This is a genomic window from Leifsonia sp. 10L418 (assembly GCF_056395445.1).
Window position 1 is genome coordinate 224544 of the sequence record NZ_JBFTJN010000008.1, and the last position, 57671, is coordinate 282214.

Below are 57671 nucleotides of genomic sequence, written 5' to 3' on the forward strand. Positions count from 1 at the left end.
AGCCTAGCGACAGCCTGCCTGATCAGGCGCGCAAATGCTGGTGAATAGTGGCGGCCAGCGCCGGTCCGATCCCCTGCACGTCACAAATCTGCTCCACCGACGCTTCTTTCAGCTTGGCAACCGAGCCGAAGTGCCGCAGCAGCACCTTCACCCGGGCCGGGCCGAGGCCGGGAACCTCACCGAGCACCGAGGTGATGTCGCGCTTCCGCCTGGCCCGTTGGTGGGTGATGGCGAAGCGGTGCGCCTCGTCTCTGATGCGCTGAATCAAGAACAGCGCGTCACTGTTTCGCGGCAGGATGACGGGGTAGTCCGAGTCAGGAAGCCAGATCTCTTCAAGCCGCTTGGCGATACCGCAGAGCTGGATACCGGTCACCCCCGACTCCTCGAGTGCGCGGGCCGCGGCCGCCACCTGGGGCTGGCCGCCGTCGACGATGAGCAGGTTGGGCCGATAGCGGAACTTCTTGCGTTTCGTCTCAGCGGTCTCGGCCTCGACGCCCTCGGCGTCGGAAACCGAATCGGTGGGCGGCACCAGATAGGCCAGCCGGCGCGTCAGCGTGCGGTACAGCGAATCGGTGTCGTCGGTCGACTCCGGAATACTGAACCTGCGGTACTCGTCTTTGCGCGGGAGACCGTCTTCGAAGACGACCATCGACGCGACAATGTTCGTGCCGCCGAGGTGAGAGACGTCGTAGCATTCCATCCGCAGGGGGGCGTCGGACATCCCGAGCGCCTCTTGGATGTCTTCGAGCGCCTTCGACCGGGCGACGAAGTCCGAGCTGCGTCGCGACTTGTACAAGATCAGCGATTGCTTGGCGTTCTGTGTTGCGGTGGCCAACAATGCGGCCTTCTCACCGCGCTGCGCCGCAACCAGCTTGACCTTGCGCTGCGAGATCTGAGCGAGCCATCCGTCAAGCGCCTCGGCGTCGTCGGGCAGTTCGGGAACCACGATTTCGCGGGGCGGTGGGTTGTCGGCGTTGTAGACGGTCTGCATGATCGAGTCGATGAGTTCACCGGTTGAGACGTCGAGTTCTTTGTCGACCATCCAGCCGCGCACACCGCGGATGCGTCCCCCACGCACGATGAACTGTTGAACCGCCGCGGCGAGTTCGTCTTGTTCGATGCCGAACAGGTCGATGTCGACGCTGTCGCGCAGCACCACAGCGCTCTTCTCCAACACCGCTTCGAGGGCGAGCGCCTGGTCGCGACGTTTTGCGGCGAGCTCATAGTTCTGCTCGGCGGCCGCCACCTTCATCTCGGCGGTCAACGCGTTGATGAGCTTGCGGTCTTGGCTCCCCATGAAGCTGACGAAGTCGTTGACGACAGCCCGGTGCTCCTCGAGCGTGACCTTCTGCGAGCACGGGCCGAAGCACCGGCCGATCTGGCTGGCGAAACACGGTTTGCCGCTCTGCATGGCGCGCTTGTAGTTGGCGGCGTTGCAGGTGCGGATCGGGAAGGCCTTGAGCATCAGGTCGATGGTCTCGTGCACCGCCCAGACCTTCGGGTACGGACCGAAGTAGCGGGCTCCCTTGATGCCGGTGGTGCGGGTGACGAGGGCTCGGGGTGCCTCGTCGGCCAGGGTCACCGCCAGATAGGGGTAACTCTTGTCGTCTTTGAACTGCACGTTGAAGGGCGGATCGAACTCCTTGATCCAGGTCCATTCGAGTTGCAGGGCCTCCATCTCGGTGCCGACAACGGTCCATTCGAGACTGCTGGCGGTGGTCACCATACGCCGGGTGCGCTCGTGCAGGCTCGTCAGCGGCGCGAAATAGTTGCTCAGCCGGGCGCGAAGGTTCTTCGCTTTGCCGACGTAGAGCACCCGTCCGGTGTCGTCGCGAAAGCGATACACGCCAGGATCGGTGGGAATTTCACCGGTTTTGGGCCGGTAGCTCAGCGCATTCGACATCGTTCTTCGCTCGCCTAGTTCGCGGCGAGAACTTCCTTGAGGAAGGTGCCGGTGTGACTCTTCTTGACCGTCGCGATGTGTTCGGGTGTGCCGGTCGCGAGGATGCGCCCTCCCCCGGAGCCGCCTTCAGGGCCCAGGTCGATCACCCAGTCGGCCGATTTGATCACGTCGAGGTTGTGCTCGATCACGATCACGGTGTTTCCCTTGTCGACCAGACTGTTCAGCACCAGCAGGAGCTTGCGAACATCTTCGAAGTGGAGACCGGTCGTCGGCTCGTCGAGCACGTACACGCTGCGTCCGTTCGACCGGCGCTGCAGCTCGGTCGCCAGCTTCACCCGCTGCGCCTCACCGCCAGACAGTGTCGTGGCGCTCTGGCCGAGACGCACGTAGCCGAGCCCGACCTCGACGAGAGTCTTGAGATAACGGTGAATGGCGGAGATCGGTTCGAAGAACTCGGCGGCCTCGCTGATCGGCATGTCCAGCACTTCGGCGATGTTCTTGCCCTTGTAGTGGATGGTCAGCGTCTCACGGTTGTACCGCGCTCCCTGGCACACCTCGCAGGCCACATACACGTCCGGCAGGAAGTTCATCTCGATCTTGATGGTGCCGTCGCCCGAGCAGGCCTCACAGCGCCCGCCCTTGACGTTGAAGCTGAACCGGCCGGGCAGGTAGCCCCTGGCCTTCGCCTCCATGGTCTCGGAGAACAGGGTGCGGATGCGGTCGAAGACGCCGGTGTAGGTGGCCGGGTTCGAGCGCGGGGTGCGTCCGATCGGCGCCTGGTCGACGTGGATCACCTTGTCGAGGTGGTCGAGTCCGGTCACCCTGGTGTGCTTGCCGGGCAGTTTGCGGGCGCCGTTCAACTGGTTGGCCAGCACCCGGTAGAGAATGTCGTTGACCAGGGACGACTTACCCGATCCGCTGACGCCGGTGACGGCCGTGAACGTGCCGAGCGGGAAGGTGACCGACACCTTCTGAAGGTTGTTCGCCGCAGCACCGGTGACCTTGATCTCGCGTTCCGGGTCGAGCGGGCGCCGTGACGTCGGAGTTTCGATCGACTTGCGACCCGAGAGGTAGTCAGAGGTCAGCGACTTCGTGTTGCCGAGCAGATCGTCGTAGGAGCCGGAGTGCACGACGTGGCCGCCGTTGACGCCGGCGCCCGGTCCGATGTCGACCACCCAGTCGGCCGTGCGAATCGTGTCTTCGTCGTGCTCGACGACGATGAGCGTGTTGCCGAGGTCGCGGAGCGCGACCAGTGTCTCAATCAACCGGCGGTTGTCACGCTGGTGCAGGCCGATGCTCGGCTCGTCGAGAACATAGAGCACCCCGGTCAACCCGGAGCCGATCTGAGTCGCCAGACGGATGCGCTGCGCCTCGCCGCCCGACAGCGTGGCCGCGGCCCGGGCGAGGTTCAAGTAGTTCAGACCGACCCGGATCAGGAAGTCGAGGCGTGCCTTGATCTCGCGCAATACCTGGGCGGCAATGGCCGCCTCGCGGTCGGTGAGAACCAGCTTGTCCATGAACTCGCGGGCATCGATGAGACTGAGTTCGCAGACATCCGCGATGCTGGCGTCATAGACCGTCACGGCCAGCACTTCCGGCTTCAACCGGGTGCCGTCGCAGACGGGGCAGTTGACCTCGCGGAGGTATTCGGCCCAGCGCTGACGCTGGGTGTCGGTTTCGGCCTGCAGGTACTGGCGTTCGATGTAGGGAACGACGCCTTCGAAGCCGGAGGTGTAGCTCATCTCCCGGCCGTAGCGGTTCTTCCACTTCACCTTGACCTCGAAGTTGTCGCCGCGCATCACGGCATTCTGCACGTCGGGCTTGAGCTTCTTCCACGGGGTTTCCAACGAGAAGTTGAGGTCGCGGGCCAGGCCGTCGAGCAGTTTCTCGTAGTACTGGAAGAGCCCCTTGCCCTGGGTGGTCCAGGGCAGCACAACGCCTTCGGCGATGCTGAGGTCCGGGTCGCCGAGAAGTAGATCCTGGTCGACCGACATCCGGGTGCCGAGTCCCGAGCATTCCGGGCAGGCGCCGAACGGGGCGTTGAACGAGAAGGTGCGTGGTTCGATTTCGGTCAGCTGCACCGGGTGGTTGTTCGGGCAGGACAGCTTCTCAGAGAAGCTCTGCCAGGCTTCGTCGCCCTCGCGGTCGATGAAGTTGATCTGCACGAGGCCGTCGGTGAGCTTGAGGGCGGTCTCGAGCGAGTCGGTCAGGCGGCCGAGCAGCTCGGGGCCGGCGACGAGACGGTCGACGGTGACCGAGATGTCGTGTTTCTGCTGCTTCTTGAGAGTCGGCGGTTCACTCAACTGAATCTGGGTGCCGTCGACGACCGCGCGGGAGTACCCGCTCGCGGCCAACTCGCTGAACAGGTCGACGAACTCGCCCTTCTTCTGCGAGACGACGGGGCTGAGAATCTGGTACCGGGTGCCGGTCTCGAGTTCCATCAGCTGGTCGGCGATCTGCTGCACCGTCTGCGACTGGATCTTCTCGCCACAGATCGCACAGTGCGGCACGCCGATGCGTGCCCAGAGCAGGCGCATGTAGTCGTAGATCTCGGTGATCGTTCCGACCGTGGAGCGCGGGTTGCGGTTGGTCGACTTCTGGTCGATCGACACCGCGGGGCTGAGGCCCTCGATGAAGTCGACGTCCGGACGGTCGACCTGGCCGAGGAACTGCCGGGCATAGGCGCTGAGCGACTCGACGTAGCGGCGCTGGCCCTCGGCGAAGATGGTGTCGAAGGCGAGCGACGACTTACCGGAGCCCGAGAGCCCGGTGAAGACGACGAGGGAGTCGCGCGGGATCTCCAGATCGACGTTGTGGAGATTGTGCACACGTGCGCCGCGGACGCTGAGCTTGGACCCGGTTACCTTCGAAATTGACACTCGTCGAGTCTATGCAGTGCTGCCTCCGAAATGCCTGGTCCGACACGCGCTCTGAGCGAACATATGTTCGAGTTTCTTCAGCATTCGGCAGGTCGATTCGCTCAGCGCCGCGAACCGCCGATGAGAAGGGTGGCGAGGTAGCGGTGGGCGTTGCGGGCACGGAACGCGTTTCCGAGCACCAATCGGAGCGCGTCGGCATTCTCTCCTGGCTCGGACAAGGCTGCTTGCGCCCGGGTTTGCAGGATCGTTCGCCAGCCTGCCGCGTGGCGCACGACGTGATAGTCCTCGAGAGTCTCGACATCCGCACCGGCGACGAGCACAGCCGCCAGACGGGATGCCAGGTCAACGGCATCGAGCATCCCCGTGTTCAACGACGAGCCACCGGCCGAAAAGACGTGGGCGGCATCCCCGGCGAGGAGTACCCGGCCGACTCGATACCGTTCGGCCTGGCGACTGTTCCCAACAGTCGAGCGCAGCCATTCGCCGCCCGTGATCGGCAACTCGAATCCCAGCACCCGCGTGATGCTGGCCCGGAACTCATCGAGGGAGATCTCGGCGGCCGGCTCCTGCTCAGCCCGCGGCTCGTGCGTGCTGAGAAGGTACAGGTCTTTCGGTGCCCTGCGATCAAGGGCGGACACCGGGGCGAGCGTCAGGACGCCGGACGGAGTGTAGTGGAGCTGGAAAAGCGCCAGTTGGCGTCCGTTCGCAAGTGTGACGGTGTTCCTTCTGCGCCTGAGTGCCGCCGCCGGGATTGTGACGCGACCGATGCGGGAGAGTTGATCACTTGTGATTCCGGGAAAGGAGACGCCGAGACGATGCCGAATGAAGCTGTGCGCCCCGTCGCAGCCGGCAAGAAAGTGCGCAGTCACGGTATACGCGCCGTCGGAAGAGGCGACCATCACCCTGACGCGATCGCCCTCATCGTCGAATCCCGAAACTGCATGACCACGCCGGATCACGGCCCCCAGGGCAACCGCTCGTTGCGCGAGCAGTTCCTCAAGGCGACTTTGCGGGATCGGGAGCACCCGCAGCGGGTTGGCACGAAACGGATTCAGCCGCAGCGTCACTGCTCCGAACTGATAGCGGGGTACTGGAATGACGTGCATGCCGTGCTGCCCACGCAGCAGACCGCGCCGTTTCACGACGTTCGCGATCTCCCCAACGAGACCGTTGCCCTTCGGCATCGCATCCGGCTCAGCCTCCTTCTCGAGCACAAGCGCACGGACGCCCACCCGGCCAAGCTCACAGGCGAGCATGAGTCCTACCGGACCCGCACCCACAATGACGACATCCACCTCGTCCGGATCAACCACCGCAATTCCGCCTTCCGTTCACGCCGTTCCGAGCCCTCAGCAGGGACTCGGGCGTAGCCCGCTCGACCGCGCGCTCTGCCGCTACGAACTCAGGTGGCCGGCCTTCTCCATCTGACGCAGCTCCCGCTTGAGCTCAGACACCTCGTCACGCAACCGGGCGGCGAGCTCGAACTTGAGCTCCCCGGCAGCCTCGAGCATCTGCGTGTTGAGGTCGAGGATGATCGATTCGAGGTCGTTGGCGCCGTTCGCGGCAAGACCCTCCCGGCGCAGGTTGGGCGTCGGAGCCTTCTTGCGCTTGTCGCGCCCGGCGAGAAGCTCGGCCGTGTCGGCCTCTTCGCGCGCGAGTATGTCGGTGATGTCGGCGATCTTCTTGCGGAGCGGTGTCGGGTCGATGCCATGGAGGGTGTTGTAGGCGACCTGCTTCTCGCGCCGTCGGTTCGTCTCCTCGATGGCGTGCGCCATCGACGGCGTGATCCGGTCGGCATACATGTGCACCTCGCCGGAGACGTTGCGCGCGGCGCGACCGATGGTCTGGATGAGTGACGTCGACGACCGCAGGAATCCTTCCTTGTCGGCGTCGAGGATCGCGACGAGCGAGACCTCCGGCAAGTCGAGACCTTCACGCAGCAGGTTGATGCCGACGAGCACGTCATAAATTCCGGCCCGCAGCTCAGACAGAAGCTCGACGCGGCGCAGCGTGTCGACATCCGAGTGCAGATAGCGCACCCGCACGCCGGCCTCCGTGAAGAAGTCGGTGAGTTCCTCCGCCATCTTCTTGGTCAGCGTCGTCACGAGCACACGCTCGTTGAGAGCGGTACGTTTGCGGATTTCTTCGAGCAGATCGTCGATCTGCCCGGCGCTCGGCTTGATCACGACCTCGGGGTCGATCAGGCCGGTCGGGCGAATGATCTGCTCGACGATGCCGTCGGCGATACCCATCTCGTATTTGCCCGGCGTTGCCGACAGGTAGACGGTCTGGCCGACACGGTTCTTGAACTCACCGAATTTGAGCGGACGGTTGTCGAGCGCGCTCGGCAGACGGAAGCCGTGATCGACGAGGGTGCGTTTGCGGGAGGAATCGCCCTCATACATGGCGCCGATCTGCGGAACTGTGACATGCGACTCGTCGATCACGACGAGAAAGTCGTCGGGAAAATAATCGAGCAGGCAGTGCGGGGCCTCCCCCGGCTTACGGTCGTCGATGTGCCGCGAGTAGTTCTCGATGCCGGAACAGAAACCGATCTGCTCCATCATCTCGAGGTCAAAGGTCGTGCGCATGCGGAGCCTCTGCGCTTCGAGCAGCTTTCCTTCACGTTCAAGCTGTTCGAGGCGCACCTCGAGTTCTTCTTTGATGCTGACGATCGCGCGCTGCATCACGTCGTTGCTGGCGACATAATGCGAGCCGGGGAACACCGACACCGAGTCGAGTTTGCGCACAATATCGCCGGTCAGCGGATGCAGGCTGTAGAGCGCTTCGATCTCGTCACCGAACATCTCGATTCGAATGGCGAGCTCTTCATACATCGGGATGATTTCGATCGTGTCGCCGCGCACTCGAAAGTTGCCGCGCGAGAAGTCGACATCGTTGCGCTGGTATTGCATCGAGACGAATTTGCGGATCAACCAGTCCCGGTCGATGCGCTGGCCCACCTGCAGGGCGATCATCGCCTCGAGGTAGCCCTCTGGGGTGCCAAGGCCGTAGATGCACGACACCGTCGAGACCACGATGACATCGCGGCGGCTGAGCAGTGAGTTCGTCGTCGAGTGCCGCAGGCGCTCGACCTCGGCGTTGATCGAGGAGTCTTTCTCGATGAAGGTGTCGGTCTGGGGAACGTAGGCCTCAGGCTGGTAGTAGTCGTAGTACGAGACGAAGTACTCGACGGCGTTGTTCGGCATGAGCTCGCGGAACTCGGTGGCCAGCTGGGCCGCCAGCGTCTTGTTGTGAGCGAGCACGAGCGTGGGGCGCTGCACCTGCTCGATCAGCCACGCCGTCGTCGCTGACTTGCCGGTTCCTGTCGCACCGAGCAAGACGACGTCGGTTTCACCGGCGTTGATGCGGGCGGCGAGGTCGGCGATTGCACCGGGCTGGTCGCCGCTCGGAGTGTACTCGCTGATGACCTCAAACGGATGAACGGAGCGCGTTGGTTCCATGGCCCCAGTCTACAAAGCACCACCGACATGCGACTGTCGATACCTCACGATCACCGAGCGCGCAGGGGAACATCCACATCGGCGCCGCCCTCTTCGGTGAGGCGCCCGCCCATCGTGACCATGGTCGGAGCGAGTACGAATCCGCCGGCAAACAAACCCTCTCCCTGAAGGAAGCGCGGTGACCTGGCCAGCATCGCGGCCGGGACAAAGCCGAAGATCGTCGCGAGTTCGTCAAGATCGACGGGAGAACTCATCTTCATCAACACAAGGTTGTCGCATTGCGAGACGATGCTCGAGTGCACCCGGGATGGCCGCTGCGTCGAGAGCAGAAGCCAGAGGCCGAATTTTCTGCCTTCGGCCGCGATCTGAATGATCCGGTCACGGACGGCCGTGTGGAGCGGGCTGTTCTGCTCGGGCGAACAGAAATTGTGCGCCTCGTCGATCACGATCAAGATCGGCCGCCGTTGCTCCCGTTTCGCCCACAGATCGTCCAGCACGGCCATCGCGACGAGGAGCGGCTCATCCGGATAGGTGAATCCGCCGAGGTCCAATACCGTCGCGTCTGGCCGGGAGTCGATGATGTCGGTGACCGCTGCTTTGCCGCCGGCCCAGACGTCCCAGTCGGTGAGGCTCAAATTCTCGATTCGGTCGGCCAACGCGTGCGCAGCCGCACTGTTGCTCGCGCGCAGCTTCGGCGCGATCATCTCGGGGCTCAGGCTGCCGACCGTCTCTTCCAACCGGGCCAGCTCGTTGTACTCCTCCCTGTCGGCCAGCGGATCCAACCGGAATACCGCCGCTCTGCCGCGCAGCGGGAGGTCGGTGAATCTCACCCGCAGAGGGTCGTGATCGTCCAAGTCGGGCCGCAACACCCGGATGGTGCGCTCGGTCAACGCCTTTTGCCCGTCAGACTCGGCGTCGGCACCGCCGATGTCACGGAGCTCACGCAGCCGAACGAAGTCGGCATTCGGGTCGAAGATGACCATCGGCAACTCGGTGTGAATGAGAAGCTGCTCGAGAACGACACCGAGGGCATAGGTCTTTCCGGACCCGCTCTGGCCACACCAGAAAGTGTGACGGTTGAACCGACGTGAGAGCAACCGGGCTGAGACGTCGCCCGCCGCCATCACCGTCCCAATTCCCACTGTCGGCACAGATTCGGGATAGAACCGGTCGAGGGTGCCCGGATCTGCCGGGCGCACCTCGGCGGCGGAGAACCGGCTGAACGTTCGAGTGTCGAGCCGGCCATCGGCTTTCAGCTGACCGATCACGCGGCCGGAGCCATACGGCGCCGACCCCATGGTCAGCGTCACGTCCTCGATCTGCCCGACCCTGACCGGACTTCCCGGCGAGTGAATGGTCACGAAGTCGCCGGAGTTTGCCGAATCGTCGGCCGCACCGGCAAACTGAAAGTGGCGCCCATCGAGCGAGTCAGCTGTCGCCACGGGGCCGAGCTGGAGTGCGGTCAACACAGCCGAATGTTCCATGATTCCTCTTCCCCGTTGTGCCGTCCTGCGCTATTGCAGTGCAGAGGTGAGCCGGGCAACACCGTCGAGGAAGGTGGCCGTCGCCGGTTCCTTGTCCCATTCTTCGAGGGTGAGCACGCGTCCGGCGTCGCGGTAGCCCTGCTCCACCTCCCGCATCTGCCGCACGAACTCGGTTCCCCGCACGAGCAAAGTCACCTCCGAGTTGAGGGCGAACGAGCGGATGTCCATATTGCTCGATCCGATCACCGCCACGTCGTCATCGATCGAGAGGTGCTTCGAGTGCAGAATGAACGGTGCCTGGTAGAGCCAGATCGTGACGCCGGCCGTGAGCAACGGGCGATAGTACGAGCGCTGGGCGTGCCAGACCGACCCCTGGTCCCCGATCTCAGAGACGAAGAGCTGCACATCCAGGCCGCGCTGGCAGGCGGAGGTGATCGCGTACATCATCGCCTCATCCGGCACGAAGTACGGACTCGTGATGATCACCTTGCGCTGAGCCGAGGTCACCAAGGTCAAGAACTGGCGCAGGTTGTTCTCGCTGTCGTAGCCAGGGCCGCTGGGCACGACCTGGCAGACGAGGGCATCCGCCGACGGGTCCCGCGGCACATCTCCGGCGGGAAGGTTGGCCTCGTCACCGAGCAGCTCGTCGGTTTCCAAGTACCAGTCGGAGAGGAACACGGCATTCGTCGCCGCCACGATCGGGCCGGAGACCCGGGTCACCAGCTCCTGCCACTTGAGCCCGCGTTTGAGGTTCTTCGGCGAGTTGTAGCTGCGGTCGATGAGGTTCTGGGAGCCGACGAATGCCACCAGGCCGTCGACGATGACGAGCTTGCGGTGGTTGCGCAGGTCGGGCCTGGAGTACTCCCCCTTGAACGGGCGTACCGGGAGCATGTAGCTCCATTTCACCCCGATGCGGTCGAGTTCGGCGAACGTCTCGTCGTGGCCGGACACGCGCCGGGAAGCCACATAGTCGGCGAGGAGGCGCACCTGGACGCCACGCTGCACCGCGCGTTCGAGAGCGGCGAAGAAACCTCGCGTGGTCGCATCGAACGAGACGATGTAGAACTCCACATTCACGAAGCGGGTTGCCGTATCGATCTCCGTCGCCATCGCATCGATCGACGCCTGGTACTCGCCGATGAGAAGCGCCGTGTTTCCTCCGGCGGCCGGCAGCGCGCCCACCGCCTGGTTCTGCCGCACGAGCGACGCGAACCAGTCGGGCCAGGTGTCGCGATCGGTCACCAGGTCGACGTGTGCAGCCCGCTCGGTGATCATCGTGTTGAGTTCGTCCTGCTTCTGACGACGCTTCTTCGGCAGCGAGACGTTGCCGATCAGGAGGAACAGGATGATGCCGACGAACGGGATGAGGAAGATCGCGAGCAGCCAGGCCATTGCCGCAGTGGGCTTGCGGTCTCGCGGAACAATGATGAGGGCGGTGATGCGGATGGCGAGATCTACGACGACAAGTACGCCGCCGGTAATCGCCGTGAGGTCACTGATCACGTGGCACCTTCCCCGATGGCCGCTGCACGCGGCATGGTCGTGAGTATGCCAGTAGTTGGCCCCGGGCGGTACAAAAAAGTTCTTCGGTCGCGACGGAAGCGCGTCAGTATCTGGGCGCGAGGTATCCCGCCTAGCGCGAGAGCGCAGCGGCTCTGTGCGCCCGTTCCCAGAGCTCATCAACCTGCGCCAGCGTGTGCTCGAGCGTGCCGTCGGTGTCGATCACGATGTCGGCGACGGCCATCCGCTCAGCGTCGCTGGCCTGTGCTTTGATGCGATTCGCGGCATCCGTCTCGCTCATCGCCCGCAGCTCGACCATGCGGCGCAGCCGGGTCTCCTCGCTCGCATGCACGACAACGATGAGATCGAACGGATGGGCATGCGGCTGGGCGGTGCTCGCCTCGATGAGCAGCGGCACGTCGTAGACGACCACTGCCTGCGGATCGGATGAGGCTTCGCGGATCAGAAAATCGGACAGCTCGCGCACCGCGGGATGCACGATCGCGTTCAGCTTCTCGAGCTCGGCGGCGTTGCTGAACACATGGGCTCCCAGGGCCGCACGGTCAAGAGTGCCGTCGGCCCGGATCATGCCAGCGCCGAAGGCCTCGCGGATGGCCGCGAGCCCGGGCGTTCCCGGTTCGACGACGGCGCGGGCAAGCTGGTCCGCGTCGATGTGCACGGCACCGTGTTCGACGAGCCGGTTGGCCACGGTGCTCTTGCCTGCTGCGATCCCGCCGGTGAGTCCAATCAGATACACGGTTGCAATGCTAGCGGCGCCGCATGGAACTTCCCGCTCCGTACTGAAACGACCGACGATTATCCGGTGGGCGCTGCGATCCAGGTCTCGGTGAGATACGGCAGCTGTATTGGGGCTTCCCGCGTCTCGGCGTGAGCGTCAAGAACGGCCTCAACACGCTGAAGGATGGCGGCCTTTTCGGCGTCACCGGCCACGAGATAGTAGCTGCGCGTCGTCACCAGGCTCCGGATGCCGTCGCGCGTGGTCTCCTGCGTCCACCGGTCCACGCGTTTGTCGATCAGAGCCCAATCCGCGCCCAGCACGGGCGCGAAGGCACCGGCCGCATGCTGCCCCGGGTTCATCGCCCGCGACAGTTCGTTGACCCAGGGCACCGATTCGTCCCGGCTGTTCCAGACGAGGGCCAACCGGCCCCCGGGGCGAAGAACGCGCCGCACTTCGGCACTCGCCGCGGCAACGTCGACCCAGTGCCAGGCCTGAGCGAATGTCACCAGGTCGACCGACGAGGTAGGCAGCGGGATGCGCTCCCCCACTCCCTCAATCGCCTGCGCGGTGGGAAAATGTTCGCGGAGCACCCGCAACATGTCCGCCGACGGGTCGACGGCCACGACGCGGGCTCCGAGCTCGACCAGGAGTCCGGTGAGTTTGCCGGTGCCCGCACCGATGTCGGCAACCTCACCGGCGTCTCCGAGCAGCCAGGCGACGGTCTCGCGCGGGTACGACGGCCGATGGGCGTCGTATGCGTCGGCTCCGGCCTGGAACGATTCGGCGTGAACGTGGAGGCGACCTTCTTGCATGCATCGAGCCTACGTCGGGCGCCGGAATCAGATCGGCGCCCCTGGGGTCGGCCCCGCACAAGCCGCGTGACTAGCTGGTGAACAAGCCCTGGTTAACGCAGATTGGCCGCACCCCGAAGGGTGCGGCCAATCTGTAGTTCACTAAACGACTACTCCGAGGAGTACGCGTTCAAGCTGACTAGTTGCCGCCTGACAGCTTCTCGCGCAGTGCGGCGAGAGCCTCGTCGTCGGCAAGGGTGCCGGCGCCTGCGGTCTCGCTCGAGAAGGAGGAGCCAGCAGCCGACGCGACGTCGCCGACAGCGATGACCTCGTCGTTTGCCGAAGCAACCTGCTTCTTGTGCGCTTCCCAACGAGCCTGGGCTGCAGCGTAGTCCTGCTCCCACTTCTCGCGCTGGGTTTCGAAGCCCTCGCGCCACTCGTTGGTCTCCGGGTCGAATCCTTCAGGGTACTTGTAGTTGCCCTGGTCGTCGTACTCGGTGAGCATGCCGTAGAGCGCCGGGTCGAACTCGGTGCCTTCGGGGTCGACACCCTCGTTGGCCTGCTTGAGGCTCAGCGAGATGCGGCGACGCTCGAGGTCGATGTCGATGACCTTGACGAACACCTCGTCGCCGACCGAGACAACCTGCTCGGCGAGCTCAACGTGCTTGCCGGACAGCTCGGAGATGTGGACGAGGCCTTCGATTCCCTCGGCAACGCGAACGAACGCACCGAACGGAACGAGCTTGGTGACCTTACCCGGTGCAACCTGGCCGATGGCGTGGGTGCGGGCAAATACCTGCCACGGGTCTTCCTGCGTAGCCTTGAGCGACAGGGAGACGCGCTCGCGCTCCAGGTCAACCTCGAGGATCTCGACGGTGACTTCCTGGCCAACCTCAACGACCTCGCTGGCGTGCTCAATGTGCTTCCAGCTGAGTTCTGAAACGTGAACCAGACCGTCAACGCCACCCAGGTCGACGAACGCACCGAAGTTGACGATCGACGAGACGATGCCCTTGCGGACCTGTCCCTTCTGGAGGTTGTTGAGGAACGTGGTGCGGCTCTCAGACTGGGTCTGCTCGAGCAGCGCACGACGCGACAGAACGACGTTGTTGCGGTTCTTGTCGAGTTCGAGGATCTTCGCTTCGATTTCCTGGCCCAGGTACGGGGTCAGGTCGCGAACGCGACGCAGCTCGATGAGCGAGGCGGGAAGGAAGCCACGGAGACCGATGTCAACGATGAGGCCACCCTTGACAACCTCGATGACTGAACCGGTGACAACACCGTCTTCATCCTTGATCTTCTCAACGTCGCCCCATGCACGCTCGTACTGAGCACGCTTCTTCGACAGGATGAGGCGGCCTTCTTTGTCTTCTTTCTGAAGAACGAGGGCCTCAACCAGGTCGCCGACCTTGACAACCTCGGAAGGGTCAACGTCGTGCTTGATGGAAAGTTCGCGGGAGGGAATGACGCCCTCGGTCTTGTATCCCACGTCGAGGAGTACCTCGTCGCGGTCGATCTTCACGACGGTGCCCTCGATGAGGTCTCCATCGTTGAAGAATTTCAGCGTCTTTTCGACCGCGGCGAGAAAGTCTTCAGCAGATCCGATGTCATTGATGGCGACCTGCTTGGGTGCCTTGTCGGTCGTTGCGATTGTCATGTAGTAGTTGCTCCAGTATGGACATATATCGGGCCGGCACAGGCAGAACGTCAAGTTTCGACACTCTGGTTACTCCGCACCGGCAGCGGATAGTTCGTCACGAACGTGACGTTCAAGCTTAGCTGTTTGGCCGCGTCTTCAGCAAGCCGCGATTATGCACGATTTGAGTGAGTGCCGGCTCCAAATTCGGATACGAAAACGTATAGCCGCAACTCACGATTCGTTCCGGAATCACCCAGCGACTCTTCAGAACAAGTTCAGTTTCAGTCCGAATCAGGACGGAGCCGGTTTCCAGCATCCAGCGTGGTGTCGGGATGCCGATCGGCGCCCCGACCGCGCGCCGCAGGGCCGCCATCATCCGCTTGTTGTCTTCGGGTTCGGGGGCCGCGGCGTTGATCACGCCGTCGATCTCGTCGTGATCGACGAGGTAACGGATGATGCCCAGCACGTCGTCGATGTGGATCCAGCTGAAACGCTGGTGTCCGCCGCCGGTCCGCCGGTCGTGGAACGTGCCGGCTTCCCGTCGTGCCCGGGTGGACGGCCAGCGGCCGTCGAGCTGCGGGCCGCCGAGGCCGAACTGCGCGAGGCGAATCAGCGGGATCAGCGCACTGCCGTCACCGAGCACGATGGCCATCCGGAGCGCGACCCGTCGCGTGCCGGGGAGCTCCCCGGCAAAGAGCTCCTTCTCCCAGGCCGTGGCGATGCCGACCGAGAACCCGGTGCCGATCTCACCATCCGTCTCGGTCATCGGGTGGTCTTCGGCATGCCGGTAGATGGTGGCCGTCGACGAGTTGACCCAGAGCGGTGGCGGCGTGGCACAGGCCCGGATGGCCGTGGCCAATTCACGGGTGGTCTCGATGCGAGAGCGCATGATTTCGGCACGGTTCGCCGGGGTGTACCGGCAGTTCACGCTTTTGCCGGCCAGATTGACCAGCAGGTCGGCCCCGTCGAGCAGCCGGCTGATCGCTGCGGTGTCGCCCCACCGGGCGTCGGGACCCGAGCGGCCGATCAGGCTCACCTCGGCGCCGTCGGCGCGAAACGCCTCGGCCAGATACTGCCCGATGAAGCCCGAACCGCCGGCGATCACGACGCGCTGCGGTACGGCATGCTGATGCTGAGTCACGCTGAACCATCCCCCTCGCGGAGGCCATAGCTGAACGACCCCGCGTACTCGTACACCGTACCGATCAGCGGCGCCGTGAGAGCCATCGCCACGCGCTGCAGCCCGACGACATCGTCGAAGCGTTCCATCAGGGTGACGTGTGGCGAGAGCACCTGAGGCAGCGTCAGCCAGCGGCGACCGATTCGCAGCGCGACAACGGTCGAGTCGAGGTGCATCGAGCCGTCGACGACGCTCGCCTCAAGCGACGCCCGCAAGCGGCGGTGGGCGCCGAGGTAGTCGACGAGGCCGATCGGCGCCGCTCGGCGGTGATCGCGTCAACCATGGTGCGGTCACCCGACGTGAAATGAAAAGTGCGGGAGGCGGCGACGGCTGCAGCGCCGGACGGGGAGCGCGCCGGTCGGTTGATCACCGTGAACGGGACCTTCTGGTGCCAGCCGGGGAACACGACATCCGGCCGCCCGAACAGCCACAGAAACGGCCAGAGCCAGCGCCTCGGGGTGCCGACACGTTCGAAAACACCCTGCCCGTAGCCGTGGTGACCCGGAAGGATGGCCCCGCAGTAGTCCCGCAAGCGGGGATGCAGGGTGTCGGGGATTCCGCGCCAGACCGTCTCGTACGGCGAGAGACGCTCTGCCGGTACTGGTTGTTGCGGATCCCCCGACACCCTGATTGCCGCTACTTCAGCAGAGTCGAACGGAGTGTGTCGAGTCCGACACCGCCGAGATCAAGGGCGCGCTTGTGGAAGTCCTTGATCGAGAAAGCTGCCCCCTCCCGCTCCTGGCACTCGTCGCGCAGCTGCTCCCAGATGCGTTGACCGACCTTGTACGAGGGCGCCTGGCCCGGCCAGCCGAGGTAGCGATTCACCTCGAACTTCACGAAGCCGTCGTTCATGTTCACGTTCTTGCCGAGGAAGTCGAACGCGTACTCGGCCGTCCAGGGGCCCGAACCGTCGGGCAGCTGCTTCTCGAGGTGCACGCCGATGTCGAGTACGACGCGGGCGGCGCGCATCCGCTGCCCGTCGAGCATGCCGAGACGGTCGGCGGGGTCGTCAAGGTAGCCGAGCTGTTCCATCAGGCGCTCGGCATACAGCGCCCAACCTTCGGCGTGGCCTGAGGTGCCGGCCAACTGGCGGCGCCAGGTGTTCAGCGTCGCTCGGTTGTAGACGGCCTGGCCGATCTGCAGGTGGTGGCCCGGAACGCCCTCGTGGTAGACCGTGGTCAGTTCGCGCCAGGTGTCGAACTCGGTGACGCCGACGGGTACCGACCACCACATGCGGCCGGCTCGCGAGAAGTCGTCGGTCGGGCCGGTGTAGTAGATGCCGCCCTCCTGGGTCGGGGCGATCATGCATTCCAGCCGACGGATCTCCTCGGGAATGTCGAACTGGGTGGCCGAGAGCTCGGCGACAGCCTTGTCGCTCGTCTCCTGCATCCATTTCTGCAGCGCATCGGTGCCGTAGAGCTTGCGCGCGGGGTCGGCGTCGAGCACCTCGATGGCCTCGAGCACGCTGGCGCCCGGCTTGATCTGGTCGGCGATGCTCTCCTGCTCTTCGACCATGCGGGCGAGTTCTTCGATGCCCCATTCATAGGTTTCGTCGAGGTCGATCTTCGCCCCGAGGAACCGGCGGGAGGCGAGTGCGTAGAGTTCGCGACCGACGGCATCTTTCGAGGTGGCGGCGGGTTCCAGCTCATCGCTGAGGAACGACGCCAGCGTGTTGTAGGCCTCGGCCGAGACACGTGCGCCGGCGGCGAGGTCGGCGGCCAGGGCGGCGGGGACGCCTCCCGATTCGAGTCGCGCGCCGGCGACGAAGCTGGTGAAGAAACCGTCGGCCGCGGCCGTGCGCTTGGCCTGCTCGATGACCTCGCGCACCTGGCGCTTGGCCGGCGTGACGCCGCGTTCGATGCCGAGACGGAGCGTCTCGATATAGCCCTCGACGGCGGCCGGCAGCGCGGCGAGACGCTGGGAGACCATCTCCCAGTCGTCAGTGCTGTCGGTGGGCATGAGGTCGAAGGCTTCACGGATGCTCTGGGCCGGCGACGCGATCACGTTCAGGTCGCGCAGCTGCAGCTGGGCCTCTGCGCTCTCCAACTCGAGGGCGAGGGCGCTCCGCAGATCGGTCTGCGTGACGCCGTCGACCTCGTCGACGGCGGTGGCGGCATCCAATTTCGCGATGACGCGCGTGATCTCGTGGACTGTGCGTTCGTGGCCGGCCGGCGAGTAGTCGCCGAAACGGTCGTTGACGTGGGTGCGCCCGATGTAGGTGCCGATGGTCGGGTCGAGTTCGACGAGGGTGTCGACCCAGTCTTCGGCGATCTGGTCGATCGCGGTGGGAGTGCGCTGAATGTCGTTGCTCATGGCTTCAGCCTGGCGTGAATCATCTGCCCGATGCAACCGCGACGCACATCCGTTGCGAAATCAGGCGCACATGCGTCCGGAAAAACAGCAAACGGCACCGGAAACCGCACGATGTGTGCGGTATCCGGTGCCGCTCAGGCAAACCTTGCGGTATCCGGTGACACCGGTCGCCGCTTAGTGCGCGGCCGAATCCCAGTTCGTGCCGCGGCCGACGTGCACGTCGAGCGGCACCAGCAGCTCGGCGGCGGTCTGCATGCGGTGCGTGACGACGTCTTTCAAGGCGTCCCACTCCCCCGGCGCGACGTCGAAGATCAATTCGTCATGCACCTGCAGCAGCATGCGCGAGTCGAGCTGCTTCTCGCGCAGGTCGACGGCGATGCGGTTCATCGCGATCTTCATGATGTCGGCCGCCGACCCCTGGATCGGGGCGTTCAACGCCGCGCGCTCCGCGTTGTCGCGCAGCACCCGGTTCGGGCTGTGCAGTTCGGGGAACGGGCGGCGGCGACCGAAGATCGTCTCGGTGTAGCCGTCGACCTTGGCCTGTTCGACGACGTGACGCAGGTAGTCGCGCACGGCGCCGAAGCGTTCGAAGTAGTCGGTCATCAACTTCTTCGCCTCTTTGGTCTCGATGCGGAGCTGCTTCGAGAGTCCGAATGCACTGAGGCCGTAGGCCAGACCGTAGGACATCGCCTTGACCTTGGAGCGCATCTCGTTCGAGACGTCTTCCGGAGCGACACCGAAGATGCGGGAGCCGACGAAACGGTGCAGGTCTTCGCCCTCGTTGAACGCCTCGATCAAGCCGGCGTCCTCCGAGAGGTGCGCCATGATCCGCATCTCGATCTGCGAGTAGTCGGCGGTGAGCAACGACTCAGCCTGGTCGCCCGCATGGAAGGCGGCACGGATGCGGCGTCCCTCCTCGGTGCGCACCGGGATGTTCTGCAGGTTGGGATCGTTCGAGGAGATGCGTCCGGTCGCCGTGCCGATCTGCACGTAGTTGGTGTGGATACGCCCGGTTTCGTCGATGGCCTTGTCGAGGGTCTCCACGATCTGGCGCAGTTTCGTCGCGTCGCGGTGCTGTAACAGCAGGCCGAGGAACGGGTGCGGGTTGCTGGCCTGCAGGTCGGCGAGGGCACCGGCGTCCGTCGTGAACCCGGTCTTGTTGGCGCGCGTCTTGGGCATCGCCAGCTGGTCGAAAAGCACCTCTTGGAGCTGTTTCGGGGAGCCCAGGTTGACCTCACGGCCGATCTCCGCGAATGCGGACGCGGCCAGGTTGGCGACGCTCTCGCTCAGCTGGGTGGACAGCTCTGACAGCTCGTCGTGCGAGACGGCGACACCGGCCAGCTCCATGTCGACGAGGGCCAGCAGGGTCGGAATCTCGATGTCGGTGAGAACTCGGAGCGAGCCGGCGTCGAGCGCCTCGAGGATGGCCGGGGCGACCCGCAGCGTGTACCACGCCTCGGTCGGAACACCGGCCGAGTCGTCAGGAACGAGCTGGTTGGGGTCGTGGATCGGGAGCGTCTCGTCGAGGTAGCGCGTGACGAGATCGGACAGGGTCTTGTCCGGTCCGCCCGGACGCAGCAGCCAGCCGGCGACCAGGGTGTCGGTGATGAGCCCGTCGAAGGCGAGTGCGCTGCGCTTGAGCGCTTTCAACTGCGGCTTCGCATCGTGCATGATCTTGGGGGCGGGGCCGGAAAGCCACGCCTCGAGCGGGGCGTAGTCGCTGCGGCCGGTCTGCCAGGGCAGGTTGAGACTCTCGGTCGCGCTCGACAGGCCGAACCCGATGACGTGGCCGTCCTGCACCTCGACGGTCAGGCCGAGACCGGCCGGGGCCGCCGCTGAATTGCGGGCGAGCCAGAGCTCGAGCTCCTCATCGAGCAGGTCTTGCGACTTCGGGGCCGTCGGAATCTCGGGCAGCGCCACCTCGGGCTCTGCTCCGGCAATGGCGCCGCCGACGACAGCACCGTTCTCGCCGCCTTCGAGCTTGATCACCCGGTCGAGCAGACTCTTGAACTCGAGACGTTCGAACACGGCGCGCACGGCCGGCTCGTCGATCGGCGCGCGCTCAAGCTCCGTCACCTCGACCGGGAGGTCGAGGTCGGTGAGCAGACGGTTGAGGCGGCGGTTGCGGATCGCGTTCTCTTTCTGCTCCCGCAGATTGTTGCCGACGACGCCCTTGATCTCATCGGCGTGCTCGAGAATGCCGTCGAGGCTGCCGTAGAGGCCGAGCCACTTGACGGCGGTCTTCTCGCCCACCTTGGAGATGCCGATCAGGTTGTCGCTGGTCTCGCCGACGAGCGCCGCGATATCCGGGTACTGGTGCGGATCGATGCCGTACCGCTCGCGCACGGCGGCCGGGTCGTAGCGCTTGAGGGCTGACACGCCCTGGCTCGCCGGGTAGAGCAACGTGACGTTCTCGTTGACCAGCTGGATCGTGTCGCGGTCGCCGGAAACGACGAGCACGTCGTAGCCGGCCTCCGTGCCACGTACCGACAGGGTGGCCAGGATGTCGTCTGCCTCGTAGTCCTCTTTGGTGAGGGTACGGATGTTCATCGCCGCGAGGGCATCCTGCAGCAGCGGGATCTGACCCTTGAACTCCGACGGCGTCTCGCCGCGGGTGCCCTTGTACTCGGGGTACTCGCGGGTGCGAAACGAGAAACGGGAGATGTCGAACGCCACGGCGATGTGCGTGGGCTTCTCATTGCGGAGCAGGCTGAGCAGCATCGACAGGAAGCCGTGGATGGCGTTCGTGTGCTGCCCGTCGCGGGTTTGGAAGCTATCCACAGGCAGGGCGTAGAAAGCCCGGAACGCCAGGGAATGGCCGTCGATGATCATCAGGGTAGGCTTTTTTGAGTCCGACACAGACCCAGCCTACAAGCGTCGCCTTGAGCGAGCGGGCAGACGAGCAAAGGTGACCATGATCGATCAAACTGCGGATGCCCTCGACTGGGTCAAGGAGCGGGGCCTCGGGGCCCTCGCCGACAAGATGGGCATCGAGTTCATCGAGTTCTCGGTTGAGCGTTCGGTGGCGACGATGCCGGTGGAGGGCAACACTCAACCGGCGATGCTGATGCACGGCGGCGCGTATGTCGTTCTCGGCGAGTCGCTCGGTTCGATGGCCGCCAACCTCTACGCCGGGGCCGGAAAACTCGCCGTCGGAATCGAAATCAACGCGACGCACACCCGTTCGGCGACATCCGGGCAGGTGACGGCAGTGTGCACTCCGATTCACCTCGGGCGCACGCTCACCACGCACGAGATCGCCGTCTCCGACGATTCGGGCCGACGCTGCTCGACCATCCGCATCACGAACCTGATCAAGGATGTCTCCGGCTACTCAGCCTGACCTCCTGCAGCAATAGAAAAGCCCGGCCGATATCGGCCGGGCTTTTTCTGTGTGTCTGGTGAAAAGTGTTACTTCTTGGCTTGAGCTACTTCTTGGCGCTGAGCTGCTCGATGATCGCCTGGGAGACATCGTGCATGGTCAACCGGCGGTCCATCGATGCCTTCTGAATCCAACGGAAGGCTTCGGGCTCGCTCAGGCCCATCTTTTCGTTGAGCAGGCCCTTGGCCCGGTCGACGAGTTTGCGGGTCTCGAAACGCTCGACGAGGTCGGCGACCTCGGCTTCGAGCGTGATGATCTGGCTGTAACGCGAGAGAGCGATCTCGATGGCGGGAAGCAGGTCGTTCGGGGTGAACGGCTTCACCACGTAGGCGAGGGCGCCGGCTTCGCTGGCGCGCTCGACGAGCTCCTTCTGGCTGAAGGCCGTCAGCAGCACAACCGGAGCGATGTGCTCCTTGGAGAGGCGCTCTGCGGCGCTGATGCCATCGAGCTGCGGCATCTTGACATCCATGATGACGAGGTCGGGGCGAAGTTCGCGCGCCAGGGCGACAGCGGTCTCGCCGTCGCCAGCTTCGCCGACCACTTCGAAGCCGTTGTCACGGAGAATCTCGACGATATCGAGGCGAATAAGGGACTCATCCTCCGCGACGACAACGCGGCGGGGAGGAGCGGGGGTAGTGTCTTGGTCGGTCACACCTAAAACCTTACGGTATTCTGATCGAGGTGTTGTGAGCCGGTGTGGCGGAATGGCAGACGCGGAGCACTCAAAATGCTTTGTTCGAAAGGACGTGTGGGTTCAAGTCCCACCACCGGCACCATCACGAAGACCCCCGTACATCCCTGTGAATCGCAGGATGTGCGGGGGTCTTCTGCATTGCGGGCACACGTAAGGCAGGGAGCCGGGGAGAAACACTCCCCGGCTCCCTGCCAATTCGCCAGACGCGTGCGCGCCCGACGCTCGTCTCCTTCTACGTACTACCCGCGGCCGAGCGCGCTGGGCATCTCGCTGCGCCATTCTGCCGGGGCTTCGGCCGCCGGCGCGGCGGGCAGGTTTCCCTTGCCGTCCGGCTCAGGGATCGCCGACAGCAGGGCCTGAGTGTACGGGTGCACCGGGTCATTCCAGATGTGGTGCGACACGCCCGACTCCACAATTTTTCCGCGATACATCACGACGGTGCGGTCGGCGATCAACCGGACGATCGCGAGGTCGTGCGAGATGAAGAGGAGCCCGGCTCCGGCATCGAGGGCGAGCCGACGCATCATGTCGGCGACCGAGGCCTGGCTCGACGCGTCGAGCGCCGAGATGGGCTCGTCGGCGACGAGCAGGTCCGGGCGCGCCGCGAGGGCGCGGGCGATGGCGACGCGCTGGCGTTGACCGCCGGAGAGTTCTGACGGATAGCGCCCCACCATCGAGGTCGCCAGTCCGACCCGCTCCAGCCACTCTTCGGGCACCGAACCGGCCTCGCCACGGGCCAGGGCTGTGGTGATGCCCTCGCTGATCTGCTGGCCGACGCGCACGCGCGGGTTCAACGAGGAGTTGGGGTCCTGGAACACCATCTGAATCGAGGTGAACTGTTTGTCCCGACGGCGCACACCGAGCAGCGGCACCGTGCTCCCCCGGTAGCTGACGCTGCCGGAACGCGGCTTCTCCATGCCGACGACGGCGCGGGCCAGGCTGGATTTTCCGCATCCACTCTCACCGACGAGGGCGAGAACTTCCCCGGGTTCGATCGAGAGGGAGACGTCGTCGACGGCCCGCACGACCTGCGTGCCGTGGTACTCGACCACGAGGTTCGTGACGTTCAGCAGTGCGCTCATCGGGCATCCTCTTCACGTGCGGCCACGATCAGATCGCGGCTCGATGGACCCTCCTGTGCTCCGGGCAGGGAGTCCAGGAGTTCGCGGGTATAGGCGTGTTCCGGCGATCCGAAGATCTGCGCTCTCGGGCCGGACTCGACGATCGCCCCGTGGCGCATGACCGCGACGTCGTCGGCGATCGCGCTCATCACACCGAGATCATGAGTGACGAGCAGAACCGCGAGGTTGCGCTCGAGTGCGAGGTCTTTCAGCAGGTGCAGAATGCCGGCCTGCACCGTCACGTCGAGCGCGGTGGTCGGCTCGTCGGCAAGCAGCACGACCGGGTCGCAGGCCAGCGCGATCGCGATGGCGATGCGCTGCCGTTGCCCGCCAGAGAACTGGTGCGGGTAGCGCCGCAGCGCTTCCTCGGGACTCGGCACGCGCACGCGGGTGAGCAACTCGACTGCCCGAGCCCTGGCATCCGCCGCGTTCAAGCCGAGGTGCCGGCGCACATGGTCGGTGAGTTGCGCGCCGACCATGATCTGCGGGTGCAGGCTCGACGACGGGTCTTGAAAGATCATCGCGATGCGACGGCCACGGATGTTGTTCAGAGCCCGGCGGCCCACCCCAATCAGTTCAGTGCCATCGAGTTCGATCGACCCGCCCACGACGGCGTTCGCCGGCAGCAAGCCGAGGATCGCCAGGGACGAGACGGTCTTACCCGAGCCGGATTCCCCGGCCAGGCCCTGAATGCGTCCGGGAATCAGGTCGAAACTGATTCCCGTGACGATCGGTTTGGGGCTCTTCTTCGCACCGATGGCGATCGTGAGGTCGCGCACCCGCAGAACGGGGGCCGGGGTGATTCTTTCAGCGGTGAGTGTTGCGGTCATGATCAGACTCCTGTCCGGCCGAGCTGCGACGTCGGATCGAAAATGTCACGCAACGAGTCGCCGATGAAGTTGAACGCCATCACGACGGTGAGAATGGCCAGGCCGGGGAAGACGCCGATCCACCAGCTGTCGAAGTTCGCCATCGCGGCCGAGATCATCGATCCCCACTCCGGGGTCGGCGGCTGAGCACCGAGCCCGAGGAACGACAGTCCGGAGAGCAGCAGGATCGCCGTTCCGATGTCGAGGCTCGCGAGCACGAGGATCGGGCCGACCACGTTCGGGGCGATGTCGACCCGGAGTGTTTTGCCGGGCGAGAAGCCGAGCAGGCGGCCGGCCATCACGTAGTTCTGGCTGCGGAGGCCCAGCACGATGCTGCGCGTCATGCGGGCGTACTGCGGCCAGGAGACAACGAATGCGGCGATCACGGCGTTGAACAACGACGGGCCGAGTGCCGCAGCGACGACCATGGCGAGGATGACGGTGGGAAATGCCATCACCAGGTCGGTGATGCGCATGAGCACCTCGTCGACCCATTTGCCGAAGTAGCCGGCGATCGCCCCGATGAGGGTGCCGACGACCATCGAGAGCACCACGAGCAGCAGCGCGAGCGGGATCGTGACGCTTGCGCCGGTCATCAACCGGGAGAAGATGTCGCGACCCAGGGCATCCGTGCCCATGATCGTGTCGATTCCCGGCGCCTGCAGGCGCGGAAGGTCCTGCGCGAGCGGATTGAACGGAACCCAGAGCGGAGCCGTGAAGGCGACGACGACCCAGAACAGTCCGACGACCAGGCCGATGATGCCGAGCGGCGTCACCCAGGCTTTCGGAACGCGGTACCAGCGGCGCCTCATGCGAGTCTCACTCTCGGGTCGAGCACGCCGTAGAGCAGGTCAACGGCGAAGTTGATGGCCAGGTAGATGAAGCCGACGACAAGTCCGACGCCCATCACGCCGGGCAGGTCGAGGCTGGTTGCCGAGTTGAAGGCGTAGGTGCCGAGGCCCGGCCAGGCGAACACTGCCTCGACCAGAACGGTGCCGGAGAGCAGGGAGCCGAAAGCGAGCCCGACGATGGTCAGGATCGGCAGTGAGGCTCCGCGCAGCACATAGCCGAAAAGCATCCTCGAGCCGCTGAGGCCCTTGGCCCGGCCGGCCCTGATGTAGTCGGCATCGAGCACCTCCAGCACCGAGGTGCGCACGAAGCGGGTCAGCAGACCAATGGTGAACAGCGACAGCACGAAGACTGGCAGCATGAGGTGCGCCAGGGCATCCATGAAGGTGGCCCACTGACCGGCCAGCAGCGCGTCGACCGTGTACAGCCCGGTCACCGTGGGCGGCGGGCTGAGGATCGGTGAGAGTCGGCCGGAACCGGGTGCGATGCGCAACTGCAGAAAGAAGAAATTGAAGCTGACCAGCGCCATCCAGAACGTCGGGATGCTCAGGCCGATCAACGAGAGCACGCGCACGAGCTGATCGCTGATCTTGCCGCGACGGTAGGCGGCGATCGAGCCGAGGGTCACGCCGAGCGCGAGGCTGACGATGATCGCACCGATCGCCACTTCGAACGTGGCCGGCAGCGCTTTCTGCAGGTCGGTCGCGACGGGCTGGCCGGTGCGGAGTGACACACCCATGTTGCCCTGGAACAGGTTGGCCAGGTAGGTGAAGTACTGCACGGGCAGTGGCTGGTCGAGTCCGTGCTTGGCGATGTACGCCTCGACGGTGGCGGGGTTGCTCGCTGCGCCCTCACCGAGAGCAGCAACGATCGGGTTGCCCGGAACGAGGTTCGCGAGAGTGAACGTCACGAGGGTGACGCCGAACAACAGCAGTACAGACATTCCGAGGCGACGAAGCACGTACCCGGCCAGGGCGGACCTGGCCGGGGACGTGCGGGTCGCGCGGGCGGTGTTTCCCACGCTGATGGTTCCTTACTTAGCTTGCAGCTCGGCGATGTCCATCGTCCACGTCGAGTTGTACGAGACACCCGAGATGAAGTCAGCCGTCGCGATGTTCGAGCCGGGAACGATCAACGGTACGAACGGACCCTGCTCCTGCAGGCTCTGTGCGAATGCGCTGAACGCACCGGCACGCTGGTCCATACTCGTGGCGTTCTCGGCGGCCGCAGCGAGTGCAACGACCGACGGGTTCTGCTCGGCGGTCCAGCCGGCGCGCAGGCCGACCTTGGCGCCCGCAGCGAACGGCAGGAAGTTCGCCGAGTCGGCGTAGTCGGGGCCCCAGAACCAGATGCTGAAGCCTTCGCGTCCGTTGACGTACTCGTCGATCTGCGTGGTGAACGGTGCCGGAGCGAGCTCGATGTTGATTCCGGCCTCAGCCAGCTGAGACTGAACACGCTCGGCCAGCGGGGTGAAGCTCACGCCACCGACCGGGTAGTCGTTCGGGTACTCGAGTGTCACGGTCTCACCGGCATAGCCCGATGCGGCGAGTGCCTTCTTCGAAGCGGCGAGGTCCTGCTTGACGCCATCGGTCAGTGCGCCGAGGAACGACGGCGGGATGACGCCGGTCGCCTGCTCGGAGCCGGCACCGGCGAGCTCGAGCAGCGCGTCATAGTCGAGCGCGTAGCGCACGGCCGAAACGAATTCCGGCTTCGAGGTGACGGGGCTGACGTCGGCGTTCTGGTTCAGCAGCAGGAAGATCGTCTGTGCCGACGGGGTCGAGGTGACGGTGACGCCCTTGCCGAGGCCGGCGACCTGGTCACCGCTCAGGTCGATGGCGACCTGGGAGTCTCCACCTTCGAGGTTCATCTTCTGCGTTGCGCTCTCCGAGACGCTGCGAATGACGACCCGTGAGAAGTCGGGGTCCTCGGCACCGTTGTACTTCTCATTTTCGGTGAGCACAACCTGCGACTCGAAGTCGATGGAGTCGATGATGTAGGGGCCTGAACCGGCCGACGTGCCGTTGAGGAACTTCTCGGCGGCATCCGTGTTGTCGGTGGTTCCGCCGTTTTCGATCACGACTTTGGAGTTCAGGATGGCCAGCGACGGGTTGGTCATGAGCGCCGGCAGCTTGAGCGACGGGGTTGCCGTGGTCAGCAGGACGGTGTGGTCGTCGACCTTCGTGACCTCGATGCCCTCCATCAAGAAGTTCGCCTTGCTCTCGGTCATGCCCTTGACCCGGTTGAGGGAGAACACAACGTCGTCGGCGGTGACCGGGGTGCCGTCGGAGAAGACGCGGTCGGCGTCGAGCGTGAAGGTGAACTCGGTGGCGTCGTCGTTCTGGGTGTAGCTGGCCAGGCCGTCGACCGGAGTGCTCTCGTCGGAACCCTTGAAGTCGAGGAGGGTCTCATAGACGGCCTTGGAGACCATGTAGCCGGTCGGGACGTAGTTGCGGCCCGGGTCGCCGGTCTCGAGGGTGAAAGCCGTGTCGATCACGACGCTCGTCGGTGCTGCTGCGTCGCCGCTCGGTGCACCGGCTGCGCAGCCGGTCAGGGTCAACGCCACGGTCAGGCCGAGGGCCGTCGTGACAATTCGGGTGTTCTTACGCAAGGGGGAACTCCTTCTGTGAACTCAGGGGTTGTAAATCGAGCATCGTTGCCGCGAAAAGCCAGGCTGAGGGGATGCTCCACGCTGCCGTCCGATGAATATGCCTCTGGACGGCTTTGGTTGAGATTTGCACAGATGGCGCTAGTCTGTCCAATCAAAGCCCTAATCGACAGAACTTGTGTCTTGCGCGAAGGAGAAATTCATCAATATGTCTAGCAAAGCAAGCGGTGTCTCTCCTTCGAGTGGACAATCGCCGCTGCCCCTCGACGAGACCAATCTGCGAATTCTTGCTGAACTCCGGGAAAACGGCCGAATTTCGATGGCCGCACTGGCCGAACGGGTGAATGTTTCGCGCGCGAACGTCTACACGCGGGTCGAACAGATGATTGACGAGGGTGTCATCACCGGCTTCACCGCGCAGGTCGATCCGGCCAAGGCCGGCCTCGGCATCTGCTCGCTCGTGTTCCTCTCCATTCATCCGCAGATGTGGAGCTCGTTCCGCAGCCGGATCGAGCAGATGACGGCTGTCGAGTCGTGCCGGATCACCACCGGCGAGCACGACGTCATGCTGCTGGTTCGGGCCAATGAGGTCGGTGCGATCCACGACTTCGTCATCGGCACCCTCGCGGCGCTGCCCGAGGTCAAATCGGTCGAGACGGTACTCGTTCTCGACGAGATCTTCGATCGGCCGTTTCTTCTCCCCAGCGACCTGCCCCCACGAGAACCCGCGGCAGCCCAGATCGGACTCACCCGGTTCACCCGCGTGGATCCGAGCAGGCAGGGTCTCGGCCGGTAGAGCCCCCGGCCGGGTGGGCCCCGGCCGGGTGCGGCTCAGTCAGTCGGGCTCAGGCTCAGGAAACCTGAACGCAGACGCTGTACCCGGGCACGCCGTCAAGCACGAAGTCCTCCACCAATTCGAGGCGCCCGTCTTCTCGCGTCTGCACGCGGGTGCTGCTGTCGCCGAGCAGGGTGGCGTCGCTGGCGACGACATGGTGCACGAAGTACTCATCAAGCACGCCGTCGCGATAGCGCCCGACGCAGTGCCCGGTCGTGACCGTGTCGCCGCGATACGTGCCCCAGACGATACCGGCTGCCTCGCGGAATTCGAAACGGGTCGGATTCTCGCTCACGACACTCGCCGTTGTGCTCTCGAGGAGAAACGCGGCTCCATCGATCATCGGGAAACCCTCGCTCGCAACCTCGACGAGGTCCCGGTCGGTGGAGTCGCTGACGGCGGGGGCTTCGATGCAGACGCTCGTGTGCAGCTCGCCGTCCTTCTCGAAGGTCTCGAAGAGACGCAGAGCGCCGTCTTCGGTCCGCTGCAGTTCGCTGGTGGCCGTGCCCAGGACAATCTCTGGGCCGCCACTGAGGCGGTGGGCGAAGCAGATGGTGATGGTGTCGCCGTCGCGGCGTCCGACAAAGCGTCCGACGCTGACGGTGTCGCCCACATAGTCGCCCCAGACCATCTGCCCGTCCTGCCGGTAGTGAAAGCGGGTGGGGGCCGAGTCGGCGACCTCGCTTCCGGTCGAGGATGTCATGACGAATTCAATTCCGTCGATCGAGGTGGGAATGGCGAGAGTTGTCTGTTCAGCGGTCACGGTGTCGAGTATGGCGGAACCCCGGTCTGTATAGAAACAGGTCGAAATCAGTCCAGATGATCTTGAAATCATCGTGAATTCTGCGACTTTTGCCCACCCTTTCTCTGCATGCAGATACAAAACGTCTTGACGGCCTGTTTACGCTCTCATTCTGATTCCGCCCCGTACGCCGGTAGAGTTGCCGACACGATCCGCTCTGGAAGGCCCGCTCATCAACCGCCCGCACCTCGCTCCCCTCGCTGCCGCAGCCCTCGTACTCGGCGGCTCGCTGAGCATCCAGGTGTCTGCAGCACTCGCCTCAGAGTTGTTCGACAGCGTCGGAACGCTGGGCGTCAGTGGGCTGCGGATGGCGATTGCCGCGGCTGTGCTGCTCGTCGTCTTCCGGCCCCGTCTGCGCGGGCGAAGCACCACTGCCTGGCTCGGCATCGTTCTCTACGGAGTCGCGATGGCCGCGATGAACGTGCTCTTCTACAACGCTCTCGTGCACCTCCCACTCGGCATCGCCGTCACTTTGGAGTTCCTCGGCCCGCTCGCCGTTGCGGTATTTGCCACACGGCTGCGTTGGGAAGCGCTTTTACCCGTCGCGACGCTGATCGGCGTGGCACTCGTCAGCAATCCGTCGGGCGGCATGACCTGGATCGGGCTCGCGTTCGGTCTGGGCGCTGCCGTCGCTTTCGGCGGATACACCGTGCTCGCCGGTCGTGTCGGGGAAAGCTCGGACGGGCTGGACGGACTCACCCTCTCCGTCATGGTCGGTGCCGTCCTGCTGGCGCCCTTCTCGATTGAGGCACTCCCCCGGGTCGACGGCCAGGCCTGGCTGATTCTCGCCGCTTCCGGGCTCATCGGAGTGGCCCTGGCGTTCAGCCTCGATTTCATCGCGGTACGGGTGACGTCGCCGCGCCTGGTCGGCACCCTGTTCGCGATCGACCCGGTGATGGGCGCGGTCATCGGCGCCGTTCTGCTCGGCCAGGTGCTGACCGCATCCGTGGTCATCGGGATCCTGCTCGTGGTGGTGTCCGGCGGCGTCGTCATTTGGCTGGCCGGCAAGGCGCAATCGAAGTCGCTCTCACTGCCCGCGGTCGCCGCACCCGAACAAGCCTGAGGCGCCCCGGGTGCGCCGCGCGCGTCGAAAACCGCGGCGCGCGTTGAGCTCAGCGCGCGCCGCGGTTTTCGACCCGCGCGCCGCTCGATAGCTCCGCCCGACGCGGATCCGTGCCACCCGACGCCTCACCGGGCGACGGGCGTGAGAGCTCGCCGACGATGCCACTCCGCCCGCGCCGCCATCAGCCCGACCACCGCGAGGGCTCCCGCCACATACCCGGTGGCCGTCACGAACGGCGTCAGCACCAGCAATGCCAACGGCAGCAGAACCCCGACAGGCGCCCAGCGCAGCACGTCGCGCAGCCGCTCGCGGTAGCGCAACGCGATCAGTGCATTCGTGCCGTAGAACAGCGCGATGCCGCCGGACACCGCGGCCGCTGCCCCCGGTGAAATCGGTTCCAGCGGATCGGCCACGGCAGTGCCGAGCCCCGCAGCCAACAGCACGATCGAACTGACGAGCAGGAACGGCAGATACATCACCGTGTCACGGAGAGCGCCGATGTTTCCCGCGGCGTGCAGGCGCCGCCAGCTGCGCTCGGCGCTGTCGGCACTGTAGGTGAAGAACGCCCAGGCCAACAACGCGATGGCGGCGAACGCGAGGAGTGCGGTGAGCCCGGATGCGACGCTCCAGCTTGCACTCCACTCGGCGAAGACCGCGAGCACTGATTCCCCGAACACGATGACGACGAAGAGTCCGACGCGCTCGGTCACGTGGTCGATGTTCAGCGCTTGACGCAACCAAGACGATTCACGACCGAGAAACGCGAGCAACACCACTTCGATCCCGATGGCTATCGCCCAGAGCAGATAGCGCCCGGGCGGTGGCACGACGGCCGACACCGCCCAGAGCACGGCCGTGACGCCGCAGTACAGCACCGGCCGATACCAGGCGACGCCGTTTCGACGCCCCTGCGTCCACCAGGCGAAGAACAGCATCAGTCGCAGAATGGCGTTGCCGAGGGCATAGGCCCAGGCCCGGTCGCCGAGCCCGCCGATACTGGCCGCCGCCATCATCCCGACGGCGAACATCGCCACGCTGACCATCAGCCAGATTTTTCCGGTCACGCGTTCGCCGAACAGGTTAAGGGTGAGCATCACGTTGACCCACGCCCACCAGGCGGGGAAGAACAAGACGGCGAAAGTCAGAAACTGCAGCGGATGCGGGTCGCCATGCACTCCGAGGGCGAGCTGGCCGACGAACGCCACCATCACCAGATCGAAGAACAGCTCCAGCCAATTCGCCCGGCGGGGCGTGCGCGCGGTGGACTCGGACTCCGCACCCGCGGCATCCGCGCCCCCGTTTGGCTCTTCGGCTGTGGCCACGGCGCCAGCGTAGTCCGCGTTCCCGTGCCGCGCGCACGACAAAGCCCCGCCTGCCTGTCTGTGACGACGCGGAGGCGGGGCTTTGAACTGCTCTACCTACTTCTTGGCGTAGGCGGGTGCGACCTCGTTGTGAGCGTCGCCGACCCGGTAGACCCGGATGTCGTTGGTCGAGCCGATGATTCCGGGAGGGGATCCGGAGATCACCACAACCTTGTCACCGACCTCGGCCAGGCCTTCGCCCAGCAGGATCGTGTCGACCTGAGCGAACATCGCGTCGGTGTGCGTGACGCGGTCGACGAGGTACGTCTGCACGCCCCAGGTCAGCGCCAGACGACGACGGATGCCGGGCTCCGGCGTGAAGGCGATCATCGGGATCTGCGAGCGGATGCGCGCCATGCGACGCACGGAGTCGCCGGACTCCGTGAAGATGCACACGTACTTCGCGTCGACGAACTGGGCGACCTCGCTGGCGGCGAGAGTGATCGCACCACCCTGCGTGCGCGGCTTGACGGTCAGCGGCTGGATGCGCTCCAGGCCGTGCACCTCGGTCGAGTCGACGATGCGCGCCATGGTCTGCACGGTGACGACCGGGTATTCGCCCACGCTCGTCTCACCACTCAGCATCACGGCGTCGGCACCATCGAGCACGGCGTTGGCCACGTCCGAGGTTTCGGCGCGCGTCGGCACCGGGCTGTGAATCATCGATTCGAGCATCTGCGTGGCAACGATGACCGGCTTCGCCATGCGGCGAGCGATCTCGACGGCGCGCTTCTGCACGATCGGCACGGCTTCGAGCGGAAGCTCGACGCCCAGGTCGCCACGAGCGACCATGATTGCGTCGAAGGCGTCGATGATCTCTTCGAGGTTGTCGACAGCCTGCGGCTTCTCGATCTTGGCGATGACCGGAACGCGGCGGCCTTCTTCGTCCATGATCTCGTGAACGCGCTTGATGTCGGCGGCGTCACGCACGAAGGACAGCGCGATCAGGTCGGCGCCGAGCTTCATGCCCCAACGCAGGTCGTCTTCGTCCTTCTCCGACAGAGCGGGAACGTTGACGGCAACGCCGGGCAGGTTGATGCCCTTGTTGTTCGAGACCGGGCCGGCGACGATCACCTTCGTGGTGACGACGACGCCATCCGTCTCGACAACCTGGACCTTGACCTTGCCGTCATCGATCAGCAGGAAGTCGCCGGGGTTCACGTCCTGGGGCAGGCCCTTGAACGTGGTGCCGCAGATCTGCTGGTTGCCCAGGATGTCTTCGGTGGTGATCTTGAAGATGTCATCGACAGCGAGGTCGTAGGGTCCGCCTTCGAACTTGCCGAGGCGGATCTTCGGGCCCTGCAGGTCAACCATCACGGCGATGGCACGACCGGAGTCATTGGCTGCCTTGCGCACGTTGGCGTAGACGCCTTCGTGGACCGCATAGGTGCCGTGGCTGAGGTTCATGCGGCATACGTCGACGCCGGCATCGATGATCGCCCGAATCTGCTCGTAGCTCGATGCTGCCGGCCCGAGGGTGGCAACGATTTTCGCGCGTCTCATTCTGGTAATTCTCCGTTTTCCGCGCCCTGTCGGCGCATTTCTTGCGGGTAATGAAAGAGTGTTAGATCGAAATCGGTCGGTCGGTCGGCTTGACCGGCGAGGGAAGTCGAGTGCTGCCGACGAGATACTCGTCGACGGCTGCCGCTGCAGCGCGGCCTTCAGCAATGGCCCAGACGATCAGCGACTGGCCACGTCCGGCGTCACCAGCCACGAAGACTCCTTCACGACTGGTTTGGTAATCACCGGCACGTTCGACATTACCGCGCAGATCGAACGGAATCTGCAGCTGAGCAGACAGATCGTCTGATTCAGGTCCGGTGAAGCCGAGCGCCAGCAGCACCAGATCCGCGGGAATCTCCCGTTCAGTGCCCGCTTTCGGCACACGACGGCCATCCATGTACTCGGTTTCGGCGACTCGAATCGCACGAACTTCGCCGACCTCATTGGCCAGGAATTCAACCGTCGACGCGAGGAACTGGCGTGTCCCGCCCTCTTCGTGTGCGCTTTGCACCTCGAACAGGGTCGGCGACATCGGCCAGGGCTGGTTGCTCGGGCGTTCGTGGCCCGGCTGGGTTCCGATCGCCAGGTTGGTGACGGATGCGGCGAGCTGACGGTGCGCAGTTCCGATGCAGTCTGCTCCGGTGTCGCCGCCACCGAGAACGACGACGTGCTTGCCTTCCGCGGTGATCTGCGCGTGCACACTGTCGCCGGCGCCGACCTTGTTCTGCTGCACGAGGTATTCCATCGCGAAGTGAACGCCGGCCAGGTCGCGGCCGGGAATCGGCAGGTCTCGCGGCACGAGGGCGCCCGTGGCGATCACGACCGCGTCGTAGCGGGCACGCAGGTCATCCCAGGTGATGTCCACACCGATGTTCACGCCGGCACGGAACCGGGTTCCTTCGGCAGCCATCTGGGCGAGGCGGCCTTCCAGGTGCTTCTTCTCCATTTTGAAGTCGGGGATGCCGTACCGCAGCAGTCCGCCGATCCGGTCGTCGCGCTCGAACACGGCGACGGTGTGCCCGGCCCGGGTCAGCTGCTGGGCGGCCGCGAGGCCGGCCGGCCCGGAACCGACCACGGCGACCGTCTTGCCGCTCAGACGTCCGGGCGGCTGGGGGGTGACCCATCCGTTGGCGAAGGCCTGGTCGATGATCGAGACCTCGACCTGCTTGATCGTGACGGCGGGCTGGTTGATGCTGAGCACGCACGCCGATTCACACGGTGCCGGGCAGAGCCGGCCGGTGAATTCGGGAAAGTTGTTCGTGGCGTGCAGGCGTTCGATGGCCTGGGCGCCCTCGTCCCGCCAGGTGAGGTCGTTCCATTCGGGAATCAGGTTGCCGAGTGGGCAACCCTGGTGACAGAACGGAACACCGCAGTCCATGCACCGGCCGGCTTGACGCTTCAGAACAGCGGCGTCGCCCTGCTCGTACACCTCTTTCCAGTCCATCAAACGCACGGATACCGGGCGACGGGCGGGAAGTTCACGCTCCGTCGTTTTCAGGAATCCCTTCGGGTCAGCCATTGGTTACCTCCAAGATGCGGTTCCAGACGATGTCGCCATCGGGGTCGAGGCCTTCGTCGAGCGCCTGTTGGCGGGTCGACAGCACGGCGGCGTAGTCACGCGGCAGCACCTTGACGAAGGTCGACATGGTGGTGTCGAGGTCGGCCAGCAGGCGTGCGGCAAGCGCCGACTCTGTCAGGTCGCGGTGTTGTTCGAGCAGGTCGCGCACGATTTCACGATCGGCGCTGCCGAGCTCCTGCAGTTCGAGCTCGCCGGAGTCGAGCGACTGCCGGTTGACGTTCTCGGTGCGGAGGCCATAGACATACGCGGTGCCACCGGACATGCCGGCGCCGAGGTTGCGCCCGGTTCCGCCGAGGATCAGTGCGAGACCGCCGGTCATGTATTCGAGGGCGTGGTCTCCGACCCCTTCGACGACGGCCGTCGCACCGGAGTTGCGCACCAGGAAGCGTTCACCGACGATGCCGCGGATGAACATGCTGCCCTGTGTGGCGCCGTACCCGATGACGTTGCCGGCGATGACGTTGCGTTCGGCCGGGAAGACGCTGTTGCGGTCGGGGCGCACGGTGATCGAACCACCGGAGAGCCCCTTGCCGACGTAGTCGTTCGAGTCGCCCTCGAGGTGCAGGGTGATTCCGCTCGGCAGGAACGCACCGAAGGACTGCCCGGCGCTACCCGTCAGCGTCACGCTGATCGAGTCGGCGGGCAGGCCGTTGGCGCCGTGACGGAGGGTGACTTCGTGGCCGAGCATGGTGCCGACGGCGCGCTCGGTGTTGCGAATCGGCAGTGCGATGTTGATCTGACCGCCGTGCTCGAGAACGCCGGCGCTCTGGCGGATCAGCTCGTTGTCGAAGTGAGCCTCGAGTTCGTGGTCCTGCGGACGCGAGAACTGACGGGGTTCTGAGTCGGAGAAGTCCGGGCCGATCAGGATGGGCGACAGGTCGAGACCCGAGGCCTTCCAGTGTTCGATCGCGCCGTTCATGTTGAGCATTTCGCGGTGCCCGATGGCCTGCTCGAGACTCGTGAAGCCGAGTTCGGCGAGGTATTCGCGCACCTCCTGGGCGATGAACTCGAAGAAGTTCACGACGTGGTCGGCCTGACCGGTGAAGCGCTTCCGCAGTTCCGGGTTCTGGGTGGCGACGCCGACCGGGCAGGTGTCCAGGTGGCAGACCCGCATCATGATGCAGCCCTCGACGATCAGCGGCGCCGTGGCGAAGCCGAACTCTTCTGCTCCGAGGAGCGCGCCGATGATCACGTCGCGGCCGGTCTTCAACTGGCCGTCGACCTGCACGACAACACGGTCACGCATCCCGTTCAGCATCAGCGTCTGCTGGGTCTCGGCCAGGCCGAGCTCCCACGGGGTGCCGGCGTGCTTCAGCGAATTGACCGGGCTGGCGCCGGTTCCGCCGTCGTGGCCCGACACCAGGATCACGTCGGAGAGCGCCTTGGCGACGCCCGCGGCCACCGCACCGATACCCGACTGGCTGACCAGTTTGGTGTGGATGCGCGCCTTCGGGTTGGCTCGCTTGAGGTCGAAGATCAGCTGCTTGAGGTCTTCGATCGAGTAGATGTCGTGGTGCGGGGGCGGCGAGATGAGGCCGACGCCGGCCGTGGCGTGGCGGGTGCGCGCCACCCAGGGGTACACCTTGGTCGGCGGCAGCTGGCCGCCCTCACCGGGCTTGGCGCCCTGGGCGAGTTTGATCTGGATGTCGTCGGCGTGGGTGAGGTACATGCTCGTGACACCGAACCGGCCGGAGGCGACCTGTTTGACCGCACTGCGACGCTCGGGGTCGAGCAGCCGCTCGAGGTCTTCGCCGCCCTCACCGGTGTTCGACTTGCCGCCGAGCCGGTTCATGGCGATGGCGAGTGTCTCGTGGGCCTCCTGCGAGATGGAGCCGTAGCTCATCGCACCGGTGGAGAACCGCTTGACGATCGAGGCGACAGACTCGACGTCGTCGAGCGGCACCGGCTTGCGGGCGCCGGGGTTGAGCCCGAACAGTCCGCGCAGAGTCATCAACTCGGCCGCCTGGTCGTCGACGAGCTTCGTGTATTCACGGAAGATGTCGTAGCGACGCGTGCGGGTCGAGTGCTGAAGCCTGAAGATGGTGTCCGGGTTGAACAGGTGGGGCGGTCCCCCGCGGCGCCACTGGTACTCGCCGCCGGTGTTCAACCGTTCGTGGGCGGTGATCGCGGTGTCTTCCGGGTAGGCCGCGGTGTGACGGTCGAGGTTCTCGGCCGCGATCACGTCGATGCCGATTCCGCCGAGTTTGCTCGTCGTTCCGGTGAAGTAGCGTGCGACGAAGTCCTGGTCGAGGCCGATCGCCTCGAAGGCCTGCGCGCCGGCGTACGACGACACCGTCGAGATGCCCATCTTCGACATGATCTTCAGTACACCCTTGCCGAGTGCCTTGATCAGGTTGTACACGGCCTTCTCGGGCGTCACGTTGGTGATCGCACCGCTCCGCACGAGGTTTTCGCAGGTTTCCATCGCGAGGTATGGGTTGACGGCGGAGGCACCGTAGCCGATCAGAAGCGCCACGTGGTGCACTTCGCGCACATCGCCGGCTTCGACGACGATACCGACCTTCATCCGGTTCTCGGTGCGGATCAGGTGGTGGTGCACGGCGGCAATGAGCAGCAGGGACGGTACGGGGGCGAGGTCTTTGTTCGAGTCCCGGTCGGAGAGCACGAGAAAGTGGGCTCCCGCGTCGATGGCTTCATCGACCTCGGCGCAGATCGCCGTGATGCGGTTTTCGAGTGCGTCCGGCCCCTCATCGAAACGGTAGAGACCGCGGATGGTGGACGTCAGCCGGCTGCCCGGTCGCGGGTCGATGTGCTGGATCTTCGCGAGCTCATCATTGTCGATGACCGGAAAGTCGAGCACGACCTGGCGGGCGTGCTCCGCACCGGCCGAGAGCAGGTTGCGCTCCGGGCCGAGGGCGAGCTTGAGCGAGGTGACGACCTCTTCGCGGATCGAGTCGAGCGGGGGGTTCGTGACCTGGGCGAACTGCTGGGTGAAGTAGTCGAACAGCAGGCGCGGGCGCTCGGCGAGAACGGCGATCGGCGTGTCGGTGCCCATGGCGCCGAGAGGCTCCGCACCGGTGCGGGCCATCGGCGTGAGCAGCAATCGCACTTCTTCTTCGGTGTACCCGAAGGTGCGCTGACGCCGCACGACGGATGCCGGCGGGTGCACGATGTGCTCGCGCTCCGGCAGGTCCTTCAGGTTGATGCGTCCGGCATCCAGCCATTCGCCCCACGGCTCGCTCGCCGAGAGTTCGGCCTTGATCTCTTCGTCTTCGATCAGACGACCGGCGACGGTGTCGACGAGGAACATCTTGCCGGGACGCAGACGTCCCTTGCGCACGACGCGGCTCGGATCGATGTCGAGGACACCGATCTCGCTGGCGAGCACGACGAGGCCGTCGTCGGTGATCAGGTAGCGGCCGGGGCGAAGCCCGTTGCGGTCGAGGGTGGCCCCGACGAGGGAACCGTCGGTGAAGACGATCGCGGCCGGGCCGTCCCACGGCTCCATCAGCATCGAGTGGTACTCGTAGAAGTCGCGGCGCTCGGCCTCGAGGTCAGGCTGGTTCTCCCAGGCTTCCGGCACCATCATCATCACCGCGTGCGGCAGGGACCGGCCGGAGAGGCTGAGCAGTTCGACGACCTCATCGAAGGAGGCGGAGTCGCTGGCACCGGGGGTGACGATGGGCAGCAGTGGGGCGAGCTCACCGAGCAGCTCGGATTCGAGCTGCGACTGGCGGGCGCGCATCCAGTTGCGGTTGCCCTGCACGGTGTTGATCTCACCGTTGTGGGCGATCATCCGAAACGGCTGCGCGAGCGGCCAGGACGGGAACGTGTTGGTCGAGTAGCGGGAGTGCACGAGCGCCAATTTCGACGCGAACCGCGGGTCGGACAGGTCGGGGTAGAAGGGTTCGAGCTGCAGCGTGGTGACCATGCCCTTGTAGACCATGGTGCGACAGGACAGCGAGGCGAAGTACACCTCGAGCTCCCGCTCGGCGCGCTTCCGCAGTCGCCAGGTCTGGCGGTCGAGGGCAATGCCGCCGACCAAGGCACCGGTCTCGGTCAGGAGCGTGCTCTGCACATACAACTGCTGGATGGCCGGCATGGCGGCCCGTGCCAGGTTGCCGACCTCGTCGGGCCGGACCGGCACCTCGCGCCAGCCGAGAACCGCGAGGCTCTCGGCGGCGGCGATCGCCGCAATCGACCGCTTGATGGCGCTCCGCGCCGTCGGGTCGGTCGGCAGGAACACGTTCCCGACCGCGTAGCGTCCGGGAGCCGGCAGGGTGAAGTCGACGACGTCCCGCAAGAACGCGTCGGGAATCTGGGTGACGATTCCCGCCCCGTCGCCCGTGCCCGCATCCGAACCGACAGCACCGCGGTGCTCCAGGTTGCGCAGAGCGTCGAGGGCCAACGTGATGATGTCGTGCCCCGCGGTGCCGCGCAATGTGGCGACCATCGCGAGCCCGCAGGCGTCACGCTCCTCAGCCGGATCGTAGAGTCCCTGCGGTTCTGGCATTGTGCCAAACCGCGAGAAGGGAGGCTTGACTGCCATGAAACCGTCCTCACATGCAAAGTGATAGCGAGGGACGACGCTGGCCCGCTAGGGGAAGAGAGACGCCACCAGATCGACCGGGTAACGGGCCGTGATCAGGGGGGTGGTGACGGGATCTCTCAGTTCGAGACGCTTCTGCTTGTGGCTGCGTGCTCCGCCGATCCGGTGGAATCAGAGGCTTCATTGCCGCCGCCATCTACTTCGGACTCGGTGTCGTCAGATTCTACATCAGCATCGGGAGCGCTCCACTCACGACCGGGCACGTAGGGGCTCAATTCGATCCCGGTGTGCTCGCGGTTCTGAATGATGATGATCAAAAGACCGATCAGAATCGCCAACAGGGCTGCCCAGACATTTGTGCGGATTCCGAAGAAAATCTCGCTTGGGTCGAGGCGAATCGACTCAAAATAGGTGCGACCCAGTCCATACCAGATGAGATAGACGCCAAACGCTTTGCCCCAACGGAGGGTGAATTTGCGCTCCAGGTAGAGCAGAACGGCGACGCCGAGCAAGTTCCAAATAATTTCGTAGAGGAACGTCGGAGTGAACAAAGTTCCGGCCGGAAGACCCGCCGGGAACGCCGGATTCGTCGACTCGATCTGCAGACCCCAGGGCAGGGTGGTCGGCTGGCCGAAGAGTTCGTGGTTGAACCAGTTGCCGAGGCGACCCATCGCCTGGGCGACGAGCATGCCGGGCGCGAGAGCGTCAGCGAACGACCAGAAGCGGATGCCCGTCATCCGGCATCCGATGAATGCACCGACGGCGCCACCGAGCAGCGCACCGAAGATGGCGTTGCCGCCCTCCCAGATGTAGAGCGTGCGCAGCAGATCGGCGCCGGGGTAGAAGTAGTCCCCCGGGTGGGTGAGCACGTGGTAGATGCGTGCGCCGACGATTCCGAGCGGCACCGCCCACAGAATGATGTCGAGCACGATGCCCGGCTCAGCCCCACGCTTGGTCAGGCGGCGAGAGGTCATCACGGTGGCGACGATGATGCCGGCGAGAATGCACAGCGCGTAGGCGTGAATCCTGAACGGTCCGAGGTCGAAATAGCTCCAGTCGGGGCTGGGGATGCTCAGGGGAAACGACACCTCGGTACTACCTTTCACGTCGTGACGCGAGTCACTTTCAGCGCCCAATCGAGCGCCTCGGTCAACTTATCTTAGTTTTCAGACTGCGGAGGCTCAGCACCACCGCGGGTGGCTAGAGTGCGCGGGTACCGGCAGCGAGCTGGGCGGCGAGGGTGCCGAGCGCGTCGATACCCCCATCGGTGAGTGCCTTCACCAGGGCGGAGCCGACGATCGCGCCGTCGGCGTAGCCCAGGATCTCGCGCACCTGGTCGGGGGTTGAGACACCGATACCGACGCAGGCGCTGGTCGAACCGGCCAGACGCAGCCGTTCGATGAGCACACGTGCCGCAGCGTCGACATCCGCGCGTGCACCGGTGATGCCCATGGTCGAGACCGCGTAGACGAAGCCACGGCTGGCCTCGACGGCCTGCTTGATGCGGGCGTCGGATGACGAGGGCGCGGCCAGGAAGACGCGGTCGAGACCGGTGCGCTCACTGGCGGCGAGCCAGGCGTCGGCCTCATCGGGGATGAGGTCCGGCGTGATCAACCCGGCTCCACCGGCCGCGGCCAGGTCGTCGGCGAACCGGTCGACGCCGTACTGCAGCACGGGATTCCAGTAGGTCATCAGCAGAATCGGCGCCGAAACCTGCGCAGTGATCGCCGACACCGCTTCGAAAGCGTGGTGCAGCCGGAAGCCGTCGGCCAATGCGCGCTGAGTGGCGACCTGGATGACCGGGCCGTCCATGACGGGGTCGGAGTAGGGGACGCCGAGTTCGATGACGTCCACGCCGTTCTCGACCAGGGCGACGGCAGCATCGATGCTCTCCCCCAGGCTCGGGAAGCCGACGGGGAGGTAGCCGATCAGCGCGCCGGAGCCCGCCTCACGCCGTGCCGCGATGGTGCGCTCGACGGTGCTGGTCGAACCAGTGCTCTGCTTCTGTTCGGTCACGACTGTTCCGCACCTTCGTCGAGCAGATCGAAGTATCGACCCGCGGTCTCCATGTCTTTGTCGCCACGACCGCTGAGGTTCACCAGGATCGTCGCGTCGGGGCCGAGGCGCTTGCCGAGTTCCAGCGTGCCGGCGAGGGCGTGCGAGGACTCAATGGCCGGGATGATGCCTTCGGTGCGGCTGAGCAGGCGGAGGGCGTGCATCGCCTCATCGTCGGTGACGGGTAGGTAGGTGGCACGACCGATGCTGGCCAGCCACGCGTGCTCCGGGCCGACACCCGGGTAGTCCAGACCGGCAGAAATCGAGTGCGACTCCAACGTCTGGCCGTCGGCATCCTGCAGCATGAGGCTGCGGGCGCCGTGCAGCACACCGGGGCTTCCTTTGGTGATCGTTGCCGCGTGACGGGGCGTCTCAGCACCCTCGCCGGCAGCTTCATAGCCGTAGAGTGCGACGTCGGCGTCGTCGAGGAACGCGTGGAAGATGCCCATCGCATTCGACCCGCCGCCGACGCAGGCGGTCACTGCATCGGGGAGACGACCGGTGAGATCGAGAACCTGCTGGCGCGCCTCTTCACCGATGATCTTCTGAAAGTCGCGCACCATGGCGGGGAACGGGTGCGGGCCGGCCACAGTTCCGAAGATGTAGTTGGTGGTCTCCACGTTGGTGACCCAGTCACGCATCGCTTCGTTGATCGCGTCTTTCAGGGTGCGGGAGCCCGCGGTGACGGGGATCACTTCAGCGCCGAGCAGACGCATCCGGGCCACGTTGAGAGCCTGACGCTCGGTGTCGACCTCGCCCATGTAGACGACGCAGTCGAGACCGAACAGGGCGGCGGCGGTCGCGGTGGCGACGCCGTGCTGACCTGCACCGGTTTCGGCGATGACTCTGGTCTTGCCGATGCGCTTGGTGAGCAGGGCCTGGCCGAGCACATTGTTGATCTTGTGCGAACCGGTGTGGTTCAAGTCTTCACGCTTGAGGATGATGCGTGCCCCGCCGGCGTGCGCGGCGAACCGCGGCACCTCGGTGATGATCGACGGGCGACCGGTGTAGGTCTTGTGCAGCTCCATCAGCTCAGCGGCGAACGAGGGGTCTTGCTTCGCCAGTTCGTACTCAGCGGTGAGCTCGTCGAGCGCGGCGACGAGCGATTCCGGCACCCACCGCCCGCCGAACTCGCCGAAGTACGGGCCGGATTCAGTACGTAGGGACATTTAGACCGCCAGAAACTCGGAAAGGGTACGGAGGGGATCGCTGGTCACGAGGGCTTCGCCGACCAGAACGACGTCGGCGCCTGCTGCCCGGTAGTGGGCGACATCCGCCGCCGTCTTGACGGCGGACTCAGCCACTTTCACCACACCGGAGGGGATGGAGCCGGACAAACGGCCGAAGAGTTCGGTGTCGAGCTCGAAGGTCGCCAGGTCGCGGGCGTTCACGCCGACGAGCCGAGCGTCGATGTCGATGGCTCGGCTGACCTCATCGGAGCTGTGGGTTTCAACCAGCGCGGTCATGCCGAGCTCGTTGATGAGGCTGTGCAGTGACGCCAGGGTGCTCTGGTCGAGCGCGGCGACGATCAAGAGCACGAGGTCTGCACCGGCGGCCCGCGCTTCGAAGACCTGGTACGCGTTGCCGATGAAGTCTTTGCGCAGCACGGGGATGCGTACCGCTGCCTTCACCTGCTCAAGGTCGGCGAGCGAGCCCTTGAACTTGCGGCCTTCGGTGAGCACGCTGATCGCGCTGGCTCCGCCGGACTCGTAGTTGAGGGCGAGTGCCGCTGGATCGACGATGTCGGCCAGGGCACCGCGCGACGGGCTGGCCCGCTTCACTTCGGCGATGATCTTCACCCGGTCGGCCGGAGCCAGAACGGCCAGCGCGTCGAGTGCGGGAACCCGCAGAAGTGCAGCCTGTTCGACAACGGCGAGTGAACTCACCGCTTCACGTGCTTCGGCGTCGGCGAGTGAGCCGGCCAGAAGGTCGGTCAGCAGGTCGGTCGCCACGAAACTAGTGGTTCGCCGGAGCAGAGTCTGCGACGCCGTAGCCGACCTTCGACATGACGTAGCCGACAATGAGTCCGACGACGAGGAGACCGGCCGACGCCCATACCAGCCACGCCATCTCCAGGAAGAACGCGACGGTTCCAATGGTGAAGGCGAGAAGCATGATGATGACGGCGGTCCATGCTGCCGGCGAATGGCCGTGACCGGGGTCGATGGACTCGATGCTCATACTGCTCCTTGAAGTGTGTTGATGTTCATGCCAAGTCTAGCGGGTTGGGTCTTCGCCACGACTCAGGTCGTCCCAGTCGCCGATTGAGTCGCCGGAGCTGGTGCTGCGGTCGGTTTTCGTGTCGGGGCGGGCGGATGCGGCCGGCCCCGAGCCGTCGCCGCTGCCGTCAGTCGTGCCGTCGGTCATCTCGTCGGTCGTCTCGTCAGCGCCGGCGACCGGCTCCAACCGGGTCGCCTGAAAACGACTCGTCGCCCCGGGCCAGCGTGATGAGGTGACGAGAACCGCGACACCGGCGGCGACCATGATGACCGCCGCGATGAGGGCCAGATACGGCCACAATGTCAGGCTCGTGGTCACGACGCCGTCGCCGGCGTGCTTGCCGGCCACGCCGGTCAGCTTGGTGATGGCGCCTGCGCTCGCGCCGGCCGGATCGCTCACCGCGCCATACGCCGCGATGCCCACCGAGACGCCGAGGAGCACCTCGAGAACGCCGAGAACAATGCGGATGATCGGCCCGGCAATGGTGAGTGCGCCGCCGAGGGCGAGTCCGGCCAGGGCCAGGGCCGTCAGGGCCGGGGCTGCGGTTGCACCGTCGATCTCGAGCTGTTGGGCGCCGCCGGAGTGACTGAAAATGGTGGTCGTCACCCAGGTCTGCGTCCAGGCCAGCAGAGCGAGTCCGCTGCCGAGCAGAATTGCAACGATGATGAGCAGTTTGATGCGGGAGGCGGATGCCCTGGCCTGCTTCTGAGCCGGCGTTCCGGCCGGTGACTGTGTCATCTAGAACACCCGCGCCATCTGGTTCGCCACGGCGACCGCGCGCAGCGGCGCCGCGGCTTTGTTCTGCGACTCTTGATACTCAGACGCCGGGTCGGAGTCGGCGACCAGCCCGCCGCCGGCCTGCACGCGCGCCACCCCGTTGATGATCGTCGCCGTGCGGATCGCAATGGCCAGGTCGGCATCTCCGGCGAAGCCGAAGTAGCCGACAACTCCCCCGTAGACGCCGCGCTGGGCGGGCTCGAGGGCGTCGATGATCTCCAGCGCCCGCGGCTTCGGTGCCCCGGAGAGCGTACCGGCCGGGAACGTCGCCCGGAAGACATCGATGGCGCTCTTGTCGGGGAGCAGATCGCCCTCGACCGACGAGACGAGGTGCATGATGTGGCTGAATCGTTCGACGCGCATGAATTCGGTCACCTCGACCGATCCTGCCGCACAGACCTTGAGCAGGTCGTTGCGGGCGAGGTCGACGAGCATCAGGTGCTCGGCCTTCTCTTTGGCGTCGCCGGTGAGCTCCACCTCGAAGTCCGCGTCGGCATCCGGAGTCGCACCGCGCGGCTTGGAGCCGGCGATCGGGTGAGTGAAAACGCGACCGTTTTGCACCTTGACGAGCGCCTCGGGTGACGAGCCGACAATCCAGTACGGCTCACCGGCCGGTGACTCGAGGCTGAGCAGATACATGTACGGGCTCGGGTTCAGGCTGCGGAGCACCCGGTAGACGTCGATCGGGTGCGCCGTGCACTCCTGATCGAAGCGCTGCGAGATGACGACCTGAAAGATGTCGCCGTCGACGATGTGCTGCTTCGCCGTGTCGACCGACGCCAGAAAATCGGCCCGCTCCGTGCGGTTGGTCGGCGAGGGCAGCGTCGAGAGGTCGATCGTCGACACCCAGGCTTCGGACGGAGCCGCCAGACGCGCCTGCAGGCTGTCGAGACGGGCCTGCGCGTCGTTCCAGAGGGCATCCGCAGAGTCGACGCCGTCGTTCAGAACGTTGGCGATCAGCTGCACGGTGCCGAATTTGTGGTCGAGCACGACGAGGTCGGCGACGAAGCTGAAAGCCTGCCCCGGCACGTCATAGTCGGCCGGCGGCTGGTCGGGAAGATTCTCGATCTGACGGATGGCTTCCCAGCCGATGAAGCCGACGAGGCCGCCGGTCAGCGGCGGGTGTTCGGGCAGCCGCGGGGTCTGCCAGGCCGCGTAGAGGTGGGCGAGCGCGGCAAGCGGGCCGAGGGTGATGGCGTCACCGAGGGCGCGTTCGGCCGAGAGGCCGTAGTCGAGCCACTCGCTCGAATCGCCAGTCTGGGTGAGCACTCCGAACGAGGAGACGCCGACGAAGGAGAAGCGCGACCAGATCCCGCCCTGCTCGGCCGACTCGAGCAGGAAGCTGCCCGGGGCGCCGTTGGCGAGTTTGCGATAGATGCCGACCGGTGTCTCGCCGTCGGCGAAAAGCTCGCGAACAACCGGGATCACCCGGTGTTCGCTCACCAATGCGGTGAACTGGTCATGACGCGTGGTTCCGGCTGTCGCGGCGATCAATTTCGGATCCTTTACTCGTGCGAGATCAGTGGCGTGGCATCCGGCCGGTGGCCGGGGGTGGCGGGGAGGTCGCGACCGTCGAAGCAGGTGCGCGTGCCGGTGTGGCACGCGACTCCGACCTGGTCGACCTGCACCAGCAGGGTGTCGTTGTCGCAGTCGAGCGCCGCGGCGTGCACGTACTGCGCGTGGCCGGACGTGTCGCCCTTGCGCCAGTATTCTTGGCGGCTGCGCGACCAGAAGGTGACCCGGCCCTCACGGAGCGTGCGGCTCAGCGCCTCGCGGTCCATCCAGCCGAGCATGAGCACCTCATGGGTGTCGTATTGCTGGATGACGGCAGGGATCAGACCGTCTGAATTGAACACCGCAGCGTCCAGAGCCGTCTCGACGGCCGCCGTGTTGTCGTTGTTCGTTGTCATCAGCGCACCAGCATTCCTGAGTCGGCCAGCTCGCGTTTGACGTCGCCGATGGTGAGTTCGCGGCTGTGGAACACGGAGGCGGCGAGCACGGCGTCGGCACCGGCGCGAATGGCCGGCGGGAAGTCTTCGACCCGTCCGGCGCCGCCGGAGGCGATCACCGGAACCGTGCTGATGGCGTGCATCAGGCTGATCAGCTCGGTGTCGAAGCCGGCCTTGGTGCCGTCGGCATCGATGGAGTTGACCAGCAGCTCCCCCGCGCCCAGTTCGATCGCGGTTGTCGCCCAGGCGAGCGCGTCGAGGTCGGTCTCGGTGCGGCCGCCGTGGGTGGTCACGACGAAGCCCGATTCGGTGCGGTCGCTGCGTTTGACATCGAGCGAGAGCACGAGCACCTGCGAGCCGTAGCGGTCGGCGATCTCGCCGATCAACGCCGGGCGGGCGATTGCCGCACTGTTCAGGCCGATCTTGTCTGCGCCGTGCCCCTGCAGCTTCGCGACGTCTTCGACGCTGCGGATACCGCCGCCGACGGTCAGCGGGATGAACACCTGTTCTGCGGTGGCCTGCACCACGTCGTAGGTCGTCGCCCGGTTGTCGACCGTTGCCGTCACATCGAGAAAGGTCAGTTCGTCGGCACCCTGCTCGTAGTAGAGCCGGGCCAGTTCGACCGGATCGCCTGCGTCGCGCAGGTTCTCAAAGTTCACGCCTTTGACGACGCGGCCGTTTGCCACATCGAGGCAGGGAATCACGCGCACCGCGAGAGTCATGACCGGTACTCCTTCGCCGTTTCGCAGCTCATCGAATCACTCAGGGTCAGATCACTCAATTTCAGAGCAGTCATCATCACAGCCTAAAGACGCGCGTTGTGAATTGTCGTAACGAGGATGGCGCGGGCGCCGAGTTCGTACAGGTCGTCCATCACCGAGTTCATGTCCTTGCGCGGGATCATCACCCGCACGGCGACCCAGTCGGGATCGTGCAGCGAGGACACAGTGGGCGATTCGATGCCGGGAGCCAGCTGGCAGGCCGCATCCAACTGGGCAACCGGGATGTCGTAGTCCATCAGCACGTACTGACGAGCGACGAGAACACCCTGCAGGCGACGGAGCAGCGTGGCGATGCCGGGCTTGTCGTTGCCGGAGTCGATCAGAACCGCTGTGGATTCGAGGATGACCGGGCCGAAGATCTCCAAGCCGGCCTTCCGCAGCGTCGACCCGGTGGACACGACGTCAGCGACGGCATCCGCGACACCGAGCTGAACGGCGGATTCGACGGCGCCGTCGAGCGTGACGAGTTCGACCTCGACATCGTGGGTGGCGAGAAAACGCTCGACGAGACCCGGGTAGCTGGTGGCGACGCGGAGGCCCGCGAGGTCGGCGAGAGTTTGGAAGCGACCGGCCGGGCCGGCGAAACGGAACGTCGAGTCGCCGAAGTTGAGGTTCGCGATCTCGACCGCCGGTGAGTGGGAGTCGAGCAGCAGGTCGCGGCCGGTGATCCCCACATCGAGGGCGCCGCTTCCGACGTAGGTGGCGATGTCGCGGGGGCGCAGGTAGAAGAACTCGACGTCGTTGGCCGGGTCGGCGACAACGAGGTCGCGCGGGTCGCGGCGACCGGTATAGCCGGCCTCGAACAACATCTGCGCGGCGGTTTCGGACAGGGAACCCTTATTGGGAACGGCAATTCTCAGCATGATGCACTTTCGTATGGTTCAGGGATGGGCGGAGTCAACAGAGCAATCAGTGGCCGTAGGCCACAGTGATCACAGATGTCGGTAAATGTCCGCCGGGGTCAGTCCCTTGGCCAGCATGAGAACCTGCAGGTGGTAGAGCAGCTGCGAGATCTCCTCGGCCGTCTCGGTGTCGCTCTGGTACTCGGCAGCCATCCATACTTCGGCGGCCTCCTCGACGATCTTCTTACCAATCGCGTGCACGCCGGCGTCTAGCTCACGTACTGTTCCAGAGCCTTCAGGCCTGGTCAGTGCCTTTTCGCTCAGTTCGGCGAAAAGTGCGTCAAAATTCTTCACGAGTACAGGCTACTAGTGCGCGTGGCGGTGTTCGTTCGCCGCAGCCCGCAGCAGTGCGATCTGCTCGGCCGGTTCGCCGCGGAAGACGCTGGAGCCGGCGACGAAGGTGTCGGCGCCCGCCGCGGCGGCGATCTGGATGGTGTCGGCCGTGATTCCGCCGTCGACCTGCAACCAGATGTCGAGACCGGTCTTCTTCACCGCGTCAGAAAGCAGCTGCAGTTTCGGCATGGTCGACTGATCGAAACTCTGCCCGCCAAAGCCGGGTTCGACCGTCATCACCAGGATCTGGTCGAACTCGTGGAGGATCGGCAGGTAGTCGGTGGCGTCGGTTCCCGGCTTCAGCGCCAAGCCAGCCCGTGCCCCGATCGAGCGCAATTTGCGAGCCAACGCGACGGGATCGGCCGCCGCTTCCGCATGGAAGGTGACCGAGAAGGCGCCGACCTCCGCGTAGCCGGGTGCCCAGCGGTCGGGGTCGTCGATCATGAGGTGCACGTCGAGCGGGATCGGCGACACCTGCTGCAACCGTTCCACCATCGGCAGACCGAACGTGAGGTTGGGCACGAAATGGTTGTCCATCACGTCGACGTGCGCGAGGTCGGCCGTGCTGATGCGCCCGAGCTCCCGTTCGAAGTTCGCGAAGTCGGCGGCGAGGATGCTGGGGTTGATTCGAGTCGACATTCTGCGAGCCTACTTCGTGCGTTCGATCAGGGTGATGAACATGGCGTCGGTGCCGTGGCGGTGCGGCCAGAGCTGCACGACACCGGGGTCCCCGGCCAGATCGAGCTTCGATTCGGAGAGAGACTGCACGACGGCCGCGGTGTCGAGCTGGGTGACCGTGTCGCCCCACTTCTTCAGGGCGGTGGCCACGATCCCGCGGGTCTCGGCGATGTGCGGCGAGCAGGTGACGTAGGCGAGGATGCCGCCGGGAGCGAGGGCGGACAGCGCCGCGTCGATGAGGTTCGACTGCAGGCCCGACAGCTCGGCGACGTCCTTGGGCTGCTTGCGCCAGCGCGCTTCGGGCCGGCGGCGCAGGGCGCCGAGGCCCGTGCAGGGGGCGTCGAGCAGGATGCGGTCGAAGGTGTCGGCATGCCGGGTCGCGATGGTCGTGCCGTCGGTCTCCCACACCGGAACGTCGAGCGGAACCGGCGCGAGGGCGTTGCGCACCAGGGCCGCGCGAGCCGGGACCACCTCGTTGGCGACGAGGAAGGCTCCCCCGGCCAGCGCTTCCGCAGCGAGCAGGGCCGCCTTGCCGCCAGGGCCGGCGCAGAGGTCGAGCCAGCGTTCGTCTTTGTTCACCGGGCGGGCCCGGGTCAGGGCGAGTGCGGCGAGCTGGGAGCCCTCGTCTTGCACGCGGATGGTGCCGTCGTGCTCCTTCATCAGGTGGAACGGGTCTCCCCCACCGAGCACGAAACCGGTCGGTGAGAAGGCGTCGAGGTCGCCGAGCGACGCGCGGAGTTCCGGCGGGGTGAGGCCGGGAAGCGCGACCATGTTGACCTTGGCCGCCTCATTGTCGGCGGCGAGCAGCTCTTCGAGTTCGTCCTGGCGGCCTTCGGCGAGCAGCGCCTGGCGGAAGGCGCGCACAACCCAGACCGGGTGCGAGTAGAGCGCGGCCAGCTTGTCGTCGGCACTCGTGGCCTCGGCGACGACCTGGTCGCGCCACTCGTCGGCGCTGACTCGGGAGATCGCGCGCATCACGCCGTTGGTGAAACCGGTCGCGGAACGGGAGCCGACCTGCTTCGCCAGCGACACCGACTCGTTGACCGCGGCATGCGTGGCGATGCGGGTGGCGAGCAGCTGGTGGGCGCCGAGGCGCAGCACGTCGAGGATGGCGGGGTCGATGGCCGTGACCTCGCGGCCCGCCGCGATGGCGATCACGCGGTCGTAGTAGCCCTGCATGCGCAGGGTGCCGTAGGTGAGCTCGGTGGCGAGGGCGGCATCCGCGGTGTTCAACGCTGCACGCTGAATCTTCGTCGGCAGCAACAGGTTCGCGTAGGCGTCGTCAGCGCGCACGGCGGCGATGACTTCGTAGGCGACCCGGCGGGCGGGCTGCACGTAGTCTGCAGGTGACGGGTTGGAGCGGGGCGGGCGCGAGTTGCGCTCGGCGCGCGTGGGGCGCTGTGCGCGAGGCGGGCGCGGCGGGCGTTCGGCGCTCATGAGGCGACCACCTCGGTCGTTGCTACGCCACGCCACCAGTCGATTGCATTCATGGGGTTCTTTCCAGCCGGTTGAACGCGCAGCAGCTCGAGCGGCTCTGTCGCGGTGCCAATCAGCACTTTCTTGTCGTGTTCGCGGATGATGCCCGCGGGCAGTGTCGGGATCTCGCCGACGACCTGTGCGGAGACAGGTGCGGCTTCGAGAAGTTTGAAACGTGAGTCGCCGATGACGGTGAAGGCGCCGGGTTCCGGGGTGACGCCGCGCAGGCGGTTGAAGACCGCGTCGGCGGGGGCATTCCAGTCGATCCGGGCGTCGTCGATGACGAGTTTCGGCGCCAGGGTGACGTCGCCGGTCTGTTCGATGGCCGTCGCGGTGCCCGCTGCGAGCTCGTCGACCACACGGAGGAGCAGTTCTGCGCCGCTCAGACTGAGGGCGTCGAGCAGGCTGCCGCTCGTCGCATCCGCGGGAATGGCGGTGCTGAAACTGCCGAACACGGCACCGGCGTCGAGCTCGGCGACGAGCTGGAACACAGCGGCGCCCGTCTCGGCGTCGCCGGCGATCACCGCGCGCTGCACGGGCGAGGCGCCGCGCCAGCGTGGCAGCAGCGAGAAGTGCAAGTTGATCCAGCCGAGGCGCGGGGTCGACAGCAGTGGCTCCCGCACCAGTCCCCCGTAGGCGACGATGACGCCGAGGTCGGGCTGCAGCGCGGCGATTTCCGCGGTGGCCGTCTCGTTGAGACGGTTGGCCTTGATGACGCGGATGCCGCGCGCGGCGGCGGCGTCGGCCACGGGCGACGGGGTGAGTACGCGCTTCCGGCCGAGCGGGGCATCCTCGCGGGTGACGACAGCCGTGATCTCGTGATCGGAATCGGCCAGCGCGGTCAGGCTGGGGATGGCGACGGCGGGAGTACCGGCGAAGACGAGCCTCATGCGCTGCGCCTTGTGTCGTAGAGGGCTTTCGTGATCCGTCGGAATGTCATCACTACGTCACAGTCCTGACTGCTCATTGGCCTGATGGTTCGTGGCCAGAATGTTCTTGGGCGATTCTTCGGCGCGCATCGCGCGCCTGGTGCTCACTGCGCCGCTCGTCGGAGCGGCGCATCCCACTATTCTCCGGCACTGGGCGCCATGCCGCGAATTCAGCGTCGGCCCGCCGGTGTTGCGAGGAGTTCACAGGGTCAACGACAGATCTGACCTTCTCGGTGGTTGAGGAGCAGCCGACGAAGGAGGCCGCGTCTCGAAACCTCGCGAGCAAATCCTCACACTCGGGTCGCGTCTGGAGATCGACTCACGAGGTTTCGAGACGCTCGCTGGCGCTCGCTCCTCAACCACCGGAGCGGAGAAGTCGACCGCCGGAGCGGGGACTGAGGTACCATTTTCGCTAATGAACTACAGGCTCATATGACTCTGAAGCTCATGAGGGAAAACGGCAGTTCCGCCACCTGCGCAAAGCTAGATCAGCTCCGGATCATCGAACCGCACCTTGAGCGTCGGGGCCGGACGGAACGAGCCGCCCTTCGGCGCACGACGCTTGGTGGCGTTCTGCACGATGTGCGCCTTCAGCACCCGCGCCACCTCGTCACCACCCGCATAGGCGAACCGCACGATCGCCCGCACGAGCGGAGCCTCCGTCGTGACCGGGCCGAGCACGTCGACACCGGCGATCGTTTCGACCTCGACGAGCGCACGGGTGACGTCGTCGACAGTGCCGGTGACGGAGGCGACACGCACCGCCGGCGGGAATCGCAGCAGGCGTCGGTCATCGAGTTCCGATTGGGCGAACGCGTCGGCACGCCAGTTGTTGAGCGCCCGAGCGATCTCTCCCCCGACCCCGACCAACACGACCGATGCACCGGGTGCCGCCAGGGCCGCCGTGTTCGACCAGGACCGCAGCAGGTCTTCCCCGACGCGCAGCGACTCCCGCGCCAGCATCCGTTCGCCGTCGAGCAGCAGGATGGCGTGATAGCCGCCGGTCGGAGTGGGTTCGGCGCCCCGCGTCGCGATGACGAGGGCCGGCTCGGCGCCGAGGTGCTGCACGAGGTGGTCGCCGTCGGCGAGAATGACCCGCGAGCCGGGGAACGCGCGCCCGAGCTCTTCGGCGGTGCGCCCCGACCCAACCGACATGACCCGCAGCGTGTGACCCTCGCAATGCACGCAACGCCACTCGGCCGCCAGCGCGCCGCACCAGCGGCAGGCCGGGGTGGCATTCGCCGACGCCAGGGCGAGCGGGCCCTGACAGTGGGTGCACCTGGCCGCCTTCTTGCACGTCTGGCAGGCCAGCATCGGCGCATAGCCGGGAGTCGACACCTGCACGAGCACCGGCCCGGTCGCAATCGCCGCTTTTGCGGCCTGCCACGCGGCGGTCGGGATGCGCGCCGCCCGCGCCTGCGGGTCGGGCTCGCCCTGGTAGTCGGTCGGGATCACCCGCGGATGAATGTTCTTGGTGGGGTGCACCTCCCCGAGCCAGCCGAGCGCGACGAGACGTTGCACCTCGACGCTGCGGGCATGGCTGAGAAAGACGAGGGCGGAGCCCGACTGCTCCTGGCGCACCAAAGCGGCGTCGCGGGCATGAACGTAGGGGCTGAGCGGCTCCGCGTGCAGGGGGTCGCCGTCGTCCCAGAGCGCGATCAGGCCCAGGTCGCGTGCCGGTGCGTAGACGGCCGAGCGGTTGCCGAGGATGATCCGCGGGGCGTCGCCGAGGCAGGCCAAGAACGCCCGGTAGCGATCGGGATTGCTTTGCCGGGCGTCGACCCGGCTGACCGATTCGGCGGGAGCGAGTTGCTCGAGCGCCGCCAGCACCTGATCCTGGTCGCGAAAGTCGGGCACGACGAGAATCGCGGTGCGCCCGAGCGAGTGGGTGTGCACGGCGAGTTCGGCGAGCGTCTGCGCCCAGTGCCCGATCGTGCGGCCGTCGGCCAGGCGCACCAAGCGCGGCACCGCTGAGACAGCGCGGCGGCCCTTTTCGGCCAGCACCGTATCGAGGGCGTCCGCGGGGTAGTCGGCGAATCGTGAGTGTGCGGGCGCACCAGTCGCCGGTTGTCCAGCCACGGCCTCGGCAACCGCCGGTTCGACAGCCCCCTCGACCCCAACCTCCGTCTCACCGGTCGGCGCCGCATCCGCTTGCGGCGCGTTCGCGGCCAACCACGCCTTCTCCACACGCACCTGCCGCCCGGGAACAGCGAGCCGGATGATGTCGTTCGCGTTGCCGGCGGCCCGGTCGGCGAGGCGTCGGGCCAGGCGGTACACGGGTTCTGTCAGCACCGAAACGCTCGACACGACCGACTCGATCGGACTCAGGGTTCCGTGGAACTCGTCGGCGCCCTCGGCCGCTGCAGCGGCCGGATCGAACACCTCGACCAGATAGCCGTCGATGGTGCGGCCGGCGGACCGCCATGGCACCGTGACCCGCACCCCGGGGAGCGCCAGATCGGCGAGCTCCTCCGGAATGCGATAGTCGAAAAGGTGGTCGAGCTGCGGGAGCGGCGAGTCGATGAGCACCCGCGCGACGAGGCTGGACCCCGCCATAGCTAGAGGCCCGCCATCGTTACAGGCCGGCTGCGCTACGCAGGTCGTCGACGCGGTCGAGGCGCTCCCAGGTGAAGTCGGGGAGTTCGCGACCGAAGTGGCCGTAGGCCGCCGTCTGGGCGTAGATCGGGCGCAGCAGGTCGAGATCGCGGATGATCGCTGCCGGACGCAGGTCGAACACCTCCTGCAGAGCGCGAGTGATGTCCTTGTCGCTCATCACCCCGGTGCCGAAAGTCTCGACGTAGAAGCCGACCGGCGCGGCCTTGCCGATCGCGTAGGCGATCTGAACCTCAAGACGCTCGGCCAGCCCGGCGGCGACGGCGTTCTTCGCCACCCAGCGCATGGCGTAGGCGGCCGAACGGTCGACCTTCGACGGGTCCTTGCCGCTGAACGCACCGCCGCCGTGACGGCTGGCTCCGCCGTAGGTGTCGATGATGATTTTGCGACCGGTCAGGCCGGCGTCCCCCTGCGGGCCGCCGATTTCGAAGCGACCGGTGGGGTTGATCAAGGTGGTCAGGCCCGAGGCGTCGAGGTCGATGCGCTCAAGAACCGGGCGGATGACGAGCTCGTTGACCTCGGCGCGCAGCGTCTCGTTCGACACCGTCGGCGAGTGCTGGGTCGAGACGACAACTGTTTCGACGGTGCGCGGAATGATTCCGTCGTAGCCGATCGTGACCTGGGTCTTGCCGTCGGGGCGCAGGTAGTCGAGCTGGCCGGTCTTGCGCACGGCAGCGAGGCGCTCGGCGAGGCGGTGGGCGATCCAGATCGGAATCGGCATCAGCTCGGGGGTCTCCCGGGTGGCGTAGCCGAACATGATGCCCTGGTCGCCGGCGCCCTGCTTGTCGAAGTCGTCGGTGCTCGACTCGACCCGTGACTCGAACGCGTTGTCGACGCCCTGGGCGATGTCGGGCGACTGGCCGCCGATCGAGATGGAGACGCCGCAGGAGCGGCCGTCGAACCAGACGTCGCTGGAGTTGTAACCGATGTCGGTGATGCATTTGCGCACGATCGACGGGATCTCGACGTACGCTTCGGTGGTCACCTCGCCGGCGACATGCACGAGCCCGGTCGTGACGAGGGTCTCCACGGCGACCCGGCTCTGCGGGTCTTCGGTCAGCAGCGCGTCGAGGATGCTGTCGGAGATCTGGTCACAGATCTTGTCCGGGTGTCCCTCGGTGACTGATTCTGATGTGAAGAGGCGAAGGTCGCTCATCTGGCCCGTCTTTGTCAAAAGCTGAAAGTGAAAATAGTGGGTATGAAAACAGCGAGTCGCAGCCGGGCCACGCCGAGCCGTTCTCGCAGCGAGCTGCTGCTAGACGGCGCCCTGGGCGATGACGTCGAGGATGCGATTGGCCACCGAAAGCTTGCTTCCGGAAGCCTCATTCACTATAGCTCCGGTCGCATCGAGCACGATCACGACGTTGTCATCTGACGCAAAGCCCTCGGTCCACCCGACCCGGTTCACCACAAGGTAGTCGCAGCCTTTGCGCGCGATCTTCGCCTGGCCGAGCGCCAGCAGCGCATCGGTGTCGGGTTCGGTCTCGGCGGCGAAGCCGACCACGATCTGGCCGGGGACTTTGGCGGCGGACAGCGCCGCGAGAATGTCGGGGTTCTTGACCAGGTCGAGCGTGAGCGTGTCGCCCGCCTGCTCTTTCTTGATCTTGCCGGTCGCCACCGTCACCGGGCGGTAGTCGGCCACGGCGGCGGCCATGATCACGACATCGGCCGTCGGGGCTTGCTCCCGCATCGCCGTGTCGAGGTCGAGGGCGCTGGAGACGCGCACGACGTCGATGCCGGCGGGGACGTCCACTTCGAGATGCGCGGCGATCAACGTCACCTGTGCACCTCGGTCGGCAGCGGCCCGCGCGAGCGCGACGCCTTGCTTGCCGCTCGAACGATTGCCGAGGAAGCGCACCGGGTCAAGCGGTTCGCGGGTTCCGCCGGCACTGATGACGTAGCGTCGACCGGTCAGGTCGCCGGATGCGAAGCCGTCAAGCGACAGGACCGGCGCGGTGAGTCCGGATGCCGCAGCGAGGGTAGCCAACGCCACTTCGACAATCGTCTCCGGCTCTTCCATGCGGCCGGGGCCGACATCCGTGCCGGTCAGCGCACCGACGCCCGGGCCAACGATCGTGACGCCGCGGGAACGGAGGGTGGCCACGTTGGCGACGGTGGCCGCGTTGTTCCACATCTCGGTGTGCATCGCCGGTGCGATCACGAGCGGCGCGGTGCTGGCGAGGATCGTGTTGCCGAGCAGATCATCGGCGAGGCCGGCGGCGAGCTTGGCGATCGAGTTGGCGGTGGCCGGAGCGATCACGATCAGGTCGGCGGATTGCCCGATCGCCACATGGCGCACCTCGGAAACGCCGTCGTACAGCCCGGTGTAGACCGGGTTGCGCGAGATCGCCTCGAGGGTGGGCGTGCCGACGAAACGCAACGCCGCCTCGGTGGCGACGACGTGCACGTCGAATCCGCGCAACACAAAGGCGCGCACAACATTGACAGCCTTATACGCAGCGATGCCGCCGGTGATACCGACGACAATCCTGGGAGCTGACGACATTATGCGCGCCTCGGTGTAGTGGATGAGCTCAGTGAAATTGAATCAGTGAAGCTCACGAGAGAAGTTACTCGACGATGGGCTTCGAGGTGAGCTTGTCCTCGTTGATTTCGCGCAGCGCGACGGACAACGGCTTGTCGTCGACCGTCGAGTCGACGAGCGGGCCGACGTTGTCGAACAGGCTGCCTTCGTGAAGGTCTGCGTAGTAGTCGTTGATCTGACGAGCACGCTTGGAGGCGAAGATCACCAGGGCGTACTTCGAGTCAACCTTGGAGAGCAGGTCGTCGATGGGCGGGTCAATGATGCCAGCGGGCTTGGTGGCCATTGGTGTCTCACTCCTTCAGAGCAGGTCGCGCAGATGCGCAATTTCAAGTGGATCAGGCGTCGAAAGCGACGCGGATACGAATGCCAATGCGCTTATGGGCGCGCGGAATCCGTAGGAATCTGCATCAAGTCTACGACCTCGCGCGCCGCGTCGGCCACGGTGTGGTTCACGACACGGTAATCGAACTCGTCCTGAGCAGCCAATTCAAGCCGTGCAGTGTCGAGACGACGGGTCTGTTCCGCGGAATCCTCGGTGCCGCGACCGATCAGTCGACGCACAAGTTCTTCCCAGCTGGGAGGAAGCAGAAAGACGAGTTTCGCCTCCGGCATGGCCGCTCGAACCGACCGGGCGCCCTGCAAATCGATCTCCAGCAGCACACTGTTGCCGTCGGCGATGGCCTGTTCGACCGGCCCCCGCGGAGTGCCGTAGCGGTAGGCGTTGTGAACCGTCGCCCATTCGAGCAGTTCGCCGGCCTCGACCATCCGGTCGAATTCTTCGTCATCGACGAAGAAGTAACTCACGCCTTCGACCTCGCCGGGGCGCGGCTTGCGGGTGGTGGCCGAGACCGAGAGCAGCACGTTCGGATAGTTTTCCCGGATGTACCCGGCCACTGTTCCCTTGCCGACCGCGGTCGGGCCGGCCAGAACGAGAAGTCCCGATTCGGCGGCGGCAGAGTCGGCGGACGTCGACGCTGCAGTACTCGACGCAGCAGCGCTCGGCGCTGTGGTCGAACGCCGCGAAGCCTCGAGGCCGCTGAGGAAGTCGTGAAGCCGCACGCGCTGGTGCGTGCCCAGGCCGCCGAGCCGCTTCGACGGCGAGATGCCCTGCTGCTCCATGATGCGTTGCATCTTGGTGACCCCGATGGCTGGGATGCTGGTGAGCAGCTCGGTCACCCGCAGGCGACCTTCGACTCCGTTGGGTTCGGCGGTTGCCGCGGCCAGAACGTCGAGTGGGGTGCGTTCACGGGCGGCCACCGAGGCCTTCACCGCGGCGCGCGCACGACGTGCGGCGACGGCGGCCCGTGAGGCGGCGACCCGGTCGACGTCGGGTGGGGTGGAATGCTT

At 65.6% G+C, this 57671-nt stretch carries 46 protein-coding genes, 1 tRNA gene and 1 pseudogene (1 of these 48 only partly in view); 4 read left to right on the forward strand and 44 right to left on the reverse strand.

All coding sequences use genetic code 11. The features are described 5' to 3' along the window. Window positions 1–22: 22 nt before the first annotated feature. From uvrC to polA, 14 genes and pseudogenes are all read right to left on the reverse strand, one after another. Window positions 23–1903 carry an excinuclease ABC subunit UvrC gene (gene uvrC, locus AC1DCF_RS16150; RefSeq protein ID WP_477211895.1) on the reverse strand — a complete coding sequence of 627 codons (1881 nt, stop codon included), beginning with the start codon at window positions 1901–1903 and terminating at the stop codon, window positions 23–25. A 14-nt stretch (window positions 1904–1917) separates the two neighbouring features. Further along, the gene (gene uvrA, locus AC1DCF_RS16155; RefSeq protein WP_477211896.1) at window positions 1918–4782 is read right to left on the reverse strand and encodes an excinuclease ABC subunit UvrA; all 2865 of its coding nucleotides are present in this window, start codon (window positions 4780–4782) and stop codon (window positions 1918–1920) included. A 101-nt stretch (window positions 4783–4883) separates the two neighbouring features. After that, window positions 4884–6095, reverse strand: a complete 1212-nt coding sequence (locus tag AC1DCF_RS16160; protein ID WP_477211897.1) for an FAD-dependent monooxygenase — start codon at window positions 6093–6095, stop codon at window positions 4884–4886. 81 nt (window positions 6096–6176) lie between these two features. Beyond that, complete coding sequence (uvrB, locus tag AC1DCF_RS16165) at window positions 6177–8246, reverse strand: excinuclease ABC subunit UvrB (RefSeq protein ID WP_477211898.1); 2070 nt, start codon at window positions 8244–8246, stop codon at window positions 6177–6179. Window positions 8247–8296: 50 nt separating this feature from the next. Further along, complete coding sequence (locus AC1DCF_RS16170) at window positions 8297–9730, reverse strand: ATP-binding protein (protein WP_477211899.1); 1434 nt, start codon at window positions 9728–9730, stop codon at window positions 8297–8299. A gap of 30 nt (window positions 9731–9760) precedes the next feature. Then, window positions 9761–11233, reverse strand: coding sequence for a cardiolipin synthase (cls, locus tag AC1DCF_RS16175; protein WP_477211900.1), 1473 nt, complete (start codon window positions 11231–11233; stop codon window positions 9761–9763). Window positions 11234–11363: 130 nt separating this feature from the next. Beyond that, window positions 11364–11987, reverse strand: a complete 624-nt coding sequence (gene coaE / locus AC1DCF_RS16180; protein WP_477211901.1) for a dephospho-CoA kinase — start codon at window positions 11985–11987, stop codon at window positions 11364–11366. 59 nt (window positions 11988–12046) lie between these two features. After that, window positions 12047–12781, reverse strand: coding sequence for a class I SAM-dependent methyltransferase (locus AC1DCF_RS16185; protein WP_477211902.1), 735 nt, complete (start codon window positions 12779–12781; stop codon window positions 12047–12049). A gap of 178 nt (window positions 12782–12959) precedes the next feature. Beyond that, on the reverse strand, window positions 12960–14417 hold the full coding sequence (gene rpsA / locus AC1DCF_RS16190; protein ID WP_477211903.1) for a 30S ribosomal protein S1: 1458 nt from the start codon (window positions 14415–14417) through the stop codon (window positions 12960–12962). Window positions 14418–14535: 118 nt separating this feature from the next. After that, window positions 14536–15540 (reverse strand): epimerase, encoded by a 1005-nt coding sequence (locus AC1DCF_RS16195; protein WP_477211904.1) that lies wholly within the window; start codon window positions 15538–15540, stop codon window positions 14536–14538. Then, window positions 15537–15830: a DUF4166 domain-containing protein gene (locus AC1DCF_RS16200; protein WP_477211942.1), complete on the reverse strand. Its 294-nt coding sequence runs from the start codon at window positions 15828–15830 to the stop codon at window positions 15537–15539. Before AC1DCF_RS16200 ends, AC1DCF_RS16195 begins: the two co-directional genes overlap by 4 nt. Before the next feature lie 29 nt (window positions 15831–15859). Further along, window positions 15860–16204, reverse strand: a pseudogene (locus tag AC1DCF_RS16205) (DUF4166 domain-containing protein); the annotation flags it as partial. A gap of 11 nt (window positions 16205–16215) precedes the next feature. Further along, entirely contained in the window at window positions 16216–17892 is a 1677-nt protein-coding gene (locus tag AC1DCF_RS16210) for a DUF885 domain-containing protein (RefSeq protein ID WP_477211905.1), read from the reverse strand. A 174-nt stretch (window positions 17893–18066) separates the two neighbouring features. Next, window positions 18067–20751: a DNA polymerase I gene (polA, locus tag AC1DCF_RS16215; RefSeq protein ID WP_477211906.1), complete on the reverse strand. Its 2685-nt coding sequence runs from the start codon at window positions 20749–20751 to the stop codon at window positions 18067–18069. A 55-nt stretch (window positions 20752–20806) separates the two neighbouring features. On the opposite strand from polA, the gene AC1DCF_RS16220 reads away from it, so the two are divergent. Further along, window positions 20807–21235 (forward strand): hotdog fold thioesterase, encoded by a 429-nt coding sequence (locus AC1DCF_RS16220; RefSeq protein ID WP_441789878.1) that lies wholly within the window; start codon window positions 20807–20809, stop codon window positions 21233–21235. Window positions 21236–21320: 85 nt separating this feature from the next. On the opposite strand, the gene AC1DCF_RS16225 is transcribed toward AC1DCF_RS16220, so the two are convergent. Further along, window positions 21321–21926 (reverse strand): ANTAR domain-containing response regulator, encoded by a 606-nt coding sequence (locus AC1DCF_RS16225; RefSeq protein ID WP_345062536.1) that lies wholly within the window; start codon window positions 21924–21926, stop codon window positions 21321–21323. Window positions 21927–21964: 38 nt separating this feature from the next. On the opposite strand from AC1DCF_RS16225, the gene AC1DCF_RS16230 reads away from it, so the two are divergent. Continuing rightward, window positions 21965–22050, forward strand: a tRNA-Leu gene (locus tag AC1DCF_RS16230). Between the two features lie 157 nt (window positions 22051–22207). Here AC1DCF_RS16230 and AC1DCF_RS16235 read toward each other — a convergent pair. Genes AC1DCF_RS16235 through AC1DCF_RS16255 form a run of 5 tightly spaced genes read right to left on the reverse strand, consistent with a single transcriptional unit; the run spans window position 22208 to window position 27415 of the window. Next, window positions 22208–23050, reverse strand: a complete 843-nt coding sequence (locus tag AC1DCF_RS16235) for an ABC transporter ATP-binding protein (RefSeq protein ID WP_477211907.1) — start codon at window positions 23048–23050, stop codon at window positions 22208–22210. Then, on the reverse strand, window positions 23047–23919 hold the full coding sequence (locus AC1DCF_RS16240) for an ABC transporter ATP-binding protein (RefSeq protein ID WP_477211908.1): 873 nt from the start codon (window positions 23917–23919) through the stop codon (window positions 23047–23049). Before AC1DCF_RS16240 ends, AC1DCF_RS16235 begins: the two co-directional genes overlap by 4 nt. Before the next feature lie 2 nt (window positions 23920–23921). Then, window positions 23922–24770, reverse strand: coding sequence for an ABC transporter permease (locus AC1DCF_RS16245; RefSeq protein WP_441789881.1), 849 nt, complete (start codon window positions 24768–24770; stop codon window positions 23922–23924). Next, on the reverse strand, window positions 24767–25828 hold the full coding sequence (locus AC1DCF_RS16250; RefSeq protein WP_477211909.1) for an ABC transporter permease: 1062 nt from the start codon (window positions 25826–25828) through the stop codon (window positions 24767–24769). The genes AC1DCF_RS16245 and AC1DCF_RS16250 overlap by 4 nt, the downstream gene beginning before the upstream one ends. Window positions 25829–25840: 12 nt before the next feature. Then, complete coding sequence (locus AC1DCF_RS16255) at window positions 25841–27415, reverse strand: ABC transporter substrate-binding protein (protein WP_477211910.1); 1575 nt, start codon at window positions 27413–27415, stop codon at window positions 25841–25843. 205 nt (window positions 27416–27620) lie between these two features. Here AC1DCF_RS16255 and AC1DCF_RS16260 point away from each other — a divergent pair, with 205 nt between their 5' ends. Next, window positions 27621–28208 carry an Lrp/AsnC family transcriptional regulator gene (locus tag AC1DCF_RS16260; RefSeq protein WP_441789884.1) on the forward strand — a complete coding sequence of 196 codons (588 nt, stop codon included), beginning with the start codon at window positions 27621–27623 and terminating at the stop codon, window positions 28206–28208. 55 nt (window positions 28209–28263) lie between these two features. Here the strand turns inward: AC1DCF_RS16260 and AC1DCF_RS16265 are convergent, their stop codons facing one another. Beyond that, window positions 28264–29010 carry an avidin-fold protein gene (locus tag AC1DCF_RS16265; protein ID WP_477211911.1) on the reverse strand — a complete coding sequence of 249 codons (747 nt, stop codon included), beginning with the start codon at window positions 29008–29010 and terminating at the stop codon, window positions 28264–28266. Window positions 29011–29188: 178 nt separating this feature from the next. On the opposite strand from AC1DCF_RS16265, the gene AC1DCF_RS16270 reads away from it, so the two are divergent. Further along, window positions 29189–30112, forward strand: coding sequence for an EamA family transporter (locus AC1DCF_RS16270; RefSeq protein WP_441789886.1), 924 nt, complete (start codon window positions 29189–29191; stop codon window positions 30110–30112). 125 nt (window positions 30113–30237) lie between these two features. On the opposite strand, the gene AC1DCF_RS16275 is transcribed toward AC1DCF_RS16270, so the two are convergent. The 23 genes from AC1DCF_RS16275 to gmk all read right to left on the reverse strand — a co-directional run. After that, the gene (locus tag AC1DCF_RS16275; RefSeq protein ID WP_477211912.1) at window positions 30238–31434 is read right to left on the reverse strand and encodes a low temperature requirement protein A; all 1197 of its coding nucleotides are present in this window, start codon (window positions 31432–31434) and stop codon (window positions 30238–30240) included. Between the two features lie 96 nt (window positions 31435–31530). Beyond that, window positions 31531–32976 (reverse strand): pyruvate kinase, encoded by a 1446-nt coding sequence (gene pyk, locus AC1DCF_RS16280; RefSeq protein WP_441789888.1) that lies wholly within the window; start codon window positions 32974–32976, stop codon window positions 31531–31533. Window positions 32977–33037: 61 nt separating this feature from the next. Then, the gene (locus AC1DCF_RS16285) at window positions 33038–34495 is read right to left on the reverse strand and encodes a glutamate synthase subunit beta (protein WP_441789889.1); all 1458 of its coding nucleotides are present in this window, start codon (window positions 34493–34495) and stop codon (window positions 33038–33040) included. Then, window positions 34488–39065, reverse strand: a complete 4578-nt coding sequence (gltB, locus tag AC1DCF_RS16290) for a glutamate synthase large subunit (protein ID WP_441789890.1) — start codon at window positions 39063–39065, stop codon at window positions 34488–34490. The genes AC1DCF_RS16285 and gltB overlap by 8 nt, the downstream gene beginning before the upstream one ends. 119 nt (window positions 39066–39184) lie before the next feature. Further along, window positions 39185–40153, reverse strand: coding sequence for a prolipoprotein diacylglyceryl transferase (lgt, locus tag AC1DCF_RS16295; protein WP_441789891.1), 969 nt, complete (start codon window positions 40151–40153; stop codon window positions 39185–39187). Between the two features lie 112 nt (window positions 40154–40265). Further along, window positions 40266–41081, reverse strand: coding sequence for a tryptophan synthase subunit alpha (gene trpA, locus AC1DCF_RS16300; protein ID WP_477211913.1), 816 nt, complete (start codon window positions 41079–41081; stop codon window positions 40266–40268). Next, window positions 41078–42289, reverse strand: a complete 1212-nt coding sequence (trpB, locus tag AC1DCF_RS16305) for a tryptophan synthase subunit beta (protein ID WP_441789893.1) — start codon at window positions 42287–42289, stop codon at window positions 41078–41080. The genes trpA and trpB overlap by 4 nt, the downstream gene beginning before the upstream one ends. Then, window positions 42290–43060, reverse strand: a complete 771-nt coding sequence (gene trpC, locus AC1DCF_RS16310) for an indole-3-glycerol phosphate synthase TrpC (RefSeq protein WP_477211943.1) — start codon at window positions 43058–43060, stop codon at window positions 42290–42292. A gap of 16 nt (window positions 43061–43076) precedes the next feature. After that, the gene (locus AC1DCF_RS16315; protein ID WP_441789894.1) at window positions 43077–43301 is read right to left on the reverse strand and encodes a DUF6704 family protein; all 225 of its coding nucleotides are present in this window, start codon (window positions 43299–43301) and stop codon (window positions 43077–43079) included. Window positions 43302–43337: 36 nt separating this feature from the next. Continuing rightward, the gene (locus tag AC1DCF_RS16320) at window positions 43338–44078 is read right to left on the reverse strand and encodes a Trp biosynthesis-associated membrane protein (RefSeq protein ID WP_477211914.1); all 741 of its coding nucleotides are present in this window, start codon (window positions 44076–44078) and stop codon (window positions 43338–43340) included. After that, the gene (locus AC1DCF_RS16325) at window positions 44079–45611 is read right to left on the reverse strand and encodes an anthranilate synthase component I (protein ID WP_477211915.1); all 1533 of its coding nucleotides are present in this window, start codon (window positions 45609–45611) and stop codon (window positions 44079–44081) included. An 11-nt stretch (window positions 45612–45622) separates the two neighbouring features. Further along, on the reverse strand, window positions 45623–46027 hold the full coding sequence (gene hisI, locus AC1DCF_RS16330; RefSeq protein WP_477211916.1) for a phosphoribosyl-AMP cyclohydrolase: 405 nt from the start codon (window positions 46025–46027) through the stop codon (window positions 45623–45625). Then, window positions 46027–46788: an imidazole glycerol phosphate synthase subunit HisF gene (hisF, locus tag AC1DCF_RS16335; protein ID WP_477211917.1), complete on the reverse strand. Its 762-nt coding sequence runs from the start codon at window positions 46786–46788 to the stop codon at window positions 46027–46029. The genes hisI and hisF overlap by 1 nt, the downstream gene beginning before the upstream one ends. Before the next feature lie 83 nt (window positions 46789–46871). Next, window positions 46872–47711 carry an ATP phosphoribosyltransferase gene (gene hisG / locus AC1DCF_RS16340; RefSeq protein WP_441789899.1) on the reverse strand — a complete coding sequence of 280 codons (840 nt, stop codon included), beginning with the start codon at window positions 47709–47711 and terminating at the stop codon, window positions 46872–46874. 69 nt (window positions 47712–47780) lie between these two features. Beyond that, window positions 47781–48044 (reverse strand): phosphoribosyl-ATP diphosphatase, encoded by a 264-nt coding sequence (locus AC1DCF_RS16345; RefSeq protein WP_441789900.1) that lies wholly within the window; start codon window positions 48042–48044, stop codon window positions 47781–47783. Window positions 48045–48056: 12 nt separating this feature from the next. Next, window positions 48057–48722, reverse strand: a complete 666-nt coding sequence (gene rpe, locus AC1DCF_RS16350) for a ribulose-phosphate 3-epimerase (RefSeq protein WP_477211918.1) — start codon at window positions 48720–48722, stop codon at window positions 48057–48059. A gap of 9 nt (window positions 48723–48731) precedes the next feature. After that, window positions 48732–50198, reverse strand: a complete 1467-nt coding sequence (locus AC1DCF_RS16355; RefSeq protein ID WP_477211919.1) for an RsmB/NOP family class I SAM-dependent RNA methyltransferase — start codon at window positions 50196–50198, stop codon at window positions 48732–48734. Next, a complete protein-coding gene (gene fmt / locus AC1DCF_RS16360; protein ID WP_477211920.1) occupies window positions 50195–51127 on the reverse strand; it encodes a methionyl-tRNA formyltransferase in 933 nt (310 codons plus the stop codon). Before fmt ends, AC1DCF_RS16355 begins: the two co-directional genes overlap by 4 nt. A gap of 522 nt (window positions 51128–51649) precedes the next feature. Beyond that, complete coding sequence (locus AC1DCF_RS16365) at window positions 51650–53722, reverse strand: primosomal protein N' family DNA-binding protein (protein WP_477211921.1); 2073 nt, start codon at window positions 53720–53722, stop codon at window positions 51650–51652. Window positions 53723–53741: 19 nt separating this feature from the next. Beyond that, complete coding sequence (gene metK, locus AC1DCF_RS16370; RefSeq protein WP_441789905.1) at window positions 53742–54935, reverse strand: methionine adenosyltransferase; 1194 nt, start codon at window positions 54933–54935, stop codon at window positions 53742–53744. A 99-nt stretch (window positions 54936–55034) separates the two neighbouring features. After that, on the reverse strand, window positions 55035–56285 hold the full coding sequence (coaBC, locus tag AC1DCF_RS16375) for a bifunctional phosphopantothenoylcysteine decarboxylase/phosphopantothenate--cysteine ligase CoaBC (RefSeq protein WP_477211922.1): 1251 nt from the start codon (window positions 56283–56285) through the stop codon (window positions 55035–55037). Between the two features lie 64 nt (window positions 56286–56349). Beyond that, window positions 56350–56607 (reverse strand): DNA-directed RNA polymerase subunit omega, encoded by a 258-nt coding sequence (gene rpoZ, locus AC1DCF_RS16380; RefSeq protein WP_345062487.1) that lies wholly within the window; start codon window positions 56605–56607, stop codon window positions 56350–56352. Window positions 56608–56699: 92 nt separating this feature from the next. Continuing rightward, window positions 56700–57671, reverse strand: the 3' portion of a protein-coding gene (gene gmk, locus AC1DCF_RS16385) for a guanylate kinase (protein ID WP_477211923.1). The gene runs 9 nt beyond the window's last position; only the last 972 of its 981 coding nucleotides appear in the window; the start codon falls outside the window, past its right edge — the gene reads right to left on this strand; it ends in the stop codon at window positions 56700–56702.

Bases quoted from the DNA above. Each gene is read 5' to 3' on its own strand.
- hisI (WP_477211916.1), bottom strand. From the start codon at position 46,027: ATGACAACGAACAACGACAACACGGCGGCCGTCGAGACGGCTCTGGAC.
- trpB (WP_441789893.1), bottom strand. From the start codon at position 42,289: ATGTCCCTACGTACTGAATCCGGCCCGTACTTCGGCGAGTTCGGCGGG.
- AC1DCF_RS16320 (WP_477211914.1), bottom strand. From the start codon at position 44,078: ATGACACAGTCACCGGCCGGAACGCCGGCTCAGAAGCAGGCCAGGGCA.
- coaBC (WP_477211922.1), bottom strand. From the start codon at position 56,285: ATGTCGTCAGCTCCCAGGATTGTCGTCGGTATCACCGGCGGCATCGCT.
- rpsA (WP_477211903.1), bottom strand. From the start codon at position 14,417: ATGACAATCGCAACGACCGACAAGGCACCCAAGCAGGTCGCCATCAAT.
- AC1DCF_RS16185 (WP_477211902.1), bottom strand. From the start codon at position 12,781: ATGCAAGAAGGTCGCCTCCACGTTCACGCCGAATCGTTCCAGGCCGGA.
- AC1DCF_RS16235 (WP_477211907.1), bottom strand. From the start codon at position 23,050: ATGAGCGCACTGCTGAACGTCACGAACCTCGTGGTCGAGTACCACGGC.
- gltB (WP_441789890.1), bottom strand. From the start codon at position 39,065: ATGGCAGTCAAGCCTCCCTTCTCGCGGTTTGGCACAATGCCAGAACCG.
- uvrC (WP_477211895.1), bottom strand. From the start codon at position 1,903: ATGTCGAATGCGCTGAGCTACCGGCCCAAAACCGGTGAAATTCCCACC.
- uvrB (WP_477211898.1), bottom strand. From the start codon at position 8,246: ATGGAACCAACGCGCTCCGTTCATCCGTTTGAGGTCATCAGCGAGTAC.
- metK (WP_441789905.1), bottom strand. From the start codon at position 54,935: ATGAGCGACCTTCGCCTCTTCACATCAGAATCAGTCACCGAGGGACAC.
- hisF (WP_477211917.1), bottom strand. From the start codon at position 46,788: ATGACTCTCGCGGTGCGCGTGATTCCCTGCCTCGATGTGGCAAACGGC.
- rpoZ (WP_345062487.1), bottom strand. From the start codon at position 56,607: ATGGCCACCAAGCCCGCTGGCATCATTGACCCGCCCATCGACGACCTG.
- pyk (WP_441789888.1), bottom strand. From the start codon at position 32,976: ATGAGACGCGCGAAAATCGTTGCCACCCTCGGGCCGGCAGCATCGAGC.
- AC1DCF_RS16355 (WP_477211919.1), bottom strand. From the start codon at position 50,198: ATGAGCGCCGAACGCCCGCCGCGCCCGCCTCGCGCACAGCGCCCCACG.
- AC1DCF_RS16210 (WP_477211905.1), bottom strand. From the start codon at position 17,892: ATGAGCAACGACATTCAGCGCACTCCCACCGCGATCGACCAGATCGCC.
- rpe (WP_477211918.1), bottom strand. From the start codon at position 48,722: ATGTCGACTCGAATCAACCCCAGCATCCTCGCCGCCGACTTCGCGAAC.
- AC1DCF_RS16315 (WP_441789894.1), bottom strand. From the start codon at position 43,301: ATGAGCATCGAGTCCATCGACCCCGGTCACGGCCATTCGCCGGCAGCA.
- hisG (WP_441789899.1), bottom strand. From the start codon at position 47,711: ATGCTGAGAATTGCCGTTCCCAATAAGGGTTCCCTGTCCGAAACCGCC.
- AC1DCF_RS16260 (WP_441789884.1), top strand. From the start codon at position 27,621: ATGTCTAGCAAAGCAAGCGGTGTCTCTCCTTCGAGTGGACAATCGCCG.
- AC1DCF_RS16245 (WP_441789881.1), bottom strand. From the start codon at position 24,770: ATGAGGCGCCGCTGGTACCGCGTTCCGAAAGCCTGGGTGACGCCGCTC.
- fmt (WP_477211920.1), bottom strand. From the start codon at position 51,127: ATGAGGCTCGTCTTCGCCGGTACTCCCGCCGTCGCCATCCCCAGCCTG.
- AC1DCF_RS16170 (WP_477211899.1), bottom strand. From the start codon at position 9,730: ATGGAACATTCGGCTGTGTTGACCGCACTCCAGCTCGGCCCCGTGGCG.
- AC1DCF_RS16365 (WP_477211921.1), bottom strand. From the start codon at position 53,722: ATGGCGGGGTCCAGCCTCGTCGCGCGGGTGCTCATCGACTCGCCGCTC.
- AC1DCF_RS16220 (WP_441789878.1), top strand. From the start codon at position 20,807: ATGATCGATCAAACTGCGGATGCCCTCGACTGGGTCAAGGAGCGGGGC.
- AC1DCF_RS16240 (WP_477211908.1), bottom strand. From the start codon at position 23,919: ATGACCGCAACACTCACCGCTGAAAGAATCACCCCGGCCCCCGTTCTG.
- AC1DCF_RS16285 (WP_441789889.1), bottom strand. From the start codon at position 34,495: ATGGCTGACCCGAAGGGATTCCTGAAAACGACGGAGCGTGAACTTCCC.